We start from the raw sequence: 56,425 nt of genomic DNA on the forward strand, positions 1-56,425 counted from the left end.
CGCAACTACACGACCGAGCGGATGTTTGTCGTGGCGACCGGTGCCGTCGAGCACGACGAGTTCGTGCGCATGGTCGAAGATCGTTTCGCAAGCCTGCCGACCGCGCCCAATGCGCCGCCGGTCATGGAGGCTGCGCGCTATATCGGCGGCAATGTGCGCGAGTCGCGTGATCTCATGGACGCGCAGATTCTGCTCGGTTTCGAGGGCAAGGCCTATCATGCCCGCGATTTCTACTGCTCGCAGATCCTCGCCAACATTCTCGGCGGCGGCATGTCTTCCCGCCTGTTCCAGGAAGTGCGCGAGTTCCGCGGCCTCTGTTATTCCGTCTATGCCTTCCATTGGGGCTTTTCCGATACCGGCATCTTCGGCATCCATGCAGCGACCGGCGGCGAGAACCTGCCGGAGCTCGTGCCCGTCATTATTGACGAGTTGCACAAGTCGGCGGACAGCATCCACCAGAAGGAAATCGAACGCGCCCGCGCCCAGATCCGCGCCCAGCTTCTCATGGGCCAGGAAAGTCCCGCCGCACGCGCCGGCCAGATTGCCCGCCAGATGATGCTTTACGGCCGTCCGATCTCCAATCCGGAGATGATGGAGCGGCTGGAAGGCATCACCATCGAGCGCCTGACAGATCTTGCCGGCCGGCTCTTCTACGATACCGTCCCGACGCTTTCGGCGATCGGTCCGCTCGAGCAGCTCGCCCCGATGGAAGACATCACTGCTTCGCTTTCGGTTCCGGCACCGAAGACGAAACAGGCAAGCCTCTGACCGGTACATACGTTGCGCCGGAGGGTATCGATGCCAAAATCGGTTTTTCGGTTCCTGTCGCGACAGCCTGAAGCGGTCGAACTCGAAAACGACAAATATATCCTGCGCCTGCCGCGTTATCAGGATTTCAACCAGTGGCATCGGCTTCGCGCCGACAGCCGACGGTTTCTGGAGCCCTGGGAGCCGACATGGCGGCGCGACGAGCTGACGGAAGGTTCGTTTCGCGCCCGCGTCATCCGCGGCAAGCAGGAATATGCCTCCGGACAGGCGATCCCGCTCTTCATATTCCTGAAGAAGGATATGACGCTCGTCGGCGGCATCACCATCGGCTATATCCGCCGGGGAGCGGCCCAGAGCTGCATGATCGGCTACTGGATGGGCGAGCGTTATGCCGGCCAGGGCCATATGTTCGCCGCACTTCAATTGGTTATTCCCTATATCTTCGCAGGGCTCGAGTTGCACCGTATCGAAGCAGCCTGTATTCCAGACAACGCGCGGAGCATTCGCCTGCTTGAGAAAGCCGGGTTCCAGCGGGAAGGTTATCTGCGCGGATATTTGAAGATCAACGGTCAGTGGCATGATCACGTGATGTTTTCACGTCTGGCCAGTGACGCGGATACAGGCAGGAAACCCAACAGCCGATGACCAAAGACCGCATGCTGCCGACGTCACCGTCCGGACGACTGATCGCGGTGATCGCAGCCCTCCTCCTGTCGGTATTCGCTCTTGCGGCGGGAACCGTGCAGGCGGCCGAACCGGTGAAGATTTCCCGTGACGACACCGCGCTGGATCTGACTGCCACGACGGAAATCTACGCCAATCAGGGCGAGGCCTTCCAGGTTTCCACCGCCGCTGGCGCCGACGGCATCCGCCGACGCATCGAAGTGCGTTCGAGTTCGGAAAACCATCAGGGCGACTGGGCGGTCTTTGCGCTTGCCAACGTTTCGGAAGAGCAGCTTGAGCGCGTGATCGTCGCGCCGCATTTCCGTCTCGTCAATTCGAAGCTCTTCTGGCCCGACCTCGGCTCGCAGCGCATCATCGCGATCACGCCGAGCGAAGGTTTTGCACTAGACCGTCAGCCGAGCGACGATGCCGACGTCTTCCGCATCACGTTGAACCCCGGCGCGGTCATCACATTCGTCGCAGAGCTTGCGACGCCCAACCTGCCGCAGATCTATCTGTGGGAGCCGGATGCCTATAAGGACACGATCAACGCCTTTACGCTCTATCGCGGCATCGTTCTCGGCATTGCGGGCCTGCTCGCGGTGTTCCTGACCATCCTTTTCGTCGTCAAGGGAACCTCGATGCTGCCGGCAACGGCGGCTCTCGCCTGGGCGGTGCTCGGCTATATCTGCGTCGATTTCGGCTTTCTCGGAAAGCTGATCAGTGTCGCCTCGGCGGATCAACGAATATGGCGCGCCTGTGCGGAGGTGGCGCTCGCCTCCAGCTTGGTCATCTTCCTGTTCACCTATCTCAATCTCAACCGATGGCATGTGCATCTGGGTTACGCGACGCTTGCCTGGGTGCTGGGTCTTGCCCTGCTGTTCGGCGTGGCGATCTACGATCCGTCGATTGCGGCCGGCATTGCGCGGCTTTCCTTCGCGCTGACGGCGGCGATCGGCCTGCTGCTCATCATCTACCTTGGCTTCAACCGCTATGATCGCGCCATCCTGCTCGTGCCTGCCTGGGCTTTGACACTGGTCTGGCTATTCGGCGCGTGGCTGACGATTACCGGCCGGCTCGACAATGACATCATCCAACCCGCGCTCGGCGGCGGCCTCGTTCTCATCGTGCTCCTGATCGGTTTTACCGTGATGCAGCATGCCTTCGCGGGCGGGGCTTTCCAGCAGGGCCTGTTTTCCGATCTGGAGCGCCAGTCGCTGGCGTTGACGGGCTCGGGCGATATGGTCTGGGATTGGGATGTGGCGCGTGACCGCGTCGTCACCATCCCTGATGTTTCCGTCAAGCTCGGACTTTCGCCGGGCACGATGCATGGAGCGGCACGCAACTGGCTGCCGCGACTGCATCCCGACGATCGCGACCGTTTTCGCGCCACGCTCGACGTGCTCCTGGAACATCGCCGCGGGCGGCTGAATCACGAATTCCGCATCCGCGCCGAAGACGGCCATTTCCATTGGCTCCTGATCCGCGCCCGGCCGGTTCTCGGTTCGAATGGCGAGATCATCCGCTGCGTCGGCACGATCGTCGACGTTACCGAGCAGAAGAATTCCGTCGAGCGGTTGCTGCACGATGCACTGAACGACAATCTGACGGGCCTGCCGAACCGGCAGGTCTTCCTCGACCGCCTGCAGTCGGTGCTGACGCTGGCGCCGGGCGGCGAAACGCTGCGTCCGACCGTGATGGTGATCGATATCGACCGCTACAAGCTGGTCAACGATTCGCTCGGCGTCGCGGCCGGCGACAATATTCTGATCGCGCTCACCCGTCGCCTGCGCCGGCTCCTGAAACCGCAGGATACGCTGGCGCGCCTTTCCGGCGATCAGTTCGGCCTCATCCTCGTTTCCGAGCACGATCCGGCGAAGATTGCTGACTTCGCCGATGCGATCAGCAAGGCGATCATGGTGCCGATCAACTTCTCCAATCGCGAGATCATTCTGACGGCTTCGGTCGGGCTCGCCACATGGGTCGACCGACAGGAGAGCGCATCGGGCCTGCTGAGTGATGCCGAACTTGCCATGTACCGCGCCAAGCGCGCCGGCGGCAACCGCGTCGAACCCTTCCAGCCGGCCTTCCGCGATTTCGGCACTGATCGCCTGCAGCTCGAATCGGATCTGCGCCGTGCCATCGAGCGCAAGGAGCTTTCGATGGTCTATCAACCAATCGCGCGGCTGGAGGATGTCGAAATCGCCGGTTTCGAGGCACTGATGCGCTGGGAGCATCCGAAGCGCGGCAATATCCCGCCGTCGGAATTCATCCCTATCGCCGAAGCGTCCGACATTATCGGCGCGCTTGGCATTTTCGCGCTGGAACAGGCGACCAACGATCTGATGGGATGGCAGAACCAGACCGGCGAGCTGCCGATCTTCGTTTCCATCAATCTGTCGAGCGTACAGCTTCTCAACAACGAGCTTTATGACGACGTTCGCTCGGTGCTGGCGAAGACCCATTGCGATCCGTCGCGGCTGAAGCTCGAGCTGACGGAATCCATGGTGATGGAAAACCCGGAACAGGCGCGCCTCGTGCTGCAGAAGCTGAAAGAAGCTGGCCTCGGCCTGGCGCTCGATGATTTCGGCACGGGTTATTCGTCACTCGCCTACCTCACCCGCTTCCCCTTCGACACGATCAAGCTCGACAAGGCGCTGGTGCGTGACAATAGCGACAAGAAGGCGACCGTGCTGAGATCGGTCATCTCAATGGCGCGCGAGCTGGAGATGAAGGTGGTTGCCGAAGGTATCGAATCCAACGAGGATGCGATCGAGCTTGCCAAAATGGGCTGCAGCTATGGCCAAAGCTATCTCTTCGGGCCGCCGATGCCGTCGGAATCGGTGCTGCGTTTACTGAGGGAACGGTTTCCGCTGACGAAGCGGGCCTGATCCCATGGCGTTCGGCGGCTTTTTCCGGGGCATTCGAGCCCATCCGATCGATATGACCTTCCTTGCCTGTGACGGTCATTGACCATTGGCGGCCGATGTGCGCCTGTGACTCAGCGCAACAAGGAAAATCCGATGCTCAAGCTATTGCTCGCCCTCTCGATGGGCGCCTTTTGCGTCTCTCCCCTCTACGCCACCGAAATTCACCCTGCCGCGCTGAGCTGCCAGGCGGCAGAAGAGCCAGGGCGTTGTGAAAAATTGAAGAAGGACTTCAAAGCGGCCTATGCGCTCGCCCACAAGGGAGATCACGGTGCACAGGTCATCGTGGCCTTCTGCCTCTCTACCGGTTGCCGCGGCGCTGTGATCATCGACAAGGTCGCTGCTTGCAGCTGGCATATCGTTATAGCCAATTCCGGCGCGGCCACCGTGATCGATGGCTCCAACCTCAAGGATACCTGCCGTCCAATGACGCAAGAGCAGAAGACCGCTGCACGTGTCCTGTCCAGCGAACTCGTCCGCAATATCTATAACCGTCCGGTGACGGCGGCGGACCAGATGTAGGCTGGCTGGTGTTTACAGGTCTGGAGACCGTTGAAGCGAAATACCATTGCCCTTATCGCCATCGCCGTTATGCTGCCGAAAAACACAACCAGGAGGCACCCTATGATCCTGCACTGCGTATTCATGCGGCTGAAGAGCGCTATGACACCAGATGACAAGCAGGCGCTGTTCGATGCGATCGTGGCGCTGAAGCAGGTGATACCGGGTATTCTGGATATCAAATACGGGCCGAATGTTTCACCCGAGGGGCTGCATGGCGGTTTCGTCGACGGCTTTGCCGTGACCTTCGAGAGCCCCGAGGCCCGAGACGGCTATCTGGTGCATCCCGAACACGTGGCCGTCGGCGAGCGCATCGTCTCGTCGACGGATGGAGGCCTGGCCGGCCTCCTGGTCTTCGATCTCGTTACTTGACGAAGCAATTCCAGGAAAAGTGTGCAGCGGTTCTCCGTCCGGAATTGAGTCTGGCCGAAGTATGCTCAGCTCGACTTTGCCATGGCAGCGGAGAGCTGGTCGACATTGTAGCGGAACATCTTCTCGTAGGTCGGTGCCGGACCTTTCACATCCGATAGCGATTCGACGTAAAGCTCGCCGCCGGGTTCAGCGCCGGTTGCCGTGGCGACCTGCTTGATGAGGCGCGGATCATTGGAATTTTCGAAGAAGTAGGTCTTCACGTGTTCCTGCTTGATCTGCTCGATCAGCTTGGAGACATCGGCGGCGGAGGCTTCGCTTTCTGTCGAGAGGCCAATCGGTGCGAGAAAGCTGACATTATATTCGCGGCCAAAATAGCCGAAGGCATCGTGGCTCGTCAGCACCTTGCGTCGGTCATCGGCGATCTTGTCGAATTTGGAATGCGCATAGGCATTCAGTTCATCAAGTTTGTGAATATATTTCTCGGCATTGGCCTTGAAGGCTGCGGCGTCAACTGGATCGGCGTCGGACAATGCCTTCTCGATATTGGCGACCCAGACCTTCACATTGACGGGACTGTTCCAGACATGCGGGTCGGTGACGGTCTTACCGTCCTCTTCCATGGTGCGGGTGTTAATACCCTCGGAAACCGTGACTGGCTTGCCCTTGTAGCCGGAGGCGGTGATCAGCCGATCCATCCAGCCTTCCAGCCCCTCGCCGCTGACGAAGGTCACTTTTGCGGCATTCAGCGCCTTGGCATCAGCCGGCGACGGCTCGAATTCGTGGGGATCGCCATTCGGGCCGACGAGGCTCGTGACCTTGACATGGTCGCCGCCGACCTGGCGGACGACATCGGCGAGCACCGTGAAGGAGGCGACGACCTTCAGGGTCTCGGCCGAAGCCGGCACAGCCGAAAGCGTTATCAATACAGGCAAGGAGGCGGAGAGAATCAGTTTGCGAGGTATCATCGGTGTCTCCTGTGATCAGCCCTTCAGATGCGGGCGGGGGAAGAAGCGCCGGGCAAGGCCCGACGGTGCGAAGAAGATCGAAAGGCCATAGAGCAGCGCCGCGGTCATGATGATCGTCGGGCCGGAGGCAAGTTCGAGATGATACGAAGCGATGAGGCCGAGATAGCCGGAAGCCGCCGCACTTGCCGCCGCGAAGAGCATCATGATTGGCAGGCTGCGGGACCAGAGTTGGGCGACCGCAGCCGGCAGCATCATCAGGCCGACGGCCATCAGCGTGCCGAGCGCCTGGAAGCTTGCGACGAGATTCAGCACCACCAGCAGCAGGAAGAGGAAATGATAGACGGGTCCGCGCCCGCCGACGGCACGCAGGAAGCCAGGGTCGAAGCATTCAGCAACCAGCGGCCGGTAGATGATGGCAAGCACCAGCAGCGTTAGTGAGGCGATGGCACCGATCTGTGTCAGCGCCGGCGCGTCGATCGCGAGGATCGTGCCGAAAAGCACATGAAGCAGATCGATGTTGGAACCGCGGAGCGAGACGATGAGCACGCCGAGCGCCAGCGACGCGAGATAGAAGCTTGCAAAGCTCGCGTCCTCCTGCAGTACCGTCATGCGGCTGACGACACCCGACAGAAGCGCGACGGAAAGGCCCGCGACAAGTCCACCGATACCCATCGCCGTCAACGACAGCGAGCCGGCGACCAGATAGCCTATTGCCGCACCGGGCAACACCGCATGGCTCATGGCATCGCCCATGAGGCTCATGCGGCGAAGCATGAGGAAAACGCCAATGGGGCCGGAACCGAGCCCGAGGCAGAGGCAGGCAACGAGCGCCCGGCGCATGAAGCCGTAATCGGCAAAAGGGGCGAAGAAGATCTCGTAGGCTGTCATGTCGCCGGCACCCCGCAGGCTTCGGCATCTTCATCCCAGCGCTCGGCCATGGCACGAGCCTGCAGAAGATTGGCGGATGACATGACTTGCTGCGTCGGCCCCCAGCCGATCAGCCTGCGGGCGAGCAGCAGGGTCTCCGGGAAATATTCCCTCACCTGTTCGAAATCATGGAGCACCGCAATCACGGTCCGTCCATCGCCGTGCCAACGGACGACAATGTCGAGCAAATCCCTTGTCGTGCGGGCATCGATGGCAGCGAAGGGTTCGTCAAGCAGGATAATACGGGCATCCTGCAGCAGCAGGCGGGCAAAGAGCACGCGCTGGAACTGACCGGCCGAAAGCGAGCCGATATGCCGCTTCTCGAATCCTTCCAGACCGACCGTGGCGAGTGCGGCACCCGCGCGCGCAACGTCTTGCTTTGCAATGCGGCCAAAAGCACCCGCCTGGCGCCAGCTTCCCAGCAGCACAGTATCCACAACCGAAATCGGGAAGCGTCTGTTGATCTCCGCCGCCTGTGGGAGATAGCCGAAATCGGTGCGTTGCATCAGGTGTTCCACACGTCCCTCTACAGGGCGCAGTTCCCCCATGATCGCCTTCAGCAGCGTGGATTTTCCCGCGCCATTCGGCCCGGCAATCGCCGTCATGCTGCCAGACCGGAAAGTACCTGAGAGATGATGGACAGCGGGGTGGCGATCATAGGAGACAGTGAGATTGTCGAGGCGGATCTCGGGCGGGCTCATGGCAACAGAACTGCCCAGTAAATTGCGAGCCAGAGAACCGCGGCGATAGCGAGGGCACCACAGGTGCGTAGAAGCGCAGATTGCCCGAGAAGACTGACGGCGAGACGTTCAGGGGCGGGGGCGGATCGCATGCTCATTCCTTTTATGTAATAACGTATATGTAATAACGTAACTGTTATGTTATAACAATTGCGGCAGGAATGAGGCAGGGAACGTGATTGATCCGCTAGGCGCGCATCTCGGCGATCATGGATCGAAAGACTGAGAAAAATAAAAGGGCGCCCGAAGGCGCCCCTGCATCTGACTTGAGAAGATCAATCTCAGAGCTGCTCAAGCATAGCAGCTGCGCCGGAAACGGTTGCCTGGCCAGGTGATTCCTCGACATTGAGCAACTTCACAACGCCGTCTTCAACCAGCATGGAATAGCGCTTGGAACGAACCCCGAGGCCGCCGGCGGAGAGATCGGCATCGAGGCCGACTGCCTTGGTGAAGCCGGCGTCCCAGTCGGCGAGGAAATGGATCTTGCCGAGACCGCCGGAAGACTGTGCCCAGGCGCCCATGACATGCCAGTCGTTGACGGCGAGAACGGCGATATCGTCGACGCCCTTTGCGAGAATGGCATCACGGTTTTCCAGATAGCCCGGCAGATGGTTCAGCGAACAGGTGGGTGTGAAGGCGCCGGGCACTGCAAAGAGCACAACGCGCTTGCCGCCAAAAAGCTGCTCGGTGGTGGTTTCGACGGGGCCGTCGGCCGTCTTTTCCTTGAAAGTGACGGCAGGAAGCTTGTCGCCGATCGCGATGGTCATGGATTATCTCCTCGGTTCTGGCTGATCGCGGCCGCGCCGCGTGCGGAATTGAGAGGGGACTATAAGACGCGATCATTCAAAGGCAAGCGTGGTTTCCATGGTCTGCGAACCATCGATGATCAGCACACTCCACTGCTTGCCGTGGATGTCATAATTCTTCGGCAGCTTGCCGATGGAAATATCGGTAGCATAGGCCTTGCCGCCGCGGGCAGTATTCATCTGTTTGGTGAAGGCATAACCACTCGGCCCGGTGACAATGATATCAGGCGTCCCGCTCCCCTCTTCCGGCAGGGTGATCTTCAGCGAAAGCTGCTTCAGATCGGGCGACATGGCATATGCCACGATCTCGAAATCCGCGGACGGCGCTTCGGGAAGGCGGGCAGCCGCACTCTGAAGGATCATTTCCTCCTGCGGCCGCGACATTGCCGCAGCTCCGATCTTCAGTGAAAACTGCGCCTGGAATGGGATACAGATGTCCTTGCAGATACCGATGAAGGCTGTGGCATCGAACAAAACCGGACCTGCCTTCGAGGCCGTCAGCGATAGTGGCAGGGTCACCGGCGCGTCATAGCCGATATCCTCGACTTTGCCATTGGAAATAAGTTTGGGAACGGGGTAGGAAATGGCATCGAGCGTCACGCCGCTCTGCGGTGCTATCGTGATCTGCGGGGGGATGCCGTTATTGCCCGGTTCACGCCAATAAGTGATCCAGCCGGGCTTGGGCTCGATCTGCAAACCGGCGCGTATGTGGCCATTGCCATCAGGCGGCAGCGCCACGAGGCGCATCCGGCCACTTTCGTTCTCGGCCCAATCACTCATCTCCGCATAGGCCGAATGAAACAGGCCAAGTATGGGCACAGCCGAAATGAGTATGATTAATACGGCTCGCTGGAGCAATAAAATAACTCTCATGGAACAAAGGTTTACCGAAATTTGCCATTTGCCGCCAGAAGCCCTGCCCATTTAAATCTTCATTTTCGGTTGATTGATCTGTGACATTGGCCCATGCTTCCCCTGTCGGAGCCTTTGTGTGATCTGGCGGCAGGAGGAACCATGTCCCTAGCAACGCTAAAGAACAGACGGGAGCGCGGATTTTTCGACGGTCAGTTTCTGATCGCCATGCCTGGCATGGAAGATCGTAATTTTGCGCGCACGGTGATCTACATCTGCGCCCACTCGGATGCCGGCGCCATGGGCTTCGTCATCAATCGTCCGCAAAGCCTCACCTTCACCGATGTGCTGCTGCATCTCGACATGATCAAGCATGAAGATTCCATCGTATTGCCGAAGGACGCGCGAGAGTTCCCGATCCAGACGGGCGGACCTGTAGAAAGCGGCCGCGGCTTCGTGCTGCATTCTGACGACTATGTCAGCGACTCTTCCATTCCCGTCAGTGACGATATTTGCTTGACGGCGACACTCGATATCGTGCGTGCCATCTCGAGGGGCGGTGGTCCGAAGCGGGCAACAATGCTGCTCGGTTATTCCTCATGGGGTGCGGGCCAGCTCGAAAACGAGGTGGCCGCCAACGGCTGGCTCAATTGCGCCGCCAATGAGGAGCTGATCTTCGATCGCTGCCTCGACGACAAGTACGAGCGGGCGCTGGCCAGCATGGGCGTGACGCCAGCCATGCTGTCGGCCGAGGCCGGCCACGCCTAAGCGGGTCACTCCGGAACGAAACCGTTTTTTCGGCGTTCCCTGTCGGCAAGCGGACACCCCGTCCGTGATCCGAGAGGAGGCACACATGGGTAGCACTGGCGACAAGATTTCCGGCAAGGTCAACGAGATGGCCGGCAAGGCGAAGAAGGCGGCCGGCAAGACCACTGGCGACCGTGAAATGCAGACCAAGGGTGGAGTGCAGGAAGCCAAGGGCAAAGCCCAGGTCGCAACCGGAAAAGCAAAGGACAAACTGAAGGGTGCCGTCGACCGGCTTTAAGGCCTGTTCATCAGCTCTTGAATGCCTGCCGCAGCTGTTTGCGGCTGGCATTTTCCGTCTTCTCCTGCCTATGGAGACCTGTGATGAGGTTGTTTGCCTGCGACAATTGCGATCAGGTTATCCATTTTGACAACAGGCAGTGTGTGCGCTGCAACCATCGCCTTGGCTTCTTTGCCGGCGATCTGTCCGTGCATGCGCTGGAGTCGCGGGACGAGGTCAATTGGCAGCTCGTCTCCGATCCGACACGGCTGGTTCGGTTTTGCGCCAATGCCGGGCTCGATATCTGCAACTGGCTGGTCGATGACGGCAATGACTTCTGCATCGCCTGCCGGCATAACCGGCTGGTGCCGAATACGGATACACAAGATGGCATCGACCGCTGGCGGCGGATCAGCCAGGCGCAGCGGCACCTCTTCTACTCGCTGTTGCGCTGGAACCTGCCGCATCCCGACCGACAGGAAGACCCGCAAGGAGGGCTAGTCTTCGATTTCGTCGAAGATGCCGTGCAAAACGATGGCAATGTCGTTCCGGCCATGACGGGTCACGAGGAAGGGCTGATCGCCATTCGTGCGGCCGAGGCGGACGACGTGACCCGCGAGCAGGCGCGAACGGCGATGGACGAGCCCTATCGCACCCTGCTCGGCCATTTCCGCCACGAAACGGGGCATTTCATCTGGGACAAGCTGGTGCGCGACCGCAATGGCTTCGACACATTCCGCGCGGCCTTCGGCGACGAGCGTCAGGACTATGGAACGGCATTGCAGAACCACTATGCCAACGGACCAATCCCGGGTTGGCAGGAAAACTTCATCAGCGCCTATGCCTCTGTCCATCCATGGGAGGATTTCGCGGAGTGCTTTGCGCATTACCTGCATATCGTCGATACGCTGGAGACGGCGCGCAGCTTCGGCATGGCGATCGAGCCGCGTGGTCATGAGGAGATTGCGGCCGAGGTGGATTTCAATCCTTATCGGGCGAAAAGCGCCGAACAGCTCGTCAGCGCCTGGGTACCGCTCAGCCTGGCGATCAATGCGATCCAGCGCAGTATGGGGCAGCCAGATTCCTATCCTTTCGTGCTGTCTCCGCCCGTCGTGGCGAAGCTCGAATACCTGCACCAGCTGATCCAACATGCTGCTGCCGAACAGCAGCAGGCGGCATAATCAGCCCGCTCTCTTGCTCTTCTTGAACGGCTCCATTCCTTTGCGAGCCAGTTCATCAGCACGTTCGTTTTCGGGGTGGCCGGCATGGCCCTTGACCCAGTGGAGCGTCACCTTATGCCGGTTGCGGGCTTCTTCCAGTGCCTGCCAGAGCTCTGCATTCTTCACCGGCTTGTTATCGGAGGTTTTCCAGCCATTCTTCTTCCAGCCGAAGATCCATTTCGAAATACCATCCTTCACATAGGCGCTGTCGGTGTAGAGATCGACTTCGCAAGGCTCTTTCAAGGCGCTGAGCGCGGAGATAGCAGCCAAGAGCTCCATGCGGTTGTTCGTGGTTTCGGCTTCTCCACCGGAAAGCTCCTTTTCCACCTCGCCGTAACGCAGCACTGCTCCCCAGCCGCCCGGGCCAGGATTGCCGGAGCATGCACCATCCGTGAAGATATCGATGTGCTTCATAGGCTCAGCCCATATTCGGCCGGCGAGGAAATCTGACGGTGGAAGCGCAGCTTGCGCAGATATTCCAGCGGATCCTTCTTGGTGACCATGGCGCCTTCTGGCGTCATCAGCCAGTCATAGAGGCGGGTCAGGAAGAAGCGCAGGGCCGAGCCGCGGGAAAGGATCGGCAGGGCATCGACCTCCTTGTCACTCAAGGGCCGGACGCTCTGGTAGCCTTCCAGCATCTGCGTGCCCTTGGTGATGTTATAGGCTCCATCCTTTTCGAAGCACCAGGCATTGAGGCAGATCGATACGTCGTAGGCGAGCAGATCGTTGCAGGCGAAATAGAAATCGATGAGCCCGGAGAGCTCGTCGCCGAGGAAGAAGACATTGTCTGGGAAAAGATCGGCGTGAATGACGCCTGCCGGCAGATCCTTCGGCCAATGGGTCCGCAGAAAATCGAGCTCGCTGCGGATCTCGTTTTGCAGGCCGGGTTCGACCTCGTCGGCGCGTGTCTCGGACTTGTCCCAGAGCGTCTGCCAACCTTCGAGCGACAACGCGTTCGGCCGCGTCAGCGTGAATCCTTCGGCGGCGAGATGCATCCGCGCCAACGCCTTGCCAACTTCGCGGCAGTGCTTCGCGTCCGGCTTTCTCAGCCACATACCTTCTAGGAACGAGATCAATGCGGCGGGACGGCCCGACAATGTGCCGAGCAGGGCACCGTCTTTGCGTGGCAGCGGTAGTGGGCAGGACAGGCCGCCGGCGGACAGATGTTGCATCAGGCCAAGGAAGAAGGGGAGATCGCTCTTTTCCACTCGCTTCTCGTAAAGTGTCAGAATGAGCGGTGCCTTCGATGTGTGCAGCAGGAAATTGGAATTCTCGACGCCTTCGGCGATGCCCTTGTAGGAGAGCAGGGCGCCGGCATCATATTCGGTGAGAAACCATTTCAGATCGTCTTCGGCGATATCGGTATAAACTGCCAAGTTGGTCTCTCACTGTAGAGGCGGTGTTCATTAGATGGGCAGGGCAGAGGGAAAGCCCCTCACCTCATTCTCCGTTCACAAACGCCATGTCAGCCGTCGTCAGCTCAAGGCCGCGCAGTTCGCGGTTGACGAGGAAATGCTCGTTTTCCTGCACGGTTTCGGCAAGCTCGACGCGGGCATCGAAGCGGGTACGGAAGGCCTCGATGATCTCGTTGACGATCACTTCAGGGGCGGAAGCACCGGCAGACAGGCCGAGGGTGGCAATCGGACCGATCGCATCCCAATCGAGTTCGGAAGCACGCTGTACGAGAATCGACCTCTTCGCTCCCGCTCTCAGCGCCACTTCCATGAGCCGCTTTGAATTGGAAGAATTCGGCGCGCCAACGATGATGAAAAGATCGCAGCCGGGGGCAGCCTCCTTCACCACTTCCTGACGGTTGGTCGTGGCATAGCAGATAGAATCGGCAGCCGGCGCCTTGAGATTGGGAAAGCGCTCTTCCAGCCGCCTGATGACGCCGGCCGTATCATCGACCGACAGCGTCGTCTGGGTGACATAGCCGAGATTATCGGGATCGTCGGGCTGATAGGCGTCGACATCCTCGACAGTCTCGACCAGTGAAACGGAGCCCTCGGGCAGCTGCCCCATGGTGCCGATCACTTCCGGATGGCCCGCGTGGCCGATCAGGATGACATGACGGCCAAGGCGGTTATGACGCATCGCCTGCTTGTGGACCTTGGAGACCAGCGGACAGGTGGCGTCGAGATAGAAGAGGTTGCGGGCATTCGCATCTTCAGGCACGGATTTCGGCACGCCATGGGCGGAAAAGACAACCGGCTGGGCGCGGTGTTCGGCGGGGATCTCGTCAAGCTCCTCGACGAAGACGGCGCCCTTGGCTTCCAGCCCTTCCACGACATAGCGGTTGTGGACGATCTCATGGCGGACATAAACAGGCGCACCATAGGCCTTCAGCGCCAGCACGACGATCTGGATCGCCCGGTCGACGCCGGCGCAGAAGCCCCGCGGGCCGCAGAGCCTGATCGTCAAGGGAGGTTTTGCCGCAATATTCATGACATATCCAGGTTAAGCTTGAGGGACCTCTAACCCAATATGGGGCGGAATTGAAGCGATACTATTGCGCAGCACTCTTGCGGCGGAACCAGGAGATGGCAGCCACGACAGCAAGCACCACCGCCAGCCCATACCAGGTGACGGCATATTGCAGATGGTCGTTCGGCAGATCGACCTGTGTCACGCCACCAATCGGAAAGCCTGCTGGATTGGGCGTGGAATCGGCATCGACGAAGAAGGGGACGACACTGGTCCTGTCGAGATCGACGCTCGATGCCATCACATCGAGGTCCTTCCAATAGAAGATGTTCTTCGCCACGTCATTGTCGGGCACCAGCCAGGAGGGCTTGCCAGGAAGTTTTGCGCGCGCGAGGCCGGTAACCGTCTGCTGGCCGGTCAACTCGCCCTGCATGCGCATTTCCGGCTCCTTGTTCTCATAGGGAACAAAGCCTCTGTTGACGAAGAGGTAACGCCCGTCCGCAAGCTGCAGCGGTGTGTAGATGTAATAGCCGGTCTGGCCACGCCAGGTGGCGAAGAAATGACGCTCCTTATTGTTGATGTAGCGGCCGGTGGCGGTGACCGTGCGGTATTCGATGTCACCATTTTGAGCCGCCATGGCCTCGATGTCCGCGAGGGGAACCGGGGCTGCAGCGCGACGCTCGGCGATATCGGCGAGCAGGCCTTCCTTCCAGTGAAGGCGTTCCACCTGCCAAGTGCCGAGCGAAATCAGGATGGCGAGCGCGATGAGAACGGCAATGCCGGTAAGGAGCGGCGGCTTGCGGCGCGGGGCCGGACTTTCGATATCAGTCACTCAAGCGTCCCTCGCGGGCATTGTGGCGATATTGCATGGCGATGAGGATGCCCTTGCACCAGCGCAGCGCCAGCAGAGACAGTATGATCGTCAGCGGGCCGAAAAGCAGGATGTGGACCCAGATTGGCGGGGCGTAATTGACCTGCAGCCAGAGAACCGAACCGATGACGATGAAGCCGACAATGAGGATGACGAAGACGGCCGGGCCATCGCCAGCATCGGCGAAGGAATAGTCCAGGCCGCAGGCTGCGCAGCGCGGTTTGAGGCCAAGTACCCCATCAAAGAGCTGACCGTGACCGCAGCGCGGGCAGCACCCCCTGATACCGGTCTTGACCGGATCGACCGGTGGAAATTGCGCGTCATCTTCACTCATGTCTATCTCCCGCCGACGGCTTTTCGCCGTCTGCCTTAACTCTCCCATAAAGTATTCGCATCCCGAATGGAAATGCCTGCGCGTTTTCGCCGCCGCATAATTCCTCAAATCGGAATCGATTTAGGGAATCATGCAGCAATTCAAAGCGTTACAGCGTCCTTTGCTCGTCTGGAAAGATGGGCGGCGCTGTAATGATTCGCGCCAAACAGAAGAAGAAGACTGATGACCAACGATAGCCATGCCGGACAGATCATAATCCTGAACGGCGCACCGCGAAGCGGCAAATCCAGTATTGTGTGCGCGATCCAGGACGAATTCGAGGGGCCGTGGATCAACCTCGGCGTCGACACCTATAATGCCATGACGCCGAAGCGCTACCTGCCCGGTATCGGCTTAAGGCCCGGCGGCGAACGGCCGGACCTGGAGGAGCTGGTACCATTCCTCTATGCAGCGCTCTATGAATCCATCGCCATTCATGCTGGATTCGGCCTCAATGTCGTCGCCGATCTCGGCCATCACGACAGCTATTCGCAGCCGCTCGGCATTCTCGGCGATTGCGCCCGACGGCTGGAGGGTTTTCCCGTGTTGTTCGTCGGCGTCAAGTGCCCGATCGGGACGATCATGCGGCGGCGCGAGATCCATCAGGAAGGGCGCGAAACACTCTACCTGCGCGCCACCGAGGAGACACCGGTGCCGGAACCGGTGCAGCGTTGGCAGGACGAGGTTCATCGCCCCGGTCTCTACGACATGGAGGTCGATACGTCCGTCCTGACCGCGCTCGAATGTGCCGAGGCGATCCGCCATCAGCTGGATCTCGGTATTCCGCAGCCTTCGGCTTTCGAGAAGCTGGCGGGTCAGCGGTGAGACACAGACAAGCCTCAAGACAAAGAAAAAGGCGGGGCCGATGGCACCCGCCTTTTTTGATCACTATCAGGCCTCGATCAGCCTGCTGCTACCGGAGCACCCCAGCCACCCCAGACGTAGATGCAGAAGAACAGGAACAGCCAGACCACGTCGACGAAGTGCCAGTACCAGGCGGCCGCCTCGAAGCCAAAGTGCTGCTTAGGCGTGAAGTCGCCGCGCAGCGCACGCAGCAGGCAGACCAGCAGGAAGATGGTACCGACCAGAACGTGGAAACCATGGAAGCCCGTGGCCATGAAGAAGGTCGCGCCGTAGATCGAGTTGCGGAACTCGAACGGTGCGTGGGCATATTCGTAAGCCTGGACGCTGGAGAAGAGCACGCCAAGCAGGACGGTCAGCGTCAGGCCCTGAATGAGCCCTCTACGATCGTTGTGCAGCAGAGCGTGGTGAGCCCAGGTCACAGTCGTGCCCGACAGCAGCAGGATAACGGTGTTGTAGATCGGCAGGTGCCAGGGATCGAGAACCTCAATGCCCTTCGGCGGCCAGACGCCGCCGGTGTAGGCGAGGCGCGAAGCCTGGATGGCTTCATGCGGAAAGAGGCTGGCATCGAAATAGGCCCAGAACCAGGCAACGAAGAACATCACTTCCGAAGCGATGAACATGATCATGCCATAGCGCAGGTGCAGGGACACGACGCGCGTGTGAGCACCCTCGTCAGCTTCCTTCACAGTGTCCGACCACCAGCCGTACATGACGTATAAAACGACAGCCAGCCCGATGAAGAAGACCCACGGTTGGGCCCATTCGACACCGAGAACATGCAGCGAGCCGCCGTTCAGGTAGCGCATAAAACCGACGCCGCCGAAGGCCATCAGGAATGCACCAAGCGAGGCCAATATCGGCCACGGGCTCGGAGCTATAATGTGGTAATCGTGATTCTTCTGATGAGCATCGGCCATGTCAGATCCCCGGTGTCTAAATTCTCCGCTTCCGGCGACGCCGGAAACACTCCTCAATCAAAGTTTCTTTTCAGCCTGTCCCGCACTACCCTCATTCGAAGCCACTGGCTTCGGACCCTCTTTGGGATAGAACGTGTATGACAGCGTGACCGTATGAATGCTTTTCGATTCAGCGGCCTTGGTAATTTCCGGATCGATATAGAACACGACCGGCATTTCAAGCTTTTCGCCCGGCTTCAGGTCCGTTTCATTAAAGCAGAAACATTGCACCTTGTTGAAATAAGCGCCCGCCTCGCCCGGCGTCACGTTGAAGACAGCCTGACCGCGCTGGGTTTCGTTGGAACGGTTCTCGGCGATGAAATTGACTTGGATCGTCTCGCCGATCTTCGGATTGACCTCGCGCTCGACCGGCCTGAATTCCCACTGCAGACCGGGAGCGACGTTGGCGTCGAAGGTAACGCGCATTTTTCGATCGAGAATTACGCTCGAAACCTGATCGACGCGCTGCGTCGTGCCGTTATAGCCCGTGACCTGGCAGAAAATTCGATAAAGCGGCACGGCAGCATAGCTTGCCGCTCCCATGCCGACGACGAAGCTCAGGCACATGAAGACGACGGCGGCATTGTTGCGCGGTTTCTTCGGTGCGTTGACGACATCGCTCATCGCCTCAGCCTCCGTGCGCCAGAAACTTGACGATGGTGATGGCGTAGAAAAGGATCACCAGCCCAGCGAGTGCGAGACCGAGGGCAATGTTGCGGTTGCGGCGCGACTTGCGTTGCGCCTCGGTAAGTTTGACCAATTCCATTAGAACGAGCCTCCTGCATATAAGACCAGCGCGGCAACCAGCCGGTCGAGCATCAGCGCGGAGAACACGGCGAAGAGATAGAAGATAGAGAAGCCGAAGAGCTTCTTCGCCGGGATCATTTTGAGATCGCCATCGGGCATGCGCCAGACGGCGATGGAACAGTATATGAAGACCGCACCGAGTGCTGCGGCAACCACGCCGTAACCGACGCTGGCGAAACCGAGGAACGTCGGCATTACGGCGCAGACAGCCGACAACACGGCATAAGCAACGATCTGATGCTTGGTGGTGCGTTCACCCGAAACGTTCGGCAGCATCGGCACGCCGACCGCCTCATAGTCACGCATCTTGAACAGAGCGAGCGCCCAGAAATGCGCCGGCGTCCACATGAAGATGATGAGGAAAAGGACCGTGCTTTCGATCGTAACCGAATTGGTCACGCAGGCCCAGCCGATCATGGGCGGAAAGGCGCCGGCCGCACCGCCGATGACGATGTTCTGCGGCGTCGAACGCTTCAGCCACATCGTGTAGATGACGGCATAGAAGAAAATGGTGAAGGCGAGGATCGAGGCCGACAGCCAGTTGACCGCAAGACCGAGGATCGTCACCGAGAAGCAGGAGAGCACGAGGCCGAAGGCCAACGCTTCCTTGGGCAAGATGCGGCCCGCCGGGATCGGGCGCTTGGCGGTGCGGCTCATGACGGCGTCAATGTCGGCGTCATACCACATGTTCAGCGCACCCGACGCCCCTGCGCCGACGGCGATGCAAAGGATGGCGATCAGGCCAAGGATCGGATTGATGTGCCCCGGCGCCAGCACGAGGCCGGCAAAAGCCGTAAAGACGACGAGCGACATGACCCGCGGCTTCAGAAGCTCGAAATAATCGCGCGCACTCGCTTCCGACAGGCGAGAGTCGCCGTCTTCAGCAAGAGCCTCGTGATTGTCGATTACCGTCATCATTCCGTCCTGAATTACCTAATTGCCAGACGCCGCAGAGGCCTGCGGCGTCCGGAAGTCCGGCATCTTACTTGATGCGCGGAAGCTGTTCCCACTGGTGGTATGGCGGCGGCGACGGCAGCTGCCATTCGAGGGTCGTCGCACCCTCACCCCACGGGTTGTCACCGGCAATGCGCTTCCTGGCGAAAGCTTCCCAGACACCGACGAGGAAGATGATCACGCCGAGGAACGAGATGTAGGAGCCGACCGACGAGACATAGTTCCAGCCGGCAAATGCATCCGGATAGTCGATATAGCGGCGCGGCATGCCGGCGAGGCCAAGGAAATGCTGCGGGAAGAACACCAGGTTCACACCGATGAACATGACCCAGAAGTGCAGCTTGCCGAGGAACTCGCTGTACATGTAGCCGGTCATCTTCGGGAACCAGTAGTACCAGGCAGCAAAGATGGCGAAGACGGCGCCGAGCGACAGAACGTAATGGAAGTGCGCCACGACGTAGTAGGTGTCATGCAGCGAGCGGTCGAGGCCGGCGTTTGCAAGCTGGACACCCGTCACGCCACCGACGGTGAACAGGAAGATGAAGCCGATCGCCCAGATCATCGGCGTGCGGAAGGTGATCGAGCCACCCCACATCGTTGCGATCCAGGAGAAGATCTTCACACCCGTCGGAACGGCGATGACCATCGTCGCGAAGACGAAGTAGCGCTGTGCGTCGAGCGACAGGCCGACCGTGTACATGTGGTGGGCCCAGACGACGAAGCCGACGGCGCCGATGGCGACCATGGCGTAGGCCATGCCGAGATAACCGAAGACCGGCTTCTTCGAGAAAGTCGAGACGATGTGGCTGATGATGCCGAAGCCCGGCAGGATCAGGATGTAAACTTCCGGGTGACCGAAGAACCAGAACAGGTGCTGGTAGAGGATCGGGTCACCGCCGCCTTCCGGGGCAAAGAAGGCCGTACCGAAGTTACGGTCGGTGAGCAGCATGGTGATAGCGCCAGCCAGAACCGGCAGCGACAGCAGCAGCAGGAAGGCAGTGATCAGCACGGCCCAGGCAAAAAGCGGCATCTTGTGCAGCGTCATGCCCGGAGCGCGCATGTTAAGGATCGTGGTGATGAAGTTGATCGCACCGAGGATCGAAGACGCGCCGGCAATGTGGAGCGCGAAGATCGCAAGGTCGACTGCCGGACCGGGCTGGCCGACAACTGCATAGGGCGGGTACATTGTCCAGCCACCGCCGGTACCATATGCACCGGCCGGGCCTTCGACGAACATCGAGATGACCAGCAGCAGGAAGGCGGGAACGATCAGCCAGAAAGAGATGTTGTTCAGACGCGGGAAAGCCATGTCCGGCGCGCCGATCATGATCGGCACCATCCAATTGGCGAAACCGCCGATCATCGCCGGCATGACCATGAAGAAGATCATGATCAGCGCGTGAGCGGTGGTGAAGACGTTGAACATGTGCTTGGCGCCATCGATCGCAGCATCGCCTTCGAAGCCGTAGACCATTGAGGCCAGGCCGTGGAAGATCTGGATGCCCGGCTCCTGCAGCTCCATGCGCATGGCAACAGAGAGAAGGCCACCGATGATGCCGGCGAAGATCGCGAAGATCAGATAGAGCGTGCCGATGTCCTTATGGTTCGTCGAAAAGAACCAGCGGTCGGCAAAGCTCGGGGCATGCGAGTGATCGTGGTGGTCGTCATGCGCGTGGGCGTCATGAGCGTGGTGATCATGAGAATGATCGTCGTGAGCGGAAGGTCCAGCCATTGTCCCGATCCCCTATCTTACTTTGCGACGTTTTCAGCGACATCGACGGTCTTTGCAGAACCATCGGTAGCGGCGATCAGTGTCTTGTAGGCACCGGGCAAGTCGGTGGCGGCCGTGGTCAGCCACTGCTTGTACTTGTCCTCGGAGACGACGCGGATTGCGATCGGCATGAACGCATGGTCCTTGCCGCAAAGCTCGGAACACTGGCCATAGAAGAGGCCCTCGCGCTCGGCTCGGAACCAGGTCTCGTTCAGGCGGCCCGGAACGGCGTCGATCTTGATACCGAAGGACGGCATGGCGAAAGCGTGGATAACGTCGGTCGGCGCGGCAGTGACGAGAACGCGGACGGTCTTGTTGACCGGCAGGACAACTTCGTTGTCGACGGCGAGCAGGCGCGGATAGACGGAGAGATCGGTCTTGCCGGCAGCGGCGCGATCCGGGTCCTTCAGAAGGTAGGAGTCGAAGGCAACGGGCGTTTCGCCCGAACCTTCATATTCATAATTCCACTGCCACTGGGTCGCGGTCGCCTTGATGGTCACATCAGGGTTTTCCGGCAGGGTCAGCTGCGCCGTGAGCAGGTTGAAAGAGGGAACCGCGAGGAAGAGAAGCACGAGAACCGGCCCCACAGTCCAGATGACTTCGATCAGCGTGTTGTGGCTCGTCTTGGAGGGAACCGGGTTTGCGGAAGCACGGAACTTGAAGCAGACGACGATAAGAAGAACGAGAACGAACAGCGTGATCGGTACAATGAACCACAGCGTGTATTGTTCGAACCAATGAATCTCCCGCATGATCGGCGTCGCTGCCGGTTGCAGGGTAGCCTGCCACGGCATCGGCTGATCGGCATACGTGCCGGAAGCAAAAAGCAGACAGACCAGCGCGGTCAGAGCTGCAAAAGCCTTCTTTATCACCTTGTAATCTCCCTCGAGCGCTGATCTGCATCAAATCGGACACAGAATCCTTGCCATCTTCTGCGCTTCAAACCACAGTTTGGCATCCGCCGCAACAGGCAGAAGCAATTGTCTATGCGGCATTTTTGCTCCAGGGCCGCATCGTCAGCCGTGGCAAAACATTGCAAGCTTTTCATCAGCATACGAAAAACACGCTTTGGGGCCAATCCGCTCGCGGCACATTCTTTTGAGGAGGTCCTATTTCTGCCGCAGTCCCCCGGTTTTCACGGGGTGGGGCTTTTCATTTTTCGTGGGCAGCTTCACAAATAGCGGCAATGATTCGATATCCAGAGGTTTTCATGGGTTTCCGTTCCCTCGCGCGGTCATTTATTCTGACTGCAGGCATCGCGACCGCCGCGACGAGCCCCCTTTTTGCGCAGCAGCCGTCGACACCCGCGCAGTCGCGCCCTGCCGCACCGGCCCCGAAGCCCGCACCGGCACAACAGCCTGCTCCCCCCACAACGCCGAACGTCGACCAGGTCACGCCCGGCCAGACACAGCCTCAGGCTCCGGGTACGGTCCGTTCCAACCACGGCGCATGGTCCGTGGTCTGCGACAAGCCGGCCGGTGCCTCGACCGAGCAATGCGCGCTGATGCAGAACGTCATAGCCGAAGATCGGCCGGAAGTTGGCCTCTCCGTCGTCGTCCTGAAGACGGCCGACCGCAAGTCGAAGATCCTGCGCGTGCTGGCACCCCTCGGCGTGCTGCTGCCGAATGGCCTCGGCCTCAACGTCGATGGCAAGGATATCGGCCGCGCCTATTTCGTGCGCTGCTTTGCCGATGGCTGCTACGCCGAGGTCGTTCTCGAGGACGAGCTGCTCAAGACCTTCCGCAGCGGCGCGCAGGCAACCTTCATCGTCTTCCAGACACCGGAAGAAGGCATCGGCATCCCCGTCGATCTCAAGGGCTTCGCGGAAGGCTACGACGCCCTGCCCTGATGCGTCGGGGCTTGCTCACGCAATACAACAGACCTACATCGGCTATTGAGCATTCCCGCTCTTGCGGAGCAAAAAGACTATGAACACCGATCTCCTGACGCTTTTCGACGCCGATGAAGCCACCATGCGCAAGCATGTCGCCGAGGCGCTTTCCGGCGCCGATGATGGAGAGCTCTTCATCGAGCACGCGCAGGCGGAATCGCTAACCTTCGATAATGGCCGCCTCAAGGGTGGCAGCTTCAACACCGAACAGGGTTTTGGCCTGCGCGCGGTCGCCGGTGAAGCTGTCGGTTATGCGCACGCGGGCGATCTTTCCGTCTCGGCGCTGAAGCGGGCAGCCGATGCTGTCGGTGCCGTAACACGCGGCTATTCCGGCTCTTACGCGGCGGCACCCCAGGGCACGAATCGCAGGCTTTATACTGATGAAAACCCGATCGGCTCGCCAACCTTCGAGGAGAAGGTGAAGCTGCTGACGGATATCGACGCCTATCTACGCGGCAAAAACGATAAGGTGCGGCAGGTCACGGCTTCGGTCGCGGCAAGCTGGCAAGTGGTCGACATCCTGCGCGCCGATGGTCATCGCGTGAAAGACATCCGGCCGATGACTCGCATCAATATCTCCGTCATGGTTGGTGAGGGTGACCGGCAGGAAAGCGGCTCCTACGGCCAGGGCGGTCGCATCGGCTTCGGCGATTTCATTGCGGCCGGAAGCTGGCAGCATGGTGCTGATGAGGCTCTGCGTCAGGCGCTGATCAATCTCGAAGCGATCGATGCGCCGGCAGGCACGATGGATGTCGTGCTTGGCTCGGGCTGGCCGGGCGTCATGCTGCATGAGGCCGTGGGGCACGGTCTTGAGGGCGATTTCAACCGCAAGAAGACGTCCGCATTCGCGGGCCTTTTGGGCCAGATGGTGGCAGCACCGGGCGTAACCGTCGTCGACGACGGTACGATCGACAGCCGCCGCGGCTCGATCACGATCGACGACGAAGGCACGCCTTCGGCCTATAATGTGCTGATCGAAAACGGCAAGCTCGTCGGCTATATGCAAGACCGACAGAACGCCCGGCTGATGGGCATGGCGCCCACCGGCAATGGTCGCCGCCAGGGCTACGCGCATGTGCCGATGCCGCGCATGACCAATACCTATATGCTCGGCGGCGACAAGACGCCGGAAGAGATCATAGCCTCGGTGAAGAAGGGCATCTATGCCGTCTCCTTCGGCGGCGGTCAGGTGGATATCACCTCCGGCAAGTTCGTCTTCGGCTGCACCGAGGCCTATCTCATCGAAAACGGCAAGATTGGTGCGCCGATCAAGGGCGCCATGCTGATCGGCAACGGCCCGGATGCCATGAAGCGTGTTTCCATGATCGGCAACGACATGAAGCTCGACACCGGCATCGGCAATTGCGGCAAAGCGGGCCAGTGGGTACCTGTCGGCGTCGGCCAGCCGCATTTGCGCATGGATCAGGTCACCGTCGGCGGTACACAGGCCTGAGGCATGCTGTCATGGTCGAAATCGAAATCAGAACCTTTGTCCCAGACGATGCCGATAGCGTCATCTCAGTCATCCTGCCGATCCAGCGTGAGGAATTCGGCATCGACATCACCGCTGACGCACAGCCCGATCTGCGAGTCATTCCCGACTTTTATCAATCGGGCAAAGGTCAGTTCTGGGTTGCGGTGAAAGACGGTGTCATTGTCGGCACAATCGGCCTCAAAGATATCGGCAATAATCAGGCGGCACTCCGGAAGATGTTTGTAGCGACCGAGGTCAGGGGCCGCGAGCACGGCGTCGCCGCCCGGCTGCTCGAAGCCCTCTTTGCCCATGCTGGCGACGTCGGTGTGACCGATATCTTCCTCGGCACGACCGACAAGTTCGTGGCTGCGCATCGGTTTTACGAAAAGAACGGGTTTGCCGAGATTCTCGCTAAAGACCTGCCGCGCGCATTCCCCCGCATGGCTGTAGACAGCAAGTTCTATCGGCGCAAAATCGCAGCCATCTGACCAGCAGCGGATCAGGTGTCCGGCCTGAATTTCCACTTCCGTTCAATGGCCGCCGCCAAATCGATGTCGTGGCGACGGGCGAACAGCAGCACGTGGCCAAGGATGTCGGCGGTCTCGTCAGCAAGGTCGCGTTCCATCTCCTCAGGCGAGCGGCCCTTGGCGCGGCCGCGACCGGTCAGGCGGTTCCAGGCCTGGGTCAGTTCACCCATCTCCTCTTGCAGTTTCAGCAGAAACCAATCGGCATCGCGCTCGATGCCGTTGGCGGCGGCGTAGTTCGAAGATGAGGTCTCGAACTGGTCGGCGAGACGCTGCAGCATGATGTTCTCCTTTTGTTTACAAGGAGAGCGCTGATTCCCGGATATTGTCCAGAGCGGAGAGTTCAGCCCTGGTTCGGCAGGAGCATACAGTCGTAGGAGCGCTTTTTAAGGGCATCGCAGGCAGAGGTCGCGTCTTCTTTGCTCTGGAAGCCGACGAAACGGGCGCGATAGATCGTGTTGGCGCCTTTGCCGACAGCTTCGGTGTAGGGCGAGGCGGAAACCAGCGGCGCACCGGCCTCGGACTGAGCCTGCGCAAGAAGTGCGCGGGCGGCATCGGCGCTCGGGGCAGCAGAAATCTGGATCTGCCAACCGCCTGCCTTGCCAATAGGCGCTTTCGTCGCCTTGCCGGCATTCATGATCTCGTCCATTGCAGCCGGACGTTCCAGCGGGATAACGCCACCATCGGCATAACCGAGCGCCTTCGGCGCGGGTGGTGCGGCTTCATCTGCCGCACGGGGCGCACTCACCGGCATCGGAACATCGGTATTATCAGCGGCCGAGGCTACTTCGACCTGCTCCTTGGCATTCATGCTTGCGACCAGCTTGGCGCCACCGGAAGAGGATGCCCGGCCGATATAACGATCGAGGAGTGCTGCCATTTGGGCGTCGCGGCTACGAGCCGTGCGGCCGCCGAGCACCACGCCGACCACGCGACGGTTACCGTCCTTTACGGCGCTGACGATATTGAAGCCGGAGGCATTCGTATAGCCGGTCTTGATGCCGTCCATGCCCTGGTAGCGATACATGAGATTGTTGTGGCCGCGAATGGTCTGGCCGCGGAAATTGAAGCTCGCAATGGAAAAGAGGCGATATTCGCGGGGATAATTCTTCATCAGCGCCACAGCGAGCGTGGACATGTCGCGCGCCGTCGTGATCTGGCGCTTGTCCGGCAGGCCAGATGCATTGACGAAGGTGGTACGGCTCATGCCGAGCTGACGGGCCTTCTGGGTCATGAGCCTGGCGAAATTGCTTTCCGAACCGCCAAGCTTCTCACCCATGGCGGCGGCAGCGTCATTGGCAGATTTGACGATCATACCATAAACCGCCTCGCGCACGGTGATCGTTCCGCCCGGCTTCACCCCGAGCTTCGTCGGCGGGCGGGACGACGCATATTTCGACATCGTGACTAGCGTATCCCAGGTGAGCTTGCCGCGATTGAGCGCCTCGAAAGTCAGGTAGAGCGTCATCATCTTCGTGAGCGAGGCCGGATGGTTCAGCGTATCGGCGTTTTCGGACGCGAGGACTTTGCCGGTGCGAGCATCGAGGACCAAGGAAGCGCTGCCCGCGAAGGCCAGGACGGGTGCAGAAAGCGCCAGCATCGCGGTCAAAATGGCAGCCAAAAGCCTATTCATGCACTTCCCCTCACTATATCCGGCAACGCGCTGCAACCGGAGTTATGTCCCGTATTGCGACACATGCCAACAGTCTGGCGCGACTTTGCGGCAACGCCCACGTTTTTTCCAAGCTTTTGTTTTGCTTGGTTAACGACCGATAAAGAAGCCATTCTCCAGGCAGAATTCAGTAAGGTTTAACGGCGGCACTGGTAGCCTGTGTGACACGATTACAAAGCGGGGTCATGGGAAAAAATGGGGCAGTGGAAGCGGCGTCTGAAGCGCATGGCGATCGGTGGCGGGCTGGAAGCGGCATGGCTGGCGAATGCCACAGGGCTCATGAAAGAGGCCCGTGGACGCGTTGTCATCTTCACACTCCATCATGTGCGTCCTCATATTACGCGGCCGTTTAAGCCCAACCAACATCTTGAAATAACGCCGGAATTTTTGGATGCAGCGCTTCGGCAGCTGAAGCGGGACGGCTATCGGTTCGTACCGCTCGATGCCATGCCCTCCCTGTTGTCGGACCGGCAGGACGAACGTTCGTTCGCCGCCTTCTCGCTGGATGACGGGTATCGCAACAATCTCGCCCATGCCCTGCCCGTTTTCGAACGACATCAGGCGCCCTTTACCGTTTTCATCACGCAAGGATTTGCCGAGGGCTCACACAGCATCTGGTGGGAAACACTGGCGCTGCTGCTCGATAGGGAGAACAGCATCGAGTTCGACTTCGGCCGCGGGCGAGAGCGACTGGCGCTCGACACGCCAGTCCAAAAATGGGACGCCTTCGACCGGTTTGCCGAGTTTATCCACAGGCAGGACGAAAGTCGTGCCATTCTGGCGGTGGATGCGCTGGCCCGGCGCCACGGAATCGAGCCGGCAGACATTACCCGGGAATTGGTCATGGCGCCGCCGGAACTGCGCAGGCTTTCGGCAAGCCCGCTCGCCAATCTCGGCGCCCATACGATTAGCCACCGGGCGCTCGCCCGCCTGCCGCAGGCGGAAGCACGGATCGAGATGGAAATTTCGGCCGATTATGTCGAGTCGATCACTGGCATTCGTCCCCGGACAATCGCCTTTCCCTATGGCACGTCGGAGGCTGCGACGGGCCGCGAAGCAGATCTTGCGGCAGATCTCGGCTTTGCCGTTGCGGTCACAACGCAGCCTGGCTTCCCGACCGCGAGCCGCGCCACCTATATGCCGCGCATCTCGCTTAACGGCTTTTACCAGAAGCCGCGCTACGTTTCGGCGCTAGCTTCGGGCATTCCCTTGAAATTGCTTGGAAAATAGCGGATCAGGGATACATTCTCACCTTATCCCAAGCGCCTTCCGGTGTTGGGCGACGAAACTCGATACGATCGTGCAGGCGGAATTTCTGGTCCTTCCAGAACTCGATTGAGGTCGGGCGTATCCGGAAGCCGGACCAGTACGATGGGCGCGGAATCTCGCCGATCGCGTACCGCGCCGTATATTCGGCAACGGCCTTTTCCAGGGCAAAACGGCTTTCGAGCGGGCGCGACTGCTTGGAAGCCCAGGCGCCGATGCGGCTGCCGCGGGCGCGGGTCGCAAAATAGGCGTCGGCTTCGGCATCGGTCACGATTTCGACAGGACCGCGGACACGCACTTGACGGCGCAGCGTTTTCCAGTGGAAACACATGGCCGCTTTCTTCTGTCCCAAAATTTCGCGACCTTTCTGGCTCTCGAAATTCGTGTAGAAGACGAATCCGTTGATATCGAAACCCTTCAGGAGAACCATGCGGACATTGGGCAGCCCATCTTCGTCGACCGTCGCGAGGGCGACAGCATTGGGATCGTTGACTTCGGAAGCCTCCGCCTCTTTCAACCAGTCCCCGAAGAGCTTGAAGGGCTCCTCACTTTCAGTAAAGTCACTACCTGTTAACCCGTTTGCCGACATATTAATTCAAATCCCGCGGTTTATTAAGCTGACCCAGCCCTTGACGCTGGGGAAGGACACAGGGTGGAAGTCATAGCAAAGACACATCGCCATACAAAGGGTTCGCTGCGCCGCAGCCTCAGACTCTCCATCGTCGGTATCGCGATTCTGTCACTTTCCGGCTGCGTCGGCGGAGGATTCGATTTCCTGAGCTCGGCAAAGGTCGACCGCTCGGTCGCGACCGGCACCGTGCCGCAGCCTGCTCCCAGTACCGATACGCTTTCCGACGAGATGACGGTGCGCAATGCCGTCACATCCGCCGATATCCAGAAGCTCGAGGGGCAACCCCTCCCCTGGGCCAATGCCTCGACCGGCAGCGCTGGCGTCATCGAGACGATTGTCGAGAACAATGACGCCGGACAGGTCTGCCGCCAATTCCGCACGACGCGCCATTCCTATGTCGGCATCGCCAAATTTTACGGCAAGACCTGCCTTGTCGGCGGCGGCAACTGGCAGCTTCTGAGCTTCCAGCCTGAAAGCTGACCCCGTCTTTTCGCTTGTTTCGGAGAGATACGCGCCCTGACACGTCCGGGTTAACGGCCGCGCTGATTCGCCTTAATGTTTAGCGAAAGGCTAACCATTCGCGACAAAACATCGCTTATCAGCTGCAAGAAATAAGAAGTGATTAGTAACTCTCTCGCACGATCGACCGACGAGCGTGCCTTCTTCGCCTGAGCGGACCGAACGGCGCGTCATGAGTTGACATTTCGATTTCCGGGAACGGCCACGAGGAACATGTCGCCCGGATTGCGACAGCGGCGGTGCAAACAATGCGCGATCCATATAAGGTTCTGGGCGTCACGCGTGACGCGGGAGCGGATGAAATCAAGGCGGCTTGGCGTCATATGGCAAAGGCCGTGCATCCTGACCACAATCAAGGTGACCCGACGGCGACTGCGCGTTTTGCCGAGATCGGCCGCGCCTATGAGACGCTGAAGGATCCGAAGAAGCGCAACCTGTTCGACAATGCCTTGCGCATGGCCGAAGCCAAGAAGCAGGAACAAACGATCATGCAGCAGCGGCAGGCAGCCCGCGAGGCGGCTGCTCGCGCTAAGGCCGCGCAGGCGAACGCCGAGCGGGTAATGGAGGAGCTTGCGCGTGCCAACGCCTATGCGCAGAAGGCCGCCGCGGCAGGTGCCAAACAGCAGCAGGCGAGCACTACCGAAGCCGCCGAAGAAATGGTCGAACGCATCTTCGGCGCGCAGACAGCCCGCGCCGCAGGCGCCCAATCTCAGGCACAATCACAACAGCAGGCGCAGGCCAAGCCGCACACAGATGAGTCGGCCAAGCAGCCAGAACAGGAAACCACTGAATCCGAACCCGCCAAGGCTGAGGACGAACATATGGAGGCCTCCGCTGCCGGGGGCTCCAACATGTCCCTGCCGCTCAGCCTGCTCACCTCGCTTGTGCGCCGCTTCACCGGCGCCGGCCAGCCGGGTCTTGAGAAAGCTCCGGACGAGGTAGCAACCGCAACCGTGACGATCGAAGACATCATGAAGGGAAGCTGGACGACGGTTTCGCTTCCGGAAGGCCGCGAAGTAGGGTTTGCCCTGCCGGCCGGCACGACAGAGGGTCACCAGATCCGTCTCAAGGGACAGGGTTTCAAGTTGCCGGGCATGCAGCGCGGCGACGCGGTGATCAATATTCACATCGCACCCGACCCGCGTTTCACGGTCAATGGTTTCGACGTGCATGCGGTGCTGCCCTTGAACATCGAGAATGCCGTGCTCGGCACCGAGGCGCGGATCGACGGTCCGCAAGGACCGGTCAATGTAACGGTCCCGGCCTGGTCCGGCTCCGACAAGACGATCCGCATTCCTGACAAGGGTCTGCCCAATGACAACGGCGGAAAAGGCGATCTCGTCGTAGAATTGCGTATTATGTTGTGGGAAAAACCGGACGATAAAGTCACCGATCTCATGCGCAGCATGCGTGAAGGGCTATTTTTGTGAAATTTCGGTGACAATCGCACCCTTTGTTACGATCCCTAACAGTTGATGATCTTTGGCAAGCTTGAACCGATTAACGGCCTATGCCATAGGCAGGATCATCAGAATTCCTAGGGAAGCGAAATATGGCTCAAGCATCCGGCCTCATGGCAGGCAAACGCGGCGTCATCATGGGTGTCGCCAACAATCGTTCGATTGCGTGGGGTATTGCCAAGGCCATTCATGCGCAGGGCGGAGAAGTTGCATTCACCTATCAGGGCGATGCGCTGAAGAAGCGCGTGGAACCGCTGGCTGCCGAAATCGGCGCTGTCATGGTCGGCCACTGCGACGTGAGCGATGAATCCACGATCGATGCCGTCTTCGAAAATGTCGAGAAGCTGTGGGGCAAGATCGATTTCATCGTGCACGCGATCGGTTTCTCCGACAAGGACGAACTGACCGGCCGTTACGTCGATACGACGCCTGACAATTTCGCCAAGACGATGCAAATCTCCGTCTACTCCTTCACCTCGGTCGCTCGCCGCGCCGAGAAGCTGATGACGGAAGGCGGCTCGATGCTCACCCTCACCTATTACGGTGCCGAGAAGGTGATGCCGAACTATAACGTCATGGGCGTCGCAAAGGCTGCTCTCGAAGCGAGCGTCAAGTATCTCGCTGTCGACCTCGGACCAAAGAATATTCGCGTCAATGCGGTTTCGGCAGGCCCGATCAAGACGCTTGCCGCGTCAGGCATCGGCGATTTCCGCTATATCCTCAAGTGGAACGAGTACAACGCGCCGCTGCGCCGTACTGTTACCATCGAGGAAGTCGGCGATGTCGGCCTCTACCTGCTCTCCGACCTGTCACGCTCTGTCACCGGTGAAGTGCATCACGCCGACAGCGGCTATCATGTCATCGGCATGAAGGCTGTGGACGCGCCTGATATTTCCGTCATCAAGGACTGAGAGGTCCTCTCAAGCGGAGCCGATCCCCGTGCTTATCTATGTGATCAGACACGGCCAGACCGACTGGAATGCGGAGCGCCGCCTGCAGGGGCAGAAAGATATTCCGATCAATGCGATCGGCCGCGAGCAGGCAAGACAGAACGGGATCGCCCTTGCGGCGATCCTGAAGGGCGAAGACAGCAAGTTCGATTTCGTTGCGAGTCCTCTCGGGCGCACGCGCGAGACCATGGAGATCATGCGATCGGCCATGGGGCTCCCGCCCAAGGAATATCGCACCGACGAACGTCTGGTCGAAGTCTCCTTCGGCGACTGGGAAGGCTATACGCTCAAGCAGCTCAGGGTCTCGCAGACAGAGCGTGTCACGGAACGCAACATCAACAAGTGGGATTTCATTCCGCCAGGCGAGGATGCGGAAAGCTACGAGATCATGTCGTGGCGGACCGGCGCATGGCTTAATTCTGTCGACCGGCCGACGGTCTGCGTCACCCATGGCGGTGTCATCAGAAGCCTGTTTAAGATGATCTCCAACTTGCCGAAGGACGTCGCTTCCGAGGGCGAAATTCCGCAGGACCGGATTTTGAAGATCGAGACGTCGCAGAGCATGATCGGCTGGCTCTAGTCCAACCGGCCTGCCGGTGGCGACCTACTTGACGATATCGAGATCGTTGATGACACGCTTGCCATCAACCTCCGTATAGAAGATCACAACCTTGACGCCGGCCTTCAGGCCTTCGAAATCGAACTCCTCCGGCGCCTGATAGGTCTTGCCATCGTCCAGCGTCAAGACAAGATTGGTCGTGTCGACCTTCTTGATCGTTGCCTCGACATCAGCGCTCTCAGCAAAGCCGCTCATGGGCGAAAGAAAATTTGCCGTGGCCAGAAGCGTAGCAATAACGAAACGCATGTCGGCAATCCCTTTGAAACGCTGCCGTTGATATCGATTGGCCACAGATAAACTCCTGAATATGGCGAAAATTGCCCGGAAGAATGGCTTTCGGCGCCCAATTGATGAATAGGATTTTACGGATAATCAAGAGGCTCTATTCACTGTATTTTTCTCTCTATTTACGTGATTTAGCAGTCCCGAATGCGCGCAATCGTAAATTAACCCCTGCACAATAAGGTCAACGCGAATGTGGGGGTGGATGATTTGCTATTCCAGCGGAGCAACAGCAACCGGCTGCGGCGTGTTCTGAAGAATACGCGTATTTCGCTGCTTGTTTCCGCCCTCGTAGCCGTCGTCGTTATTGCCGTCGGCTTTGCACTCGACAGGGCGAATACCGATGCGCATCTGCGCGAGCTGCAAATCCGAACCGCAAACGAGACGAACCTGATCCGCGCCCGCATGATGGCGCAGATCAACATGGATATCACCGCCGTCCGCGATCTCTCCAACCTGGTTTCGCTCAGCACGCAAACGAACGACGTGGAGATAGAGCGGCAGATCAACTGGCTGCTGATCCAGAACCCGCATTTCATTCATATTGCAGTTGCGCCTGATTTCATCGTCAAGTCGGTCTATCCCGCGCAATCCGGCAAAGAGCGGATCGGCAAGGATGTGCGGGAAGTGCTGATGCAACGCATGTCGATCAACCGCAATACCGGCGACCATTCGGCCCGCTTCTACGGTCCCTTCAAAACGACGGATGCAGAAAACGCCTTTGCGATCTTCTTTCCCGTTTTCGTCAAGGAGAACGGCCAGCGCCGCGTCTGGGGCGCGGTCGAGGCGGTTATTGATCAGGACATGTTCTACGAGGCGACAGGCCTCAAGCCCGCACGCAACAGTGAAAACCAGGAGCGCTATCCACATCTCGACCATCTCTCGATCGCGGTGCGCGATATTGGGGTTCCGGATGAAACGGACGCGCCCTTCTTCGGTCCCTCCAATATCTACGAGAAGAATCCGCTCCGCCGCAGAATCAACTTCGCAGGCGGACGATGGGAACTGGCGGCGGTTCCGAACACAGGCTGGAATGCCGTCCCCGACAATCAGTCTGAACTGCGATTGATCATTGTCGCCGCGGGCTGCGTGATCATTATCCCGATCTTCTTCGCCACATTGCTGCTCGGCGAACGCAATCGCAATATTATGCAACTCGAAACGCGCGAGGCCAAGCTCCTGGAACTATCGCAGCGGCTCAATCTGGCGCTCGAATCCTCCCGGATCGGCATCTGGGAGCTGCCGGAAAACGCCACCAGCCTTTCCTGGGATGCGCGCGCATCCGCGCTTCACGGCCTCGAGGCGATCGAGGATACTCGGTCGCAGGACATGTGGCTGTCAACGATCGTGCCCGAAGACCGCGAAATCGCAGAGGTTCACGTCTTCGGCTGCAGCATCGCAGGCGAAGCCTGCGCCGCGCAATACAGAGTGATGCGGGAAGACGGCAGCATTCGTCATCTGCGTTCTGTCGGAGCCTTCTACACGGATGCCGGCGGCACCGGGAAAACGATCGGTATCGTCTGGGACGTGACAGCAGATGCACAGGTCACCAGCACACTCCGTCTCGCCAAGGAAACAAGCGAGCTCAAAAATGCCGAGTTGGAACTTGCGTTAGAAGAGCTTTCAAGCCGTGAGGCGGAGCTTTCCGAACTGTCTAGCAAGCTCGACCTAGCACTCGATTCCTATCAGTGCGGCATCTGGGAAGCCATTCTCGGCAGACCCGGCTCGATCTGGGACGAACGCATGCACGAGCTCTACGGACTCAAGCAGAGCAACGCCTTCGTGACCGAAGACGCCTGGCTCTCCTGCATCCACCCCGATGATCGCGGGCTGGCGCTCGAAAGCGCGCGGCATTTCAAACGGCTCGGGGATACCCATACACTCGTCTGCCGCGTGCCGGACGACGATGGCGGCTTCCGCTATGTACGTTCTGTCGGCAAGGTGCATCGCACGCCGACCGGCGAGATGAAGATCATCGGTATCGCCTTCGATTCGACCGAGGACGCGTTGATGACGCTACGCCTCAAGGCCGCGAAGGACGAGGCGATCGCCAAGAACATCGAACTGGAGCTTGCCAAGACCAGGATCGAGCACAATTCCCTCCACGACCCGCTGACCTCGCTCGCCAACCGCCGTAAACTCGACATCGCGCTGGAAACTCTGACGGATGCCGGTCGCAGGGAGCGACAGAAATTCGCAATCCTGCATATCGACCTCGACCGCTTCAAGGAAATCAATGACACGCTGGGTCATGCCGCCGGCGACGCGATGCTGGTGCATGCTTCACGCGTGCTTTCCAGAAATGTGCGTGACAGCGATGTCGTCGCGCGTATCGGCGGCGACGAGTTTGTCATCCTCTCCTTCGAGGTAGGCGACGAGGAGATGGCGGTGCTTGCAGGCCGCATCATTGAGGAAATGCGTCAACCGATCGACTTCCAGGGCTTCTCCTGCCGCTGCGGCGTTTCGATCGGCATCGCACTGGCGAACGGTGTTCATGTCGATGCCCGCAAAGTACTGATCAACGCCGATATCGCACTTTACCGAGCCAAGAGGCTCGGCCGTAACCGTTTCGAATTCTTCAACCAGAACCTACAGGCCGATGTCATCAACAATAAGCGCATGGCCGACGAGATTCTGGCGGGCATCGACAACGACGAGTTCACGGCCTGGTACCAGCCGCAATTCTGTGCCCGCTCGATGAAGCTGACGGGCGTCGAGGCGCTGGTGCGCTGGCGCCATCCTTCCAGGGGTCTGCTGACGCCGGACAAATTCCTGCGCATCGCCGACGAGATCAATGTCGTCCAAACGCTCGACCGCATTGTGTTGGAAACCGCGCTACGCGACAAGATGCGCTGGGCGGCACAGGGCATCTACGTGCCGAAAGTCTCCGTCAATGTCTCCGCGCGGCGCCTGCACGATGGTAGCCTGCTGGAATCATTGAACGACCTGCAGATCCGCCCCGGTGAAATTTCCTTCGAGTTGGTGGAATCTATCTTCCTCGACGAAAGCGAGGACGTGGTCTCGCAGAACCTCGAACGGATCAAGGCGCTCGGCATCGATATCGAGGTCGACGATTTCGGCACCGGCCACACGTCGATCGTCTCGCTGCTGAAACTGAAGCCGAAGCGGCTGAAGATCGACCGGCAGCTCGTGCAGCCGATCGTCGCTTCCTCGCAGGAACGCGCACTCGTCAGTTCCATCATCGAGATCGCCCGCTCGCTCGGTGTCGAGACGGTGGCCGAGGGCGTCGAGACACCTGATCATGCCGAACTGCTGCGCGAGCTCGGCTGCGATCTCCTGCAGGGTTATGCTTTCGCACGTCCTCTTTCCTTCGACGATTTCGCCATAGAAGCGCGCGGGACGGCCTGGCTGCTGGCTTCCTAAGAGCGTTCCGATTCTTCTTCGAAACGTGGAAATGCTCTTACCCTTTATTCTCCCCCAATTCCGGACGCAAAACCGCTACACATTTCTGATGGAATTGCTCTAGAGTCTCCATCGTTCGCAAATACGGGAAACACCATTTCCCCGACGGTACCGTGGGCGCAAAGAAAGGCTTTTGCCGGAACGTTTTTTTGGCCTATGAGTGTCGCGCCTTTTCGAGTAATGGCGCTGCCGGTGACGATCGGTAGCGCGTCCGGCGGGAACACATGTCGCACAATACATTCGGTCACCTCTTCCGTGTAACCACCTGGGGCGAAAGCCACGGACCGGCGCTCGGCGCCGTCGTCGATGGCTGCCCTTCGGGACTGCGCTTCAAACTTGAAGACCTGCAGGTCTGGCTCGACAAGCGCAAGCCTGGTCAGAGCCGTTTCGTTACCCAGCGGCGCGAGGACGACCTGGTGAAGGTTCTCTCCGGCGTGATGATGGACGCCGACGGCGAGACAATGATTTCGACCGGCACGCCGATTTCCATGCTGATCGAAAATACCGACCAGCGTTCCAAGGACTATGGCGAGATCGCGCGGCAATATCGTCCAGGCCATGCCGACTATACCTATGATACAAAATACGGCATCCGCGACTATCGCGGCGGCGGCCGTTCTTCCGCGCGCGAGACGGCAGCACGCGTGGCGGCCGGCGGCATTGCCCGGCTCGTCGTGCCCGGCGTGACCATCCGCGGTGCGCTCGTTCAGATTGGCAAGCACAAGATCAACCGCGCCAACTGGGACTGGGATCAAGTGGGGCAGAACCCGTTTTTCTCTCCCGATGCCGAGATCGTGCCCATCTGGGAAGACTATCTCGACGGCATCCGCAAAGCCGGCTCTTCCATCGGCGCCGTCGTCGAAGTGGTTGCCGAAGGTGTTCCAGCCGGACTTGGTGCGCCGATCTATGGCAAACTCGATCAGGATATCGCCTCGCTGCTGATGTCGATCAACGCCGTCAAGGGTGTCGAGATCGGCAACGGTTTTGCCGCCGCCGAGACCAGCGGCGAGGACAATGCCGACGAGATGCGCATGGGCAATGACGGCAAGCCGATCTTCCTGTCCAACAATGCCGGCGGCATTCTCGGCGGCATTTCGACCGGCCAGCCGGTCGTCGCCCGTTTTGCGGTCAAGCCCACCTCTTCCATTCTCACCGAACGGCAATCGATCGACGCCGACGGCAACAATGTCGATATCCGCACCAAGGGCCGCCATGACCCCTGCGTCGGCATCCGTGCCGTGCCGATCGGCGAGGCGATGATCGCTTGCGCCATTGCCGACCATTATCTTCGCGACCGCGGCCAGACCGGCCGGCTGAAATAGGACCGACTCCATGCCTTATGACCAGAAACGCGTCGTCGACGCCATCAGGGCTTTCGAAGCCGGCGAGATCGTCGTCGTCATGGACGACAATGACCGTGAAAACGAAGGCGACCTGATCGTCGCCGCCGTGCATGCGACACCCGAAAAGATGGCCTTCATCGTACGCCACACATCTGGCATCGTCTGCGCGCCGATGCCGAAGGAAGAGGCCAAGCGGCTGAACCTCAACGCCATGGTGGCGGAAAACGATTCTGCCCATACGACGGCCTTCACGGTTTCCGTCGATTTCAAACACGGCACGACGACGGGCATCTCCGCCGACGACCGGACGCTGACAGTACGCAATCTAGCGAACCCCAATGTCGGTGCTGCCGATTTCGTTCGCCCCGGCCACATCTTTCCGCTCGTTGCCCGCGAAGGCGGCGTACTGATGCGCTCCGGCCATACGGAAGCGGCCGTTGATCTCTGCAAGCTTGCCGGCCTGCCGCCAATCGGCGTCATCTGCGAACTTGTCAATGACGACGGTACGGTGACGCGCGGCCCGCAGGTGGTGGATTTTGCCGAAAAGCACGGGCTGAAGCTCGTCTCCGTCGCCGATCTCATTGCCTATCGCCAGCGCAAGGAAACACTGATCGAACTCGGCTCGAGCTTCGATATCGAAACACCGTTCGGCAAAGCCAAGGCGCATGCCTATTCCCTGCCCTGGGATCCCATGCAGCATCTCGCCGTCGTCTTCGGCGATATCCGGGATGGCATCGATATTCCTGTGCGCTTGCATCCGGAAAACGTTGCCGACGATCTGTTCGGCAAGCGCAAGCCGGTCGATTTCTACATGCAGAAGATCGCCGAACATGGTCGCGGCATCATCGTCTATCTGCGCGAAGGCTCCGTTGGAGTCGGTCATTACGACAATGGCCGAAAGGCGCGCAGCCAGGGCCGCGAGGCCCATGCCGAGGCGCAGACGCGCGATAATGAGTGGCTGGAAATCGGCCTCGGTGCGCAGATCCTCAAGGATCTCGGCGTCAGTTCGATCAAGCTGATGACCAGCCGCGAGCGGCACTATGTCGGCCTGGAAGGATTCGGCATCAAGATTTCCAAGACGGAAATCTGCTGATTATCTCTTCTCCCCACCGGGAGGAGAGCTTAGCCTCTCCAGCCGTCCAGATAGACGACCTGCTCGACGCCGGCGAAACGCGCAAGGCGTTCGAGCTCCGCTTCCAGTTTTTCGATCCGACCGGCAGACGCCTTCACACGCGGCTCCAACCATAGCCGCTTCACGTCCAAGGTGCCCTTTTTCCGATCGGCTTTCATGTCAATACGACCAATGAGCCTGTCGCCCTCCAGCAGCGGAAAAACATAATAGCCATATTCGCGCTTCGGTTCCGGCACGAAGACCTCAATGCGATAGAAGAAGCCAAAAAGTCGCTCTGTCCGGTTTCTGTCGCGGATCATCGGATCAAATGGGCTAAGCACCCGGATTCGCTGTGGCGCCTCCGGATAAGTATCTATCGTGCCAAGGAAATCGGCTGATGCCCATGAAGAGCGTGGCTTGCCGTCGAGTGCCGGTGCGATCAGCACTTCGACCAGTTCGTCCCGATGTTCAGCCACCCACGCCTTGACTTCGTCCGGCGAGAGCAGATCCCAGAAGGCGGCGATTTCGCCGTGAGTGGCAAAGCCGAGACGGGTGAGCGCGCTGCGGCAGGCCCAGTCGACAAATTCCTCGCGGCTCACTTCTTGGGCGTGGAACTCGGCAGGAATGACGCGTTCGACGAGGTCATATATCTTCTGGAAATTGGAGCGGCCGGCGATAGCGAATTTGCCGGTGCGCCAGAAATATTCGAGTGCCGTCTTGTTCGGATGCCAGTTCCACCAACCGCCGGAAACATGGCCGTCCGCCTTCATGTCGCGCGCCAGGATCGCACCGTCCTTCACGACCCGCTCATAGGTTTCTTCGAAGGAGGCCTCGAAGCCCTCCCCCCGCCATTTGCGCCAACGCTCGACGATCGCCACCTCCTCGTCGCGGAACTTGTGTTTCCAATATTTGAAGAAGGCGCTCGGCAGGATGGAGGCATCATGCGTCCAATGCTCGAAGAGCGTGCCGTCCTTTTCCAGAAGCGCCGTCAGATGTTCGCGCCGATAGGTCTGGTTGCGGGAAAACAGGATCTGATGGTGGGCGCGCTCCACCGTCTGAATGCTGTCCACCTGCACGAAACCCAGATCATGAATGAGCTGCAGCAGGCCGGCCTTGGTCAGCGCGCGGTTCGGTGGAGCACTCAGCCCCTGTTTGGCGAGGAAAACACGGCGGGCGTCGGCATTGGAGAGAAGATTCGTCATGTGAACATCATAGCGCGGAAAATCTTCCTAGCTACCCGCCAGCATATTCCGGGCGATTTGATTTTGATCCTTTATCGCATGGCCGTCGCCTTATAGAAGCAAGAGCTCTAAGCAAGGGGACCACATTGAATATTCGCTTCGACAGCGCAGGCGCCAGTTTCGGAACGAGGGTCGCAGTCGAACCGCTGACGCTCTCGCTCATGGAAAAGCGTCTCGGGGTCATCGGCCTTAACGGTTCAGGCAAGACGACCTTCGCGCGGATGATCAACGGGCTCATGAAACCCACCACGGGCAAGGTCGTGGTCAACGGGCGTAATACGCTCGAGGAGAAAACAACGCTTGCCGATGTCGGCTTCATTTTCCAGTCGCCGCAGAACCAGATCATCCTGCCGATCGTCAAAGACGATATCGCCTTCGGGCTCAAAGGCCGCGGCTTTACGAAGGCGGAGATCGAACGCAAGGTCGAGCTGGTTCTTGCCCGCTTCAGCGCCGAAAACCTAGCAGATCGCCGGGCGCACGAGCTATCGGGTGGCGAGCTGCAAATCGCTGCCCTCTGCTCAGTGCTGGTAACCGGCCCGAATATCCTGATCCTCGACGAACCGACAAACCAGCTGGATCTGCGCAACCGAGCGCTGGTCCAGAAGACTATCGACGGGCTCGAAGAAAACGTCGTCGTCATCACCCATGATCTGGAGCTGATCGCCGGTTTCGAGCGGGTGCTGCTGTTTCACGAAGGCAGACTGGCGGCTGACGCCCCCGCGGCAGAGGCGATCGCCCGCTACAGGGAGCTCGCCAGCTGATGCAATCGCTCTATGTCGAAGGCAATAGCGCCCTGTACCGGCTTTCGCCGCGAGTAAAGATCCTTTCGCTTTTCCTGCTCGGTCTCGTGCTCTTCGTTGGAGACTATCTCCCACTGCTCGCCATCGTTACGCTGCTGGCGGCGCTGGTCTATCGCAGCACTGGCCTGTCGCTGAAGGAATCGCTCGTCCGGCTCAGGCCGATCTTCCTGACGATCGTGATCGTGGCGCTCTTCACCCTCATCGTCAATCCGTGGCACGCCGCCCTTGCGACACTGCTGAGGCTGACGGCGCTGATGCTGTTTGCCGCCGCCGTGACCGCGACCACGACGATCACACAATTCATGGATGAGATAACGGCGCTTGCCGGGCCTCTGGAACGAACGGGCTGGGTGAAGGCCGACGATATTGGCTTGGCGGTTGGTCTCGTGCTGCGCTTCGTGCCCGAGATAATCGCCCGATACCATGCAATCAGCGAAGCACATGCGGCACGCGGACTGAGGGTGCGGCCGGCGACGATCCTCGCCCCGCTCATCATTTTGACTCTCAAGGATGCGGATAATATTGCCGCAGCGATTGACGCGCGCGGCATTCGGCGGCATGTCAATTAACGATTTGTTGAACTGGAGCTCCCGATGAGCACGCGCGACCTCGTTCTTGCCGCCCTCTTCGCCGCTATTATCGTGGCGCTCGGCGTGCTGCCGCCCATCTATCTCGGCTTCATTCCGGTGCCGATCACAGCGCAATCGCTCGGGGTGATGATGGCTGGCGTTGTGCTCGGCGCAAGGCGCGCCACGGTTGCCGTACTGATCGTGCTGGTGCTCGTTGCCATGACCTTGCCCGTGCTTTCCGGCGGCCGCGGCGGATTTGCGGCCTTCGTCGCACCGACCTCAGGCTTCCTGTTCGGCTGGGTCTTTGCTGCTTTCGTCACCGGCTTTCTCAGCGAGCGGCTGGTCAATGCCGGCCAATCCGGCCTGGTGCAGACGGTGAGCTTCTTCCTTGCCGCCTTGATCGGCGGTATCGTCGTGCTCTATGCCTTCGGCATCATTTATCTCGCCTTTGCCGCCAATATCGGCCTGAAGCAGGCCTTTATCGGCAGCATGGCCTTCATTCCGGGCGATGTCGTCAAGGCTGTCGTCGCAGCGCTCGTCGGCCGGGCCGTCATGGTCGGCTATCCGCTGCTGCCGGCCCGCCTCTAGAGCAATTTCTGTGGTGATGTGCCGCTGCTGATTTAACAAGCCCATACGGATTCCCAAAAGGACCCATCAGGAATGATCCGAGTCTTACGGGACATCACTTCGGATCGCTGAAATGTTCTAGGACCGACTGGCGCCAGCTCTGTGCATGTTTGCGCGCCGCGGCTTCGGTGGGGCAAAAAGCGGCTGGCCGATCGCTTCGAGCACCGTCTGGCGCAGAATTTTCTGACACCGCCGCGATGGCGACCAAAATCGGTGGCTCGACTGAGGCGCTTCACTGAGGATCAACGGTCACCGAACACCCTCGCGGCAGACAGACTTCCTCCAATCCTGCCACCAGGCACGCATCACTGGGCTGGGCTCCTCGATAGCCGGATTTTAGCCGAATATTCAGGTTGCGCGGGTAGCCTGGGGAAATCATTCCCAGTCGGAGTATTGACGGTGAGCTTGGCAAGCCTTGACGAGGTCGAAAGGCAGTTGAAGCGCGGCTTCCCTCTCCTGCGCTTTTCGCCTGAAATCGAAACCCTGTTTCTCAGGCAGTACGCGGCAGAGCGTGCGAGGCTTATCATAATCTGGTGTCTGATTGGCCTGCTAATCTACGACCTGGTCTATTTCGGCGACAGCGCCATGGTCCCGGACGTGTTGCCGGAGCTGATCGTCGTTCGATTCGCGATATTCACGCCCTTCGTGTTCGGCTGCATATTTGCCGTCCGCCGCTGGCCGAACGCGCGCTTTTACGACAGTCTGACGGTCATGGCAGCCGTGCTCAGCGTGACTTTGCCGATGATCCCGGCCATGAAAAGCACGAGCCAGTACCTTTTCGTCTACCAGACCTACAATTCCGCTGCGTTTCTCTACTTCGTCATCTCCCTCCGGCCGCGGTTTCGGGCGGTGTTGACGGGGCTTACGCTGACATCCGCATCGCATTTCACGACCACGTATCTTACCGGCGCTTTCGACCAGGTTGCCTATTTCGGCATCGTTACCGTTTATTCGATGTTGTCGATCTTCCTGGCGGTCAGCGCCTATTTCCTGGAAAAATCGGACCGAAAGAACTTTCTCAACCAGTTGCGGGCCAGTCTTCTCTATCGGCAACTCGAGGAAAAAGCGGAACGCGATGAGTTGACGGGGCTATTGAACCGGCGGTCGCTGGCGCGGATCAGCGACGATCTTTGGAATGGCACGACACGCCAGGTGGCTGTCTCTGCCATTCTCCTCGATATCGACCATTTCAAGCGGTTCAATGACGTGCATGGCCATATAGAGGGCGATGCCTGCATTCGCGCCGTGTCGCAATGCATCCGCGATTCAGTCGATCCGACATCGTTTGTATTCCGTTTTGGCGGCGAAGAAATGCTGGTGCTTTTGACGGGACTTGAACCTGCTCAAGTCCTGGCGACGGCAGAGAGGATCCGCGCTGCGATCGAAGGTCTTCGCATTCAGCACCGCGGGCTTGGTGATGGCTGGGTGACGGCGAGCCTTGGCATTGCATCGGCGGTACCGGCGGAGATCCCCCTCGAAAAGTTGCTGCAGAAGGCCGACGAAGCGCTCTATGACGCAAAACGCCAGGGCCGGAACACTGTCGCCGTCGCCAGCCGGCTGGAGCCGCGCGTGGCGTAGAGCCCGTGAGCACTTCCCGTCTCGTTGCCAAATACTGATCCTGAAGCAGCAGATTGGGCCAGGCCGAAAGTACAGAAACTGCTCTAATCCAGAAAACTGTAGAGCCAATCGCGCGTTTCTTCGGGAAGTGCGGCCGGTGAACCGTCATCGCGGGTGCGCGCCTGCCAGATGATCTCCACCTCGGCAGCGCGCTCATCTTCGATCTCGAAGGCGATGAGAAACCCGATGGAACGGACGCCGATCTTGTCGACGCCGGCCGTGAAGGTTACCGTCTCATGATAGTGCAGCGGGCGGTGAAGGATGCAGGAAACTTTACCGGGAGTATAGACGGGCTCATCTTCGACGTTGGGCCGCGACGACCAGAAGCTCGCAAGTACGGATTCGGCATAGGAAATATAGGAGGCCAGAAACATCTGGCCGTTCATATCCACATCACGAAACGGTACGCGCAACTCCACCATACCCGGACGGTTCGTCTTACTCATTTACATGTCTGCCTTGCAGGTTACCGATCAGACCCTAGCACGGGGTCCGGCGATGTAAACGAAACAATTAAAATAGCGTAAACGCGAGAATGCCGAGCGTTAACTGCGACGATGCCGCTTGTTGAAATCAACAGCCAGCGCCCCATCTGCTGTGGATCATGACATTTGCGATCGATAGAGTGCCGGCATGAGCACCCGTCTTTACGAACATCCTGTCTTTCTCGAACACGTGACGCCGTCAGGCCATCCCGAGCGCTCCGACCGTATCCGTGCGCTCAACGTGGCGCTGGAGCACCCGAATTTCGAGCGGCTGGACCGCAAACAGGCGCCGCAGGCGAATGAAGATGCCGTGCTGCTTGCTCACCCGGAGGAGCATCTGACCGCCGTCATGCGGCAGATTCCGGAAGAGGAAGATAAGATCAACCAGCTCGAAGCCGATACCTATGCCAGCCAGAAGAGCCTGAAGGCGGCATTGACCGGCGTCGGCGGAGCGATGGCCGCCGTCGACGATGTCTTCAGAGGTAAGGCAGACAATGTCTTCGTCGCCGCGCGTCCGCCGGGTCACCATGCCGAGAAGATGACGGCGATGGGCTTCTGCTTCTTCAACAATGCCGCGATCGCCGCCCGTCATGCGCAGAAGGCGCATGGGGCCGAACGCGTCGCGATCGTCGACTGGGATGTCCATCACGGCAACGGTACACAGGATATTTTTTGGGACGATCCTTCCGTGCTCTTCTGTTCCACCCATCAGATGCCGCTTTATCCCGGCAGCGGGGCCAAAGAGGAAAACGGCACGCATGGCACGATCGTCAACGCGCCGCTTTCGCCCAATGTCGGCAGCGACCATTTCCGTGAAGCCTTCAAATCCCGCGTGCTGCCAGCGCTTAACGATTTCCGGCCGGATCTCATCATCATCTCCGCCGGCTTCGACGCTCATCACCGCGATCCGCTGGCACAGATCAACCTGACGGGCGAGGATTTCGACTGGGCGACGGGCCGGCTTCTGGAGGTTGCCGACCGCAGCGCCAATAACCGGGTCGTCAGCCTGCTCGAAGGCGGGTATGATTTGGAAGGACTCGCCGAGTCGGCGGGCATGCACATCCTCAGAATGATGAAGGGTTGAGAATGACTGATAGCGCCAAGCCGGAGGTTTCCGGCCTCTCCTTCGAAAAGGCAGTTGCTGAACTCGAAAGCATCGTTGCGCGCCTCGAACGCGGCGATGTGGCGCTGGATGAATCCATCGAAATCTATGAGCGTGGCGAAGCGCTGAAGAAGCATTGCGAAATGTTGCTTTCGGCCGCCGAAAACCGCATCGAGAAAATCCGCCTCGATCGCGCTGGCAAACCGCAGAGCGTGGAACCGCTCGACGGCGCCTGAGACAATACCAAATCCCTTTTCCAAGACACTTGGCTGCAAGCTTCCGACCGATCTATGATCCCTTTCAAAACAAAGAGGGGACCAAGGGATGACGGACAGATTAAAAGGCAAGGTCGCCATTATTTCGGGCGGCGCGACCGGCATGGGCGGCGCAGCATCGAAACTCTTCGCGGCGGAAGGTGCGCGGGTTGCGATCATCGACCGCAATGGCGAGGCTGCGGCCGAGACCGTGAAGCAGATCCGCGATGCCGGCGGCGAAGCCGAATACTGGACGGCCGATGTGTCGGAGGAAGCAGCCGTCAATGACGCGGTGGCTGGCGTCGAGGAACGTTATGGCCCAGTGACGGTGCTCTTCAACCATGCCGGCACGATCGTCATCAAACCTTTCCTGGAAACCACGCTGCAGGAATGGGACTGGCTGCATGCCGTCAACGTGCGCTCCATGTTCCTGATGACCAGGGCCGTGCTGCCCAAGATGATCGAGGCCGGCGGCGGATCGATCGTCTGCACTTCGTCGATCTCGGCAGTCGCGGCCACGCCGATGGAAGTGCTCTACGATACGACCAAGGGTGCAGTGCATATGTTTGCGCGCGCCATCGCGGTGGAATTCCGGGATCGCAACATCCGCTGCAATGCCGTCTGCCCCGGCTTCATCCGCACACCGCATGGCCTGCGCGAGGTGAGGGAGTTGCAGGCGCGTGGCGTGGACGTCTCTGATGCAGCGATCGCCGCGCAGCAGGGTCGAATCGGCGAGCCGGAAGATGTGGCGCGTGCCGCACTCTATCTCGCCAGCGATGAATCGATCTTCGTCAACGGCGCGCACCTTTTCGTCGATAACGGCTTTACGGCGATCTGACGGCTTGATGAAACTGGCCCTTTCACCATCGACCGGCAGGCGCTATCTGTGGCGGAAATCTTTGTGATCGGAGTCCGCCATGTCCTTCTTCCCCGGTAAAGATCCCTTGCCCGGCGATGCCTTTGCCTGTGACGCGATCGAGAACCTGATCATTCCGCGCACCAGCGATATCGGCGGCTTCCAGGTGCGCCGCGCCCTGCCGACGCGCCAGCGCCGGCTCGTCGGACCTTTCATCTTCTTCGACCGCATGGGACCGGCCATCCTGAAACCGGATGAGGCGCTCGATGTGAAGCCGCATCCGCATATCGGGCTTTCGACGGTCACCTATCTCTTCGACGGGGAAATCCGCCATCGCGACAGCCTCGGCACGGAAAAGGTCATCCGCCCCGGCGATATCAACCTGATGACAGCAGGCCGCGGTATCGTGCATTCGGAGCGCACGCCGGACAATCTACGCGGCCATCCGCTGTCCATGTCCGGCCTGCAGACATGGCTGGCACTGCCCGACGACAAGGAAGAGATCGATCCGTCCTTCGCCCATACCGAAAAGACCGACATGCCGCTGATCGATGATGGCGGGGTGACCGGCCGTGTCGTCATCGGCTCCTTCGAAGGGCTGGCCTCACCGGTCCAGGTCTTCACTGATACGCTCTATGCCGACATTTCCCTTCAACCGGGCTCGAAATTTCCTTTTGGCGCAGCGCATGAGGAACGTGCCGTCTACGTGCTCGCGGGCGAAGTCGTCGTCGCCGGCGACCGGTTTGCGGCAGACCAGCTTCTCGTCTTTCGGCCGGGCGATGCGGTCACGCTTGAGGCGGGCGCTAACGGCTGTCATCTCATGCTGTTCGGCGGCGCGGCGCTGAACTCCAAGCGCTACATATGGTGGAATTTCGTATCCTCCTCCAAGGAACGGATCGAGAAGGCCAAGGAGGAGTGGCGCACTGGCCGCTTCGATATCGTTCCCGGCGACGAAGAGGAATTCGTGCCTTTGCCGGAGGGCTGAAGTGCTCTAAGGTGAAAAACTTGCGGTTATGCAAATGCAGTTGTTTTGCCGCAATTCAATCGAATAAAGCAGAGCCGATCAGTCAAAGAAGAGCACCCGCCCGTGACACACCCCCCGAAGACCCCGCTGCTCGATCAGGTCACCTATCCGGCCGACCTGCGCAAGCTCGAGGATCGCGATTTGCCGCAGCTTGCACGCGAAGTGAGGGACGAGATGATCGATGCCGTCTCCCGCACCGGCGGGCATCTCGGCGCGGGTCTCGGCGTGGTGGAACTGACGATCGCCATCCACAACGTCTTCAACACGCCTGATGACCGGCTGATCTTCGACGTCGGCCACCAGTGTTATCCGCACAAGATCCTGACTGGCCGCCGCGACCGCATCCGCACGTTGCGCCAGGAAAATGGTCTCTCAGGCTTCACCCGCCGCGCAGAGAGCGAATACGACCCCTTTGGCGCCGCCCATTCCTCAACCTCGATTTCCGCAGGCCTCGGCATGGCTGTCGCCGCCGATATCGACAAGACGGATCGCCGGGTGATCGCCGTCATCGGCGACGGCGCGCTCTCGGCCGGCATGGCCTATGAGGCGCTGAACAATGCCGGCGCACTCGATGCCCGGCTGATCGTCATCCTCAACGATAACGACATGTCGATTGCGCCGCCGACCGGGGCGATGAGCGCCTATCTGGCCCGCCTTGCCTCTGGCCGCACCTATATGGGCTTCCGCGATTTCGGCAAGAAACTGACAGCCTATCTCGGCAAGAACATCGACCGGGCTATCACTCGTGCCGTCGAGCATGCCCGCGGCTACGTCACCGGCGGGACGATGTTCGAGGAGATGGGCTTCTACCATATCGGCCCGATCGACGGTCACTCCTTCGATCACCTTCTGCCGGTGCTGCGCAATGTGCGTGACAACGCCAACGGCCCCGTGCTGATCCATGTCGTCACGCAGAAGGGCAAGGGTTATCCGCCGGCGGAAGCAGCAGCCGACAAGTATCACGGCGTCAACAAGTTCGATGTCATCACCGGTGCGCAGGCAAAGGTGAAGCCGAATGCGCCGAGCTATACCAATGTTTTTGCTGAATCGCTGATTCAGGAAGCGACACTCGATGACCGCGTGGTCGGCATTACGGCAGCCATGCCGAGCGGCACCGGGCTCGACAAATTCGCCGAAATCTTCCCTTCGCGCTATTTCGATGTCGGTATCGCCGAGCAACACGCGGTGACCTTCGCCGCCGGCCTTGCCGCCGAGGGTTTCAAGCCGTTTGCGGCACTTTATTCCACCTTCCTGCAACGCGCCTATGACCAAGTCGTGCATGACGTGGCGATCCAGGGCCTGCCGGTGCGTTTTCCCATCGACCGCGCCGGATTCGTCGGCGCCGATGGTCCGACACATGCCGGCTCCTTCGACACGGCCTTCCTCGCTACGCTGCCTGGCTTCGTCGTCATGGCAGCCGCCGACGAGGCGGAGCTGAAGCATATGGTGCGCACCGCCGTCGCCTATGATGACGGTCCGATCTCGTTCCGCTATCCGCGCGGCGAAGGTGTGGGCGTCGACATGCCGGAGCGCGGCCAGATCCTTGAAATCGGCAAGGGCCGCGTCGTCAAGGAAGGCACCAAGGTTGCGCTTCTCTCCTTCGGGACGCGGCTTGCGGATTGTCTGCTGGCGGCCGAGGATCTCGATGCCGCGGGCCTTTCGACGACGGTTGCCGATGCGCGCTTCGCAAAGCCGCTCGATCACGCGCTGATCCGCCAGCTCGCACGCCATCACGAAATCCTCATCACTGTGGAAGAAGGCTCCGTCGGCGGTTTCGGCAGCCAGGTGATGCACTTCATGGCGATGGATGGCTTGCTTGACCGCGGGCTCAAGGTCCGTTCGCTGGTGATGCCGGACATCTGGATGGAGCAGGCTAAGCCCGAAGCGATGATCGCCCATGCGGGTCTCGACCGTGCCGGCATCGTCTCGACGGTCTTCAGTGCGCTCGGGCGCAGCGTTGCGGTCGGTGTGGCCGGTTAAGGCAGCCCACCGACCGCCCTCTCTATTCCGGCTTCCTGCCGTCGCGATAGAAGATCATGCCACCGTGGTGCAGCACACCGTCGATGAAATCGCCATCGGCGGTAAAGCCGGTATCGTCCCAGTATTCGATATGATCGCCGGCCACTTCATAACGGCCCTGATAGGCGCTTCTTCGGGTGCCTCGCGCCTCATCGTAACGACCGTTGGGCAGTAGCTCCTGGCGGACGTGCCCGTCGCCGGTAATCCACATGCCGAGATAGGGATGCGTCTGCATTTTCGTTTCCTCTGAGATAACGGGAGATGAGACGGCGAGGGAAACAGCCGCCCCGGCAAGAGCTGTGCGGATCGTCATGGTCACATCCCGACGCTCAAAGTTGGCCTGACGGTGATATCGTTGACATCGACATCCTCCGGCTGCTCGATGGCAAAACGGATTGCCCGGGCGATGGCATCGGGCTTCAAGGCGATCTCGCGGAAACTCACCATAGCTTCGGCCGAGAAGGGTTCGGTGATCGTCTCGGCCAATTCGGATTCGACGACGCCGGGATAGATGCAGGTCACCCTGAGCTTCTTGTTCTCCTGCCGCAGGCCATCGGAAATCGCCCTTACGGCATATTTCGTCGCGCAATAGACGGCTGCGGTCGGCACTACCGACAGACCTCCGATCGAGGAGATGTTGATGATTTGCCCGCGCTCCTGAACGTTCATGATCGGCAGTACGGCAGCGACGCCGTAAAGCACGCCCTTGATATTGACGTCGACCATCCGATCCCACTCCTCGACCTTGAGTGAAGACATCAGTGAGAGCGGCATGACGCCGGCATTGTTGATTAGCACATCGATGCTGCCGAAAGCTCCGATCGCGGCCTTGGCGAAAGCCTCGACATCGGCACGGTCGGTCACGTCAAGCGCCCGGAATTCGACGGTGCCGCCAGCGGCACGAATCTCCTTTGCGAGTTGCTCCAATCGGTCGGTACGGCGCGCGCCGATCATCAGCTTCGCGCCGGCGGCACCCAGTTCGCGTGCTGTGCCGGCGCCGATGCCGCTGCTGGCGCCCGTGATCAGAACGACCTTGTCTCTGATACCTGTCATGTCTCGTCCTCATGCTTCAATGGTGATCGCAGCGGGATGCTGTCGATCGATCCGCATGAGATTGGGCCTGAGGAGCGCAAACCGATAGCAAGCTTCTCCGGATTTCTTGCACGATCTTCCGAAAGCGGAGAAGAGAGCTTGGCATTTCCTGCAGTGTCGGCCATGCTGCATTCATGGAAAAGATTGCCGAACTTGCAGACCTGATCGATCGTCACGCGGGAACGGACGGCAGTTTCGACACGGCGTTACCGCGTGTCGGCATCATACGATCCTCCGCCCGCACGGAGCCTATCCACACACTCTACGAGCCCTCCTGCTGCATCGTGGCGCAGGGACGCAAGCGCGCTGTCATCGGTGACAGCGTGCACGTTTATGATGCCGCCCATTATCTCGTCGTCGGCGTCGATCTGCCTGTCATTGGCGCCGTCGTCGAAGCGAGCGCCAGCCGGCCCTATCTCTGCCTTCGGCTGCAGCTTGACCGCGGCCTGCTTGCCCAGATGCTGCCTGCCATACAGGGGCGATTGCCGGAAAGCCCGGCGGCAGGTGTCAGCGCCACGACGCCTGATCTTCTCGATGCCGCCGTGCGGATGATGCGATTGCTCGACACACCTGAGGATGCCGAGGTTCTGGCCCCCTTGATCGAAAAAGAAATCCTCTATCGGCTCATTCGCGGGCCGCAGGGTGCACTCTTGCGGCAGATCGCCAATGGCGAGAGCCGGCTCAACCAGATTGGCCGGGCGATCGATTTCGTGCGGAAGAATTTCAGCGAGCCCTTCGCCATCGAACATCTGGCGTCCGTCGCAGGCATGAGCGCCTCGTCTTTCTACGAGCACTTCAAAACGGTGATGGCGATGAGCCCATTACAATTCCGAACCCAGCTGCGTCTGCAGGAGGCGCGGCGGCTGATGGTGACGGAAGGATTGACTGCGGCCGAAGCGGGTTTTCGTGTCGGCTACGACAGTCCTTCGCAGTTCAGCCGCGACTATGTCCGCGTCCACAATGTTCCACCGCGGCGCGATATTGAGCGGATGCGCGCTACCGCTGGCTAAGGCAATTCCTGCAAAAGTGTGCAGTGGTTTTGCGTCCGGAACTGCGTGAAAAAATAAAGTAAAAGAAAGGGCGGCACCGAATGCCGCCCTACCCTGTCCATCAGTCAGAGAACTGAGCTCAGAACTCGGTCCAATCTTCCTGGACGACAGCGGCGGCCGTTGCCTGCTTGCCGCCGAAGGCCCTGGTGACCTTGCCTGCAAGCGTGCGGGCTGGAGAGGCGACCGGGCGGGACTGAGAGGTTGCGGCAATGGTCCGCTGGACCGGAGCCGACGCCTCGGCGCCGAGCTTGAACTGGCGCAGCAGGTCATCGAGAGCGGAGGCTTCCTGGGCGAGTGCGTGGCTGGCAGCCGTCTGCTCTTCGACCATGGCGGCATTCTGCTGGGTGCCCTGATCCATGTTATTGACGGCAGTGTTGATCTCCTGCAAGCCGATGGACTGTTCGCGGGTGGCCGTGACGATCGCGCCGACGTGGCGGTTGATTTCCTGGACCTCGGCGACGATCGCCTCCAGCGCCTTACCCGTTTCGTCGACAAGGCTGACGCCCGAATTGACCTGTTCGCTCGACGTATTGATCAGCGCCTTGATTTCCTTGGCGGCATTTGCCGAGCGCTGAGCGAGCTCGCGCACTTCCTGTGCGACAACGGCAAAGCCCTTGCCGGCTTCGCCGGCACGGGCCGCTTCGACCCCGGCGTTCAGAGCCAGAAGGTTTGTCTGGAAGGCGATATCGTCGATGACGCCGATGATGTTGGAGATTTCGCCCGAGGACTTTTCAATCTGCTGCATGGCAAAAACCGCCCTGCGAACCACTTCGCCGGACTTTTCGGCGCCGAGGCGGGTGCGTTCGACGAGGTTGCCGACATCTTCAGCGCGCTTGGCGGAGTCACGCACCGTGGTCGTGACCTCTTCCAGAGCGGCCGCGGTCTCTTCGACGGCAGCGGCCTGCTGTTCGGTGCGTTTGGCAAGATCATCGGCGGCAGAGCGGATTTCGCCAGCACCAGCATTGATGGCAGACGCGTTGCGACCGACCGACTGCAGGGCAGCCTGCAGCTTTTCGACGGCATTGTTGAAGTCGTTGCGCAGGCTGTCATATTGCGGGGCGAAGGGTGTATGGATGCGGGCTGCGACATCGCCATTGGCAAGGCCGGCAAGGCCGCCAGCCAGGGCTTCGACGGCGAAGCGGATTTCGCCCTCTTCGCGAGCCTTCTGCTCGTCACTGATCTGACGCTGACGCTCGGCTTCGCCGCGCATGCGGTCGGTTTCGCCGGCGAGTTGCTGCTTTTCGATCGCGGCGTCCTTGAAGACTAGGACGGACTGAGCCATGCGGCCGACTTCGTCCTGACGACCGGTCGCCGGAACTTCGATATTATGGTCGCCACCGGCGAGACGGTCCATGGCGGCTGTCATGCCGACGATCGGGCGGACGATGGTACGCGACAGGGCCCAGGCGAGTGCGGCAGCGGCGAGCGCTGCGGCAATGCCACCAGCCAGAAGCGTGGCCTTGAGGTCGCTATTGGCTTCCGACTGCGCGGCAGCGAGAGCCGTGGACTTGTCGCGGGCGAGCGATTTGATCTTGGCGGAGGCGGCGCGGAAACCGTCGAGCTGGCCCTTGGTAGCGTTGACACCGATCTTGACGACATCTTCAATCGGCGTTTCGGTTTCCTTACGGGCCTTGGCCTGCGGCTCGGCGAGTTCGTGGAAATAGAGGTCTGCAGCCTTCTGCATGTCGTCGATCATCGAGACCAGTTCAGGCTGAGAAGCGGCGGTCTGCTTGGCAGCGGCAATCGCCTTCAGCATGCGCTCGCGGTTGGCGAAAATATCACCGTAGGTGCTGTCGCTGCGGAAGAGTATGAAGCCGCGCAGGTTGACCGCCTGCTCGAGCATGGCCTGCAGCGCGTCGTCGATCTGGTTGACGAGAAGCTCGGACTTTTCCTGCTCGGCGGAAGCACTCGCCGATATGGTGGCCTTGGAATAGACGAAAGCGGAAACGGATACGAAAATAAGGATTAGTGCTGCGAAGGTGGCCGCAAGCTTGCCATTCAAGGATATGTTTCGGGCGAACATCGGTCAATATCTCCTGGCGACAAAAGGCGCGACGAGGGGCGGCCGCACGCAGGCACAGCCACAAGACTTCTTGATGAGGAACATGATCGGCGGGGAGGACGCGGGAGCCTTCATGGCACGAAGCGATTCAAAACGCGAACCGCTGCAATCAAAGTGAACCTATGCGGGCAGGGATTTAAATTTGTTTAAATTTGTGCGCCGCAGCACGGATGCGTTTAAATAATACCGTGAGCGCTTTTGCTTATTTTCGAATGGACTGGCCCGCGAACGCGCGGCGACACGAGTTTCACAAGCAATAAAATGCTTGCAACCGGCGGCTTTGCCGGTCATTCACAGCCGATGTCCGATCACAGCCAGCGCCTCGACCAGCTTCTCGTTACCCTCGGCCTCTTTGCGAGCCGTTCGCGGGCGCGCGATGCCGTTGCGCGCGGCACTGTGAAGGTCGCCGGCAAGGTGGTTACAAAGGCGGGCGCGGTCTTCGGCCCGGATGCCGCCATCGAGATCGATGACCCGGCGCAAGACTATGTTTCGCGCGCGGCATTGAAGCTCGTGGCAGCACTCGACCATTTTGGACTCGACCCTGCCGGGCGACACTGTCTCGATGTCGGCGCATCGACCGGCGGTTTCACTGAAGTGCTGCTGGAGCGGGGCGCCGCGCATGTGACGGCAATCGATGTCGGCCATGCGCAGATGCATCCGAGGATATCAGCCGATCCGCGCGTGACCAATATCGAGGGGCTGAACGCTCGCAATCTGACGGCCGAGGATGTAGGCGAGCCGTTCAATTTCATCGTGTCCGACGTCTCCTTCATTTCACTGAAGCTGGCGCTTGCCCCGGCACTCGATCTTGCCGAGGCCGGTTCGCTTGCGGCAATCCTCGTCAAGCCGCAGTTCGAAGCGGGGCGCGAGGCGATCGGCAAGGGCGGACTCCTGAAGGATCCGGCGTCCGGACCAGATGTCGCGGCGGAGCTGGAGCGCTGGTTTACGCAGGATATGGGCTGGAAGAGTTTTGGGCTCATCTCCTCGCCCATTTCAGGCGGCGACGGCAATCAGGAATTTCTTTTGGCAGGGACGAAAGCGTGAGCACGGAAACCATTACCATCGACAGGCTCGGCGCACAGGGTGACGGCATTGCCAACAGCAAGGACGGGCCGGTCTACGTGCCCTTCACGCTGCCCGGCGAGACGGTCGCGATCGCCCGCGTCAAGAACCAGGGCACCGTGATGTCGATCACGTCGGCCTCGCCCGACAGGCAGGAGCCGCCCTGCCGGCATTTCGGACCTGATGGCGTGAATGGCAGTTGCGGCGGCTGCACGCTGCAGCATATGGCGGATGCGCCCTACCGCGCCTTCAAGCGGCAGCTCGTCATCGATGCGCTGAAATCCAAGGGGCTGACACCTGAGGTCGGCGAGATCGTGGCCGCCCATCCAGGCGAGCGCCGACGCGTGGTCTTTGCGGCGCGCAAGACCGAGAAAGACATGTTGATCGGCTTCAACCAGGCCGAAAGCCACCACATCGTCGCGATCGAGGAATGTCCCATCTCGTCGGCGGGGATCGTCTCCCGTCTGCCCGCGATCAAGGCCGTCGGGGCGGCGGTCGCGACCAATGCCGAGGCCTTCCGCATCGCGGTGCTCGAAACGCTCTCCGGCCTCGACCTGGCGGTCGAAGGCGTGAAGAAGCTTTCGGACCAGCAGCGGCGCAAGGCGATCGAGGTCGTGCTCGGCCTTCGCGGCATTGCGCGCGTTTCGCTTGATGGAGAAATCCTCATCGAGCCGGTGAAGCCGATCGTCGATTTCGGCGGCGTACAGGTTTCACCGCCGGCGGGCGGCTTCACACAGGCGACGAAGCCGGCCGAAGAGGCGATGGCGAAGCTGGTGCTTGCCCATGTCGGCAAGGCCAAGCGGATCGCCGATCTCTTTGCCGGCGCCGGCACCTTTTCGCTGCAGCTCGCCCGCATCGGCCGCGTGCATGCCGTCGAAGGTGACGGCAAGGCGATGGCCGCCCTCGACCACGCAGCTCGCAATACGCAGGGTCTGAAACCCGTTACCGTCGAAAAGCGCGATCTCTTCCGCCGTCCGCTGATGACTTCAGAGCTCAAGGTCTTCGACGCCGTGGTCTTCGATCCGCCGCGTGCGGGCGCGGAATTCCAGTGCAAGGAGCTGGCGCGTTCGATCGTCAAAAAGGTCGTCGCCGTGAGCTGCAATCCGCTGACACTTGCCCGCGATCTCGCCATCCTCGTCGAGGGAGGATATCGGATCACCTCCGTCACGCCCATCGACCAGTTCCTATGGACCTCGCATGTCGAAGTCGTGGCAACGCTGGAGAAATAGTCACCTCCTGACTCGCGACCGTGAAACGGCTTCGCAGCGCGGGGGTTAAGCGCGCTGCGAACTGCGAGGCTGTGGGTAATTCGGACAAGGGGGGTCGTACGAAACACGTCACGCGCCCGGACGGTGGGGGATCCGTCCTCCGTTCAATAATTAGATCGTCCTTAAGGGAAGCTTTAAATTGACATATGATAATAACCGCTGATTTTTAGGGGCTCAGCGGCGCAGGAAAGCCTCGAAGGCAGCGCGAGCCTCAGCGCTTTTAAGGCGTACGGCGAAATGGCGAGCCTCTTCATCGATGCGCGCGAGAATCTCATCCCGCGGACCGCGAAGGAGGTCGCGGGCGATCTTCAGCGCTTCCGGCGGTTTGGCGGCAAGCTTTGCAGCCGCGGCCAGCGCCTGGCCTTGCACCTCTTCCGGTACCGTCACCTTCCAGATCAGGCCGGCTTGTCTCGCGTCCTCGGCAGTGAAGCCCTCGCCGGCGGCAAGCATGGCAAAGGCTCGCTGATGACCCGTGATGCGCGGGACGATCAGGCTGGAGGCCGCTTCCGGCACCAGTGCCAGATCGACGAAGGGTGTGCGGAACTGGCTGCGATCGGAGGCGATCGTCAGGTCGCAATGCAGATTGAGCGTGGTGCCAATACCGATCGCCAGACCGTCGACGCCCGAGACCAGCGGCTTTTCGGCATTGACGAGCGCATAGAGGAAATCGATCAGTTCCTGCCCCATGCTGCCCCCTGTCGCCACGGCAAGGAAATCGCCGAGATCGTTACCAGCCGAAAAGCAGCCTTCGGTGCCGAGGAAGAGCGTCACCCGGATGCCGGCATCGCTGTTTGCGGCATTCAGCGCATTCGTCATCGTGCGATACATATCGCGGGTGAAGGCGTTCTTCTTTTCCGGCCGGTTGAAGCGGATGATCTGGACAGCCGGATTTTCTACAGATCGCTCGATGATGACGGGATCACTCATTTTCAGCCCCTCAGGCAAAAACAGAATGGGCGGCGGCAAGGGCTTCGGCGCCGTTGACGACACGGTCCTTCAGCGCCGCCGTTTCGGACAAAAGATTTTCGGCGGCAAAGCGGCAGAGCGCGATGCGGCCCTCGCCTGCCCTATCGGCCGGTCGGGCGAGGCCGCCTTTGGCGAGATAACAACCGACCAGAGCAAGGCCGAAGAGGCGCTGATAGGGCGTCGCGCCCGACAGAGCCTCTGCCGATTGGCCCCGGGTAAGGCGGGTCAGCAGCCAGTCTGTCGCCTCTTCGAGATCTGTAATTGCGGCCTCCAACCTCTCGGCCGTCGTGCCGAAACCATCGAGGTTTGAACTGCGGACGGC

Annotated in this window: 59 protein-coding genes (2 of these 59 running past the window's edge); 32 read left to right on the forward strand and 27 right to left on the reverse strand. The window is 60.0% G+C overall.

The features are described 5' to 3' along the window. From EV281_RS07115 to EV281_RS07135, 5 genes are all read left to right on the forward strand, one after another. Nucleotides 1-768 carry the 3' portion of a pitrilysin family protein gene (locus tag EV281_RS07115; protein ID WP_132652282.1) on the forward strand. 531 nt of this gene lie to the left of the window's left edge, so the window shows 768 of its 1,299 coding nt (coding positions 532-1,299); the start codon falls outside the window, past its left edge; it ends in the stop codon at nt 766-768. Between the two features lie 30 nt (nt 769-798). Further along, nucleotides 799-1,413, forward strand: a complete 615-nt coding sequence (locus EV281_RS07120) for a GNAT family protein (RefSeq protein WP_132652284.1) — start codon at nt 799-801, stop codon at nt 1,411-1,413. After that, nucleotides 1,410-4,322: a sensor domain-containing phosphodiesterase gene (locus EV281_RS07125; protein WP_132652286.1), complete on the forward strand. Its 2,913-nt coding sequence runs from the start codon at nt 1,410-1,412 to the stop codon at nt 4,320-4,322. The genes EV281_RS07120 and EV281_RS07125 overlap by 4 nt, the downstream gene beginning before the upstream one ends. 132 nt (nt 4,323-4,454) lie before the next feature. Beyond that, the gene (locus EV281_RS07130; RefSeq protein WP_132652288.1) at nt 4,455-4,880 is read left to right on the forward strand and encodes a hypothetical protein; all 426 of its coding nucleotides are present in this window, start codon (nt 4,455-4,457) and stop codon (nt 4,878-4,880) included. Nucleotides 4,881-4,982: 102 nt separating this feature from the next. Then, nucleotides 4,983-5,291: a Dabb family protein gene (locus EV281_RS07135; RefSeq protein WP_132652290.1), complete on the forward strand. Its 309-nt coding sequence runs from the start codon at nt 4,983-4,985 to the stop codon at nt 5,289-5,291. A 65-nt stretch (nt 5,292-5,356) separates the two neighbouring features. Here EV281_RS07135 and EV281_RS07140 read toward each other — a convergent pair whose 3' ends face one another. From EV281_RS07140 to EV281_RS07160, 5 genes are all read right to left on the reverse strand, one after another. Beyond that, a complete protein-coding gene (locus EV281_RS07140) occupies nt 5,357-6,256 on the reverse strand; it encodes a metal ABC transporter substrate-binding protein (protein ID WP_132652292.1) in 900 nt (299 codons plus the stop codon). 15 nt (nt 6,257-6,271) lie between these two features. Then, the gene (locus EV281_RS07145; protein ID WP_132652294.1) at nt 6,272-7,144 is read right to left on the reverse strand and encodes a metal ABC transporter permease; all 873 of its coding nucleotides are present in this window, start codon (nt 7,142-7,144) and stop codon (nt 6,272-6,274) included. Further along, on the reverse strand, nt 7,141-7,884 hold the full coding sequence (locus tag EV281_RS07150; RefSeq protein ID WP_132652296.1) for a metal ABC transporter ATP-binding protein: 744 nt from the start codon (nt 7,882-7,884) through the stop codon (nt 7,141-7,143). The genes EV281_RS07145 and EV281_RS07150 overlap by 4 nt, the downstream gene beginning before the upstream one ends. A 320-nt stretch (nt 7,885-8,204) precedes the next feature. Next, a complete protein-coding gene (locus EV281_RS07155) occupies nt 8,205-8,690 on the reverse strand; it encodes a peroxiredoxin (RefSeq protein ID WP_132652298.1) in 486 nt (161 codons plus the stop codon). 72 nt (nt 8,691-8,762) lie between these two features. Continuing rightward, on the reverse strand, nt 8,763-9,602 hold the full coding sequence (locus EV281_RS07160; protein ID WP_184327214.1) for a protein-disulfide reductase DsbD domain-containing protein: 840 nt from the start codon (nt 9,600-9,602) through the stop codon (nt 8,763-8,765). A gap of 141 nt (nt 9,603-9,743) precedes the next feature. Between EV281_RS07160 and EV281_RS07165 the strand changes: the two genes are divergently transcribed. The 3 genes from EV281_RS07165 (at nt 9,744) to EV281_RS07175 (ending at nt 11,786) form a co-directional block, all read left to right on the forward strand. Continuing rightward, complete coding sequence (locus EV281_RS07165; RefSeq protein WP_132652302.1) at nt 9,744-10,349, forward strand: YqgE/AlgH family protein; 606 nt, start codon at nt 9,744-9,746, stop codon at nt 10,347-10,349. A gap of 85 nt (nt 10,350-10,434) precedes the next feature. Then, nucleotides 10,435-10,626, forward strand: a complete 192-nt coding sequence (locus tag EV281_RS07170; RefSeq protein ID WP_132652304.1) for a CsbD family protein — start codon at nt 10,435-10,437, stop codon at nt 10,624-10,626. An 83-nt stretch (nt 10,627-10,709) separates the two neighbouring features. Beyond that, nucleotides 10,710-11,786 (forward strand): putative zinc-binding metallopeptidase, encoded by a 1,077-nt coding sequence (locus EV281_RS07175; RefSeq protein WP_132652305.1) that lies wholly within the window; start codon nt 10,710-10,712, stop codon nt 11,784-11,786. On the opposite strand, the gene rnhA is transcribed toward EV281_RS07175, so the two are convergent. The 5 genes from rnhA to EV281_RS07200 all read right to left on the reverse strand — a co-directional run bounded on the left by rnhA (nt 11,787) and on the right by EV281_RS07200 (nt 15,454). Further along, a complete protein-coding gene (gene rnhA, locus EV281_RS07180) occupies nt 11,787-12,239 on the reverse strand; it encodes a ribonuclease HI (protein ID WP_132652307.1) in 453 nt (150 codons plus the stop codon). Further along, nucleotides 12,236-13,201: a homoserine kinase gene (locus EV281_RS07185; protein WP_132652309.1), complete on the reverse strand. Its 966-nt coding sequence runs from the start codon at nt 13,199-13,201 to the stop codon at nt 12,236-12,238. The genes rnhA and EV281_RS07185 overlap by 4 nt, the downstream gene beginning before the upstream one ends. Before the next feature lie 64 nt (nt 13,202-13,265). Beyond that, nucleotides 13,266-14,270, reverse strand: coding sequence for a 4-hydroxy-3-methylbut-2-enyl diphosphate reductase (gene ispH / locus EV281_RS07190; protein ID WP_132652310.1), 1,005 nt, complete (start codon nt 14,268-14,270; stop codon nt 13,266-13,268). A 61-nt stretch (nt 14,271-14,331) separates the two neighbouring features. Beyond that, complete coding sequence (locus EV281_RS07195) at nt 14,332-15,081, reverse strand: SURF1 family protein (protein ID WP_132652312.1); 750 nt, start codon at nt 15,079-15,081, stop codon at nt 14,332-14,334. Continuing rightward, nucleotides 15,074-15,454 (reverse strand): DUF983 domain-containing protein, encoded by a 381-nt coding sequence (locus EV281_RS07200; RefSeq protein WP_132652314.1) that lies wholly within the window; start codon nt 15,452-15,454, stop codon nt 15,074-15,076. The genes EV281_RS07195 and EV281_RS07200 overlap by 8 nt, the downstream gene beginning before the upstream one ends. A gap of 222 nt (nt 15,455-15,676) precedes the next feature. On the opposite strand from EV281_RS07200, the gene EV281_RS07205 reads away from it, so the two are divergent. Next, nucleotides 15,677-16,318, forward strand: coding sequence for a chloramphenicol phosphotransferase (locus EV281_RS07205; protein ID WP_132652316.1), 642 nt, complete (start codon nt 15,677-15,679; stop codon nt 16,316-16,318). Nucleotides 16,319-16,395: 77 nt separating this feature from the next. Here the strand turns inward: EV281_RS07205 and EV281_RS07210 are convergent, their stop codons facing one another. The 6 genes from EV281_RS07210 to coxB form a co-directional block, all read right to left on the reverse strand. After that, on the reverse strand, nt 16,396-17,274 hold the full coding sequence (locus EV281_RS07210; protein ID WP_132652318.1) for a cytochrome c oxidase subunit 3: 879 nt from the start codon (nt 17,272-17,274) through the stop codon (nt 16,396-16,398). Between the two features lie 57 nt (nt 17,275-17,331). Next, the gene (locus tag EV281_RS07215) at nt 17,332-17,937 is read right to left on the reverse strand and encodes a cytochrome c oxidase assembly protein (RefSeq protein ID WP_132652320.1); all 606 of its coding nucleotides are present in this window, start codon (nt 17,935-17,937) and stop codon (nt 17,332-17,334) included. Nucleotides 17,938-17,941: 4 nt separating this feature from the next. Then, entirely contained in the window at nt 17,942-18,079 is a 138-nt protein-coding gene (locus EV281_RS31070) for a hypothetical protein (RefSeq protein ID WP_165911858.1), read from the reverse strand. Continuing rightward, complete coding sequence (locus EV281_RS07220; RefSeq protein ID WP_132653205.1) at nt 18,079-19,035, reverse strand: heme o synthase; 957 nt, start codon at nt 19,033-19,035, stop codon at nt 18,079-18,081. Before EV281_RS07220 ends, EV281_RS31070 begins: the two co-directional genes overlap by 1 nt. A 67-nt stretch (nt 19,036-19,102) precedes the next feature. Then, nucleotides 19,103-20,806: a cytochrome c oxidase subunit I gene (ctaD, locus tag EV281_RS07225; RefSeq protein WP_132652321.1), complete on the reverse strand. Its 1,704-nt coding sequence runs from the start codon at nt 20,804-20,806 to the stop codon at nt 19,103-19,105. Between the two features lie 17 nt (nt 20,807-20,823). Then, a complete protein-coding gene (coxB, locus tag EV281_RS07230) occupies nt 20,824-21,717 on the reverse strand; it encodes a cytochrome c oxidase subunit II (RefSeq protein ID WP_132652323.1) in 894 nt (297 codons plus the stop codon). Between the two features lie 314 nt (nt 21,718-22,031). On the opposite strand from coxB, the gene EV281_RS07235 reads away from it, so the two are divergent. The 3 genes from EV281_RS07235 to EV281_RS07245 all read left to right on the forward strand — a co-directional run bounded on the left by EV281_RS07235 (nt 22,032) and on the right by EV281_RS07245 (nt 24,698). Further along, complete coding sequence (locus tag EV281_RS07235) at nt 22,032-22,694, forward strand: invasion associated locus B family protein (RefSeq protein WP_184327216.1); 663 nt, start codon at nt 22,032-22,034, stop codon at nt 22,692-22,694. A 79-nt stretch (nt 22,695-22,773) separates the two neighbouring features. Next, complete coding sequence (tldD, locus tag EV281_RS07240) at nt 22,774-24,189, forward strand: metalloprotease TldD (protein ID WP_132652327.1); 1,416 nt, start codon at nt 22,774-22,776, stop codon at nt 24,187-24,189. Between the two features lie 11 nt (nt 24,190-24,200). Further along, complete coding sequence (locus EV281_RS07245) at nt 24,201-24,698, forward strand: GNAT family N-acetyltransferase (RefSeq protein WP_132652329.1); 498 nt, start codon at nt 24,201-24,203, stop codon at nt 24,696-24,698. An 11-nt stretch (nt 24,699-24,709) separates the two neighbouring features. Here EV281_RS07245 and EV281_RS07250 read toward each other — a convergent pair whose 3' ends face one another. Then, on the reverse strand, nt 24,710-25,015 hold the full coding sequence (locus EV281_RS07250) for a MazG nucleotide pyrophosphohydrolase domain-containing protein (protein ID WP_132652330.1): 306 nt from the start codon (nt 25,013-25,015) through the stop codon (nt 24,710-24,712). Between the two features lie 62 nt (nt 25,016-25,077). After that, nucleotides 25,078-26,367 (reverse strand): D-alanyl-D-alanine carboxypeptidase family protein, encoded by a 1,290-nt coding sequence (locus tag EV281_RS07255; protein ID WP_132652332.1) that lies wholly within the window; start codon nt 26,365-26,367, stop codon nt 25,078-25,080. Nucleotides 26,368-26,601: 234 nt separating this feature from the next. Here EV281_RS07255 and EV281_RS07260 point away from each other — a divergent pair, with 234 nt between their 5' ends. Further along, nucleotides 26,602-27,636, forward strand: a complete 1,035-nt coding sequence (locus EV281_RS07260) for a polysaccharide deacetylase family protein (protein ID WP_132652334.1) — start codon at nt 26,602-26,604, stop codon at nt 27,634-27,636. A 4-nt stretch (nt 27,637-27,640) separates the two neighbouring features. Here EV281_RS07260 and pdxH read toward each other — a convergent pair whose 3' ends face one another. Beyond that, a complete protein-coding gene (gene pdxH, locus EV281_RS07265) occupies nt 27,641-28,261 on the reverse strand; it encodes a pyridoxamine 5'-phosphate oxidase (RefSeq protein ID WP_132652335.1) in 621 nt (206 codons plus the stop codon). A 63-nt stretch (nt 28,262-28,324) separates the two neighbouring features. Between pdxH and EV281_RS07270 the strand changes: the two genes are divergently transcribed. From EV281_RS07270 to EV281_RS07285, 4 genes are all read left to right on the forward strand, one after another. After that, the gene (locus tag EV281_RS07270; protein ID WP_132652337.1) at nt 28,325-28,783 is read left to right on the forward strand and encodes an RT0821/Lpp0805 family surface protein; all 459 of its coding nucleotides are present in this window, start codon (nt 28,325-28,327) and stop codon (nt 28,781-28,783) included. A 287-nt stretch (nt 28,784-29,070) separates the two neighbouring features. Next, complete coding sequence (locus tag EV281_RS07275) at nt 29,071-30,252, forward strand: DnaJ C-terminal domain-containing protein (RefSeq protein WP_132652339.1); 1,182 nt, start codon at nt 29,071-29,073, stop codon at nt 30,250-30,252. A 122-nt stretch (nt 30,253-30,374) separates the two neighbouring features. Beyond that, complete coding sequence (gene fabI, locus EV281_RS07280) at nt 30,375-31,193, forward strand: enoyl-ACP reductase FabI (protein WP_112573377.1); 819 nt, start codon at nt 30,375-30,377, stop codon at nt 31,191-31,193. A 28-nt stretch (nt 31,194-31,221) separates the two neighbouring features. Next, nucleotides 31,222-31,812 (forward strand): histidine phosphatase family protein, encoded by a 591-nt coding sequence (locus EV281_RS07285; RefSeq protein ID WP_132652341.1) that lies wholly within the window; start codon nt 31,222-31,224, stop codon nt 31,810-31,812. A 24-nt stretch (nt 31,813-31,836) separates the two neighbouring features. Here EV281_RS07285 and EV281_RS07290 read toward each other — a convergent pair whose 3' ends face one another. Further along, nucleotides 31,837-32,097: a DUF1344 domain-containing protein gene (locus EV281_RS07290; protein WP_132652343.1), complete on the reverse strand. Its 261-nt coding sequence runs from the start codon at nt 32,095-32,097 to the stop codon at nt 31,837-31,839. A 246-nt stretch (nt 32,098-32,343) separates the two neighbouring features. Here EV281_RS07290 and EV281_RS07295 point away from each other — a divergent pair, with 246 nt between their 5' ends. The 3 genes from EV281_RS07295 to ribB all read left to right on the forward strand — a co-directional run bounded on the left by EV281_RS07295 (nt 32,344) and on the right by ribB (nt 37,992). Continuing rightward, complete coding sequence (locus EV281_RS07295) at nt 32,344-35,517, forward strand: EAL domain-containing protein (protein WP_132653206.1); 3,174 nt, start codon at nt 32,344-32,346, stop codon at nt 35,515-35,517. Between the two features lie 263 nt (nt 35,518-35,780). Then, the gene (aroC, locus tag EV281_RS07300) at nt 35,781-36,878 is read left to right on the forward strand and encodes a chorismate synthase (protein WP_132652345.1); all 1,098 of its coding nucleotides are present in this window, start codon (nt 35,781-35,783) and stop codon (nt 36,876-36,878) included. A gap of 10 nt (nt 36,879-36,888) precedes the next feature. Continuing rightward, nucleotides 36,889-37,992 (forward strand): 3,4-dihydroxy-2-butanone-4-phosphate synthase, encoded by a 1,104-nt coding sequence (gene ribB, locus EV281_RS07305; RefSeq protein ID WP_132652347.1) that lies wholly within the window; start codon nt 36,889-36,891, stop codon nt 37,990-37,992. 29 nt (nt 37,993-38,021) lie between these two features. On the opposite strand, the gene EV281_RS07310 is transcribed toward ribB, so the two are convergent. Then, a complete protein-coding gene (locus EV281_RS07310; protein WP_132652348.1) occupies nt 38,022-39,212 on the reverse strand; it encodes a winged helix-turn-helix domain-containing protein in 1,191 nt (396 codons plus the stop codon). A gap of 125 nt (nt 39,213-39,337) precedes the next feature. Here EV281_RS07310 and EV281_RS07315 point away from each other — a divergent pair, with 125 nt between their 5' ends. From EV281_RS07315 to EV281_RS07330, 4 genes are all read left to right on the forward strand, one after another. Next, nucleotides 39,338-40,012, forward strand: coding sequence for an ABC transporter ATP-binding protein (locus EV281_RS07315; protein ID WP_132652350.1), 675 nt, complete (start codon nt 39,338-39,340; stop codon nt 40,010-40,012). Further along, on the forward strand, nt 40,012-40,620 hold the full coding sequence (locus tag EV281_RS07320) for a CbiQ family ECF transporter T component (protein WP_132652352.1): 609 nt from the start codon (nt 40,012-40,014) through the stop codon (nt 40,618-40,620). The genes EV281_RS07315 and EV281_RS07320 overlap by 1 nt, the downstream gene beginning before the upstream one ends. Nucleotides 40,621-40,644: 24 nt before the next feature. Then, nucleotides 40,645-41,208 (forward strand): biotin transporter BioY, encoded by a 564-nt coding sequence (locus EV281_RS07325; protein WP_132652354.1) that lies wholly within the window; start codon nt 40,645-40,647, stop codon nt 41,206-41,208. 438 nt (nt 41,209-41,646) lie between these two features. Further along, nucleotides 41,647-42,825, forward strand: coding sequence for a GGDEF domain-containing protein (locus EV281_RS07330; RefSeq protein WP_132652356.1), 1,179 nt, complete (start codon nt 41,647-41,649; stop codon nt 42,823-42,825). Nucleotides 42,826-42,908: 83 nt separating this feature from the next. Here the strand turns inward: EV281_RS07330 and EV281_RS07335 are convergent, their stop codons facing one another. Continuing rightward, nucleotides 42,909-43,310, reverse strand: a complete 402-nt coding sequence (locus EV281_RS07335; protein WP_132652357.1) for an acyl-CoA thioesterase — start codon at nt 43,308-43,310, stop codon at nt 42,909-42,911. Between the two features lie 187 nt (nt 43,311-43,497). Between EV281_RS07335 and EV281_RS07340 the strand changes: the two genes are divergently transcribed. The 5 genes from EV281_RS07340 (at nt 43,498) to dxs (ending at nt 48,565) form a co-directional block, all read left to right on the forward strand. Continuing rightward, nucleotides 43,498-44,433 carry a histone deacetylase family protein gene (locus EV281_RS07340; RefSeq protein ID WP_132652359.1) on the forward strand — a complete coding sequence of 312 codons (936 nt, stop codon included), beginning with the start codon at nt 43,498-43,500 and terminating at the stop codon, nt 44,431-44,433. 2 nt (nt 44,434-44,435) lie between these two features. Beyond that, nucleotides 44,436-44,687, forward strand: a complete 252-nt coding sequence (locus tag EV281_RS07345; RefSeq protein ID WP_132652361.1) for an exodeoxyribonuclease VII small subunit — start codon at nt 44,436-44,438, stop codon at nt 44,685-44,687. A gap of 88 nt (nt 44,688-44,775) precedes the next feature. Continuing rightward, entirely contained in the window at nt 44,776-45,543 is a 768-nt protein-coding gene (locus tag EV281_RS07350; protein ID WP_132652363.1) for an SDR family oxidoreductase, read from the forward strand. A 79-nt stretch (nt 45,544-45,622) separates the two neighbouring features. Next, entirely contained in the window at nt 45,623-46,546 is a 924-nt protein-coding gene (locus EV281_RS07355) for a pirin family protein (protein ID WP_132652365.1), read from the forward strand. A 102-nt stretch (nt 46,547-46,648) separates the two neighbouring features. After that, on the forward strand, nt 46,649-48,565 hold the full coding sequence (gene dxs / locus EV281_RS07360; protein ID WP_132652367.1) for a 1-deoxy-D-xylulose-5-phosphate synthase: 1,917 nt from the start codon (nt 46,649-46,651) through the stop codon (nt 48,563-48,565). 22 nt (nt 48,566-48,587) lie between these two features. On the opposite strand, the gene EV281_RS07365 is transcribed toward dxs, so the two are convergent. Both EV281_RS07365 and EV281_RS07370 read right to left on the reverse strand, forming a co-directional pair. Beyond that, the gene (locus EV281_RS07365; RefSeq protein WP_132652369.1) at nt 48,588-48,917 is read right to left on the reverse strand and encodes an Atu4866 domain-containing protein; all 330 of its coding nucleotides are present in this window, start codon (nt 48,915-48,917) and stop codon (nt 48,588-48,590) included. A gap of 2 nt (nt 48,918-48,919) precedes the next feature. Beyond that, nucleotides 48,920-49,657: an SDR family oxidoreductase gene (locus EV281_RS07370; RefSeq protein ID WP_132652370.1), complete on the reverse strand. Its 738-nt coding sequence runs from the start codon at nt 49,655-49,657 to the stop codon at nt 48,920-48,922. A 173-nt stretch (nt 49,658-49,830) separates the two neighbouring features. Here EV281_RS07370 and EV281_RS07375 point away from each other — a divergent pair, with 173 nt between their 5' ends. Continuing rightward, entirely contained in the window at nt 49,831-50,706 is an 876-nt protein-coding gene (locus EV281_RS07375) for an AraC family transcriptional regulator (RefSeq protein ID WP_132652372.1), read from the forward strand. Nucleotides 50,707-50,824: 118 nt separating this feature from the next. On the opposite strand, the gene EV281_RS07380 is transcribed toward EV281_RS07375, so the two are convergent. Beyond that, nucleotides 50,825-52,768 carry a methyl-accepting chemotaxis protein gene (locus tag EV281_RS07380; RefSeq protein ID WP_132652374.1) on the reverse strand — a complete coding sequence of 648 codons (1,944 nt, stop codon included), beginning with the start codon at nt 52,766-52,768 and terminating at the stop codon, nt 50,825-50,827. A gap of 339 nt (nt 52,769-53,107) precedes the next feature. Here EV281_RS07380 and EV281_RS07385 point away from each other — a divergent pair, with 339 nt between their 5' ends. Beyond that, complete coding sequence (locus EV281_RS07385) at nt 53,108-53,851, forward strand: TlyA family RNA methyltransferase (RefSeq protein WP_132653207.1); 744 nt, start codon at nt 53,108-53,110, stop codon at nt 53,849-53,851. Then, complete coding sequence (locus tag EV281_RS07390; RefSeq protein ID WP_132652376.1) at nt 53,848-55,098, forward strand: class I SAM-dependent RNA methyltransferase; 1,251 nt, start codon at nt 53,848-53,850, stop codon at nt 55,096-55,098. The genes EV281_RS07385 and EV281_RS07390 overlap by 4 nt, the downstream gene beginning before the upstream one ends. Before the next feature lie 213 nt (nt 55,099-55,311). On the opposite strand, the gene EV281_RS07395 is transcribed toward EV281_RS07390, so the two are convergent. Both EV281_RS07395 and EV281_RS07400 read right to left on the reverse strand, forming a co-directional pair. Further along, nucleotides 55,312-56,064, reverse strand: a complete 753-nt coding sequence (locus EV281_RS07395) for a crotonase/enoyl-CoA hydratase family protein (RefSeq protein WP_132652378.1) — start codon at nt 56,062-56,064, stop codon at nt 55,312-55,314. A gap of 10 nt (nt 56,065-56,074) precedes the next feature. Then, a protein-coding gene (locus EV281_RS07400) for an acyl-CoA dehydrogenase (RefSeq protein WP_132652379.1) crosses the window boundary here: on the reverse strand, nt 56,075-56,425 show its final stretch. The gene runs 1,428 nt beyond the window's last position; the window shows 351 of its 1,779 coding nt (coding positions 1,429-1,779); its start codon lies off the right edge, out of view; the stop codon is at nt 56,075-56,077.

This window comes from Rhizobium sp. BK418, from assembly GCF_004341105.1.
In the GTDB taxonomy this organism is placed as follows: Bacteria; Pseudomonadota; Alphaproteobacteria; order Rhizobiales; family Rhizobiaceae; genus Rhizobium.

Coding starts and splice junctions, on each gene's coding strand:
- EV281_RS07260 (WP_132652334.1), top strand. CDS start 26,602: ATGGGGCAGTGGAAGCGGCGTCTGAAGCGCATGGCGATCGGTGGCGGG.
- EV281_RS07120 (WP_132652284.1), top strand. CDS start 799: ATGCCAAAATCGGTTTTTCGGTTCCTGTCGCGACAGCCTGAAGCGGTC.
- EV281_RS07235 (WP_184327216.1), top strand. CDS start 22,032: ATGATTCGATATCCAGAGGTTTTCATGGGTTTCCGTTCCCTCGCGCGG.
- EV281_RS07355 (WP_132652365.1), top strand. CDS start 45,623: ATGTCCTTCTTCCCCGGTAAAGATCCCTTGCCCGGCGATGCCTTTGCC.
- EV281_RS07340 (WP_132652359.1), top strand. CDS start 43,498: ATGAGCACCCGTCTTTACGAACATCCTGTCTTTCTCGAACACGTGACG.
- EV281_RS07335 (WP_132652357.1), bottom strand. CDS start 43,310: ATGAGTAAGACGAACCGTCCGGGTATGGTGGAGTTGCGCGTACCGTTT.
- EV281_RS07345 (WP_132652361.1), top strand. CDS start 44,436: ATGACTGATAGCGCCAAGCCGGAGGTTTCCGGCCTCTCCTTCGAAAAG.
- EV281_RS07370 (WP_132652370.1), bottom strand. CDS start 49,657: ATGACAGGTATCAGAGACAAGGTCGTTCTGATCACGGGCGCCAGCAGC.
- rnhA (WP_132652307.1), bottom strand. CDS start 12,239: ATGAAGCACATCGATATCTTCACGGATGGTGCATGCTCCGGCAATCCT.
- EV281_RS07215 (WP_132652320.1), bottom strand. CDS start 17,937: ATGAGCGATGTCGTCAACGCACCGAAGAAACCGCGCAACAATGCCGCC.
- EV281_RS07255 (WP_132652332.1), bottom strand. CDS start 26,367: ATGAATAGGCTTTTGGCTGCCATTTTGACCGCGATGCTGGCGCTTTCT.
- fabI (WP_112573377.1), top strand. CDS start 30,375: ATGGCTCAAGCATCCGGCCTCATGGCAGGCAAACGCGGCGTCATCATG.
- EV281_RS07395 (WP_132652378.1), bottom strand. CDS start 56,064: ATGAGTGATCCCGTCATCATCGAGCGATCTGTAGAAAATCCGGCTGTC.
- ispH (WP_132652310.1), bottom strand. CDS start 14,270: ATGAATATTGCGGCAAAACCTCCCTTGACGATCAGGCTCTGCGGCCCG.
- EV281_RS07365 (WP_132652369.1), bottom strand. CDS start 48,917: ATGACGATCCGCACAGCTCTTGCCGGGGCGGCTGTTTCCCTCGCCGTC.
- pdxH (WP_132652335.1), bottom strand. CDS start 28,261: ATGTCGGCAAACGGGTTAACAGGTAGTGACTTTACTGAAAGTGAGGAG.
- EV281_RS07170 (WP_132652304.1), top strand. CDS start 10,435: ATGGGTAGCACTGGCGACAAGATTTCCGGCAAGGTCAACGAGATGGCC.
- EV281_RS07145 (WP_132652294.1), bottom strand. CDS start 7,144: ATGACAGCCTACGAGATCTTCTTCGCCCCTTTTGCCGATTACGGCTTC.
- EV281_RS07245 (WP_132652329.1), top strand. CDS start 24,201: ATGGTCGAAATCGAAATCAGAACCTTTGTCCCAGACGATGCCGATAGC.
- EV281_RS07205 (WP_132652316.1), top strand. CDS start 15,677: ATGACCAACGATAGCCATGCCGGACAGATCATAATCCTGAACGGCGCA.
- EV281_RS07175 (WP_132652305.1), top strand. CDS start 10,710: ATGAGGTTGTTTGCCTGCGACAATTGCGATCAGGTTATCCATTTTGAC.
- EV281_RS07160 (WP_184327214.1), bottom strand. CDS start 9,602: ATGAGAGTTATTTTATTGCTCCAGCGAGCCGTATTAATCATACTCATT.
- aroC (WP_132652345.1), top strand. CDS start 35,781: ATGTCGCACAATACATTCGGTCACCTCTTCCGTGTAACCACCTGGGGC.
- EV281_RS07200 (WP_132652314.1), bottom strand. CDS start 15,454: ATGAGTGAAGATGACGCGCAATTTCCACCGGTCGATCCGGTCAAGACC.
- EV281_RS07320 (WP_132652352.1), top strand. CDS start 40,012: ATGCAATCGCTCTATGTCGAAGGCAATAGCGCCCTGTACCGGCTTTCG.
- EV281_RS07375 (WP_132652372.1), top strand. CDS start 49,831: ATGGAAAAGATTGCCGAACTTGCAGACCTGATCGATCGTCACGCGGGA.
- EV281_RS07275 (WP_132652339.1), top strand. CDS start 29,071: ATGCGCGATCCATATAAGGTTCTGGGCGTCACGCGTGACGCGGGAGCG.
- EV281_RS07380 (WP_132652374.1), bottom strand. CDS start 52,768: ATGTTCGCCCGAAACATATCCTTGAATGGCAAGCTTGCGGCCACCTTC.
- EV281_RS07155 (WP_132652298.1), bottom strand. CDS start 8,690: ATGACCATCGCGATCGGCGACAAGCTTCCTGCCGTCACTTTCAAGGAA.
- EV281_RS07350 (WP_132652363.1), top strand. CDS start 44,776: ATGACGGACAGATTAAAAGGCAAGGTCGCCATTATTTCGGGCGGCGCG.
- tldD (WP_132652327.1), top strand. CDS start 22,774: ATGAACACCGATCTCCTGACGCTTTTCGACGCCGATGAAGCCACCATG.
- EV281_RS07140 (WP_132652292.1), bottom strand. CDS start 6,256: ATGATACCTCGCAAACTGATTCTCTCCGCCTCCTTGCCTGTATTGATA.
- EV281_RS07220 (WP_132653205.1), bottom strand. CDS start 19,035: ATGACGGTAATCGACAATCACGAGGCTCTTGCTGAAGACGGCGACTCT.
- EV281_RS07250 (WP_132652330.1), bottom strand. CDS start 25,015: ATGCTGCAGCGTCTCGCCGACCAGTTCGAGACCTCATCTTCGAACTAC.
- EV281_RS07325 (WP_132652354.1), top strand. CDS start 40,645: ATGAGCACGCGCGACCTCGTTCTTGCCGCCCTCTTCGCCGCTATTATC.
- ctaD (WP_132652321.1), bottom strand. CDS start 20,806: ATGGCTGGACCTTCCGCTCACGACGATCATTCTCATGATCACCACGCT.
- EV281_RS07130 (WP_132652288.1), top strand. CDS start 4,455: ATGCTCAAGCTATTGCTCGCCCTCTCGATGGGCGCCTTTTGCGTCTCT.
- EV281_RS07290 (WP_132652343.1), bottom strand. CDS start 32,097: ATGCGTTTCGTTATTGCTACGCTTCTGGCCACGGCAAATTTTCTTTCG.
- EV281_RS07135 (WP_132652290.1), top strand. CDS start 4,983: ATGATCCTGCACTGCGTATTCATGCGGCTGAAGAGCGCTATGACACCA.
- EV281_RS31070 (WP_165911858.1), bottom strand. CDS start 18,079: ATGGAATTGGTCAAACTTACCGAGGCGCAACGCAAGTCGCGCCGCAAC.
- EV281_RS07210 (WP_132652318.1), bottom strand. CDS start 17,274: ATGGCCGATGCTCATCAGAAGAATCACGATTACCACATTATAGCTCCG.
- EV281_RS07310 (WP_132652348.1), bottom strand. CDS start 39,212: ATGACGAATCTTCTCTCCAATGCCGACGCCCGCCGTGTTTTCCTCGCC.
- EV281_RS07165 (WP_132652302.1), top strand. CDS start 9,744: ATGTCCCTAGCAACGCTAAAGAACAGACGGGAGCGCGGATTTTTCGAC.
- EV281_RS07150 (WP_132652296.1), bottom strand. CDS start 7,884: ATGAGCCCGCCCGAGATCCGCCTCGACAATCTCACTGTCTCCTATGAT.
- EV281_RS07385 (WP_132653207.1), top strand. CDS start 53,108: ATGTCCGATCACAGCCAGCGCCTCGACCAGCTTCTCGTTACCCTCGGC.
- EV281_RS07125 (WP_132652286.1), top strand. CDS start 1,410: ATGACCAAAGACCGCATGCTGCCGACGTCACCGTCCGGACGACTGATC.
- ribB (WP_132652347.1), top strand. CDS start 36,889: ATGCCTTATGACCAGAAACGCGTCGTCGACGCCATCAGGGCTTTCGAA.